Below are 57,671 nucleotides of genomic sequence, written 5' to 3' on the forward strand. Positions count from 1 at the left end.
AGTGCGTTTAGGCGCAAGTCGAACCACTTAGGGTGGTCGAGTTGTTCGCTGAACAATCGCCTTTCAGGTTGGTTTAATCGAATGTGGTGATCAAGTAAGGTTTCAGAAAGACGAACTTGTGCTTTGGTGTCTTCGCGAATGCCGAAATAAATGCAAACGCCCTGACTTTCTTCAATTTCAGAGATAGTCATTTGCCAGCCGTCTTGGCTTTTCACGGTTTCGCCAATATCGAATACCAAACGGGTCAATGGTGCGTCTTGCTTTGTATACATTCGCGCTTCTCCCGTGGCAGGGAAAAACAACTCAACTGAGCGAAAATCAACACTAATAACAGCGCCTAAACCTAATTCGGTTTCAGAATTACTTAACCAACGCTGACCAATGGAAAACGGATTTCCTGAACTCATAAATCACCAACCTTTTTTGCGGGGGCGGTATTGTACGCATTGTGTATTAATAAGTCATTAATACTAGCCCATTTGCGCGTTTTAATCTTGGGTTGAACAGTGTGGTTGGAGGAGGAGAGTAGGTACACAAGAAAAAATATTTAGCAGAAAAACAGTGCTAATAATGAAAATCTGGATTATGGTGGATTTAGCGCTTGTGATTGTTTGTTGGGCAAGCGTGTGAAGTGGCGGTGTTTAGGTTACTGCCACTTTTCGGTCGACGCGACAAGGAGTGGAAGTCCTGTTCGAGCGACAACTTCTCCTCCTTCAGCGGAACTGTTCCTAGCACGCTAATTTGTTGTGTGTGCCTGGCCTTATTTACCGGAGTAAAGGATGCCAAGAAAAAATTCCACTGATACAAAAATATACGTCCTCGATACCAATATTCTGCTGCACGAACCTCACGCATTTCTCTCCTTTAAAGAACACGATGTCGTTGTACCAATGACCGTGCTTGAAGAACTAGATTACATCAAAGACAGTAAGAAAGACGTTGCCCGAGATGCGCGAGTATCTATTCGTGCAATGGAAGACTTACTGCACGATGCGTCACCTGAAAATATGGTGGCCGGTGTGTCTATGGTTGGAATGGGCGCAGGTGAAACAGCGCCGACAGGTTCTTTGTCTATTTATACTGATTTGAGCATGGCGCAATCGCAGCAAGTGTTCACCAGTAATGAGAACGACAACCGCATCATTAATGTGGCGTTGCATTTACAAAAAGCGAATGCACCGCAACAAGTGGTGTTAGTCACTAAAGACCTCAACATGCGCCTTAAAGCGAAAGGCGCAGGTCTTGCGCATGTTGAAGATTATCGCACCGACCAACTTATTAGTGATATTAAATATCTCTCTCGGGGTTTCCATCGCTTTGAGGGCAACTTCTGGGACAAGGTGAAAAGTGTAGACAGTCGCACTGAAGGTCGCGATACCATTCATACCATTCCCAAAGCCATGCTACCAGAAGCTTACATAAACGAGTTTTTACTCGATGAAAGCAACGAGTTTGCTGGACTGGTTGAAGCTATTAACGGCGACTCTCTTGAGGTGCTTGATTTAGGCTATGAGCGCTTAATGGGCCGTCATGCGTGGGGAATAACGCCAAAGAATATTGGTCAAGCCATGGCGCTTCATGCGCTACTCGACCCACACATCGACTTAGTGATCCTTACCGGTCCTGCCGGTAGCGGTAAAACCCTCTTGGCCCTAGCCGCCGCCCTTGAAATGGTGGTAGAGCGTAACATGTACGATAAGATAATCGTGACACGTAGCACGCCAGAAATAGCCGAATCGATAGGCTTCTTGCCGGGCACGGAAGAAGAGAAAATGTTGCCGTGGTTGGCGGCCATCACAGACTCATTAGAGGTGCTACATAAGCACGACGAAAATGTGAAAGGCTCTATGAATTACATCATGGAAAAAGCCAATATTCAGTATAAGTCGGTTAACTTTATGCGCGGGCGAAGCATTCAAAATTCTATTGTTATTTTGGATGAATCTCAGAACTTAACTGCGTCACAGCTTAAAACTATTATCACCCGATGCGGTGAAGGTACCAAAATTATTGTGGGCGGAAACTTGGCCCAAATCGACAGTAATTACTTAAGTGCCGTAACTTCAGGGCTTACTTACTTGGTAGAGAAGTTCAAAGACTTCTCCGGCAGTGCAACACTGAACCTAGATGGGGTAGTGCGAAGCCGTTTAGCCAGCTTTGCAGAAGAGAATCTTTAGTGTTGTAGCTTGCTAATAATGGTTTGCCTTGGGGGAATTTTCCCCCAAGGCAAAATTATTGATAAGCGTAGAATAACCCTTATTTTTGCGTTGTATTAAGCAGCGCGACACCGTTTCTATTTTCTTAGAACTTACCTCTCACACCCACATTGTAGCGGGGGCCATACGTTTCATAGTCGATAAGCTGATTGCTGAAGAGGCTAGGATAAGGTTGGGTCGTAAGTTTTTTTAAAATTAATCTAAATATTGGCCTTGAGTAAGTAAGATGTCGGATATGGTATTTTAGTGAAATTTTAATGAAGTATTTAACGTTTACTAGCCTACTAATGGCGAGTCTATTTTTAATTTTACCTTTTAAGGTAATGGGAAATACAAACTGTGTCAGTTGTCATCAGAAAGCGGTTTCCAACTGGCAAGAATCTGATCATGCGAAAGCCATGGATGTGGCAGTATCAAAGACAGTATTGGGTGATTTTTCGGGTGTAGAAGCAGAACACTATACGCAGGTGGCGCGCTTCTACCAAAAAGGCGAAGAGTTCTGGATAAATTTTACAGAAGCCGAAAACACAACGGATTACCCAGTAAAATATACTTTTGGGCACTATCCCTTACAACAATACTTGATCGAAGTTGGTGACGGAAAGCTTCAAGTATTCCCTTTTGCGTGGGACTCTCGGCCTGAATCAGAAGGAGGCCAACAGTGGTACCCCCTGAATTCTCAGGAAGATATTCAACCCGCAGACCGCTTGCATTGGCGTCAACCGTTGCAAAATTGGAACGGTATGTGCGCAGATTGTCATTCAGATGGTTTAACCCGCAACTATTCTGTTGAAACGAATCAGTTCGATACTAGGTGGCACAACATCAATGTGGGGTGTCAGTCTTGTCACGGTAAAATGAATAATCACACCGAAACCGCCGTATCACCTTCGTCTTTATCCAAAAATAGCTCTTCACATAAGCTCTCAACTGGTCAATTTCCTCTATCATCAGATGATCAAAAAGCTTTGGGGGAGTGGTTACTGGACGACGGGGATAAAATTGCTTCATGGCATGGAGAGCCTAGAGACAATCGTTTCATGGAAACCTGCTTCGCATGCCATTCATTACGCACCCCCATCACTGATGGCATAGATCCGAATGCTGCCTTTTTAGACCAGTTTGTGCCCTCGCTGTTGACGCCGACGATGTATCACGCAGATGGGCAAGTCAAAGAAGAGGTCTATGTTTATGGCTCATTCCTACAAAGTAAAATGTATACCGCGGGCGTGAATTGCTTAGATTGCCACGACAAACATACAATGAAAATAAAAGTTCAGGGTAACGGGTTATGTTTACAATGCCACAACAGCGAGGTATATCAGAAACAATCTCACATTCGCCACGACCTAAATTCATCCGCAGGGCAATGCGTAAGCTGTCATATGCCACAAACAACTTTTATGGGAGTTGATGCTCGTAGAGATCATAGTTTTAAAGTGCCGCAGCCTGAGTTAAGCACTAAGTTCGAAACACCAAATGTGTGTAATAGTTGTCATACATCACAATCTTCCAGCTGGTCTGCAGATATTATAAATAAGCGTCGCGAAGGCATTGCCCCCCCTAAGTCGATACCAGATGATTTTGTCGCTTTAATGCATAATGGTACTTTACCGATTGCCCAACACTTCGCGCTAATTGACAATAATAAACTTAGTATTATTGTACGCGCTAGCGCAATCGCGATGCTGCCTTACAGTGTTGAGCAACTCTCTGATGACGATATTAAAGGCTGGGTGCATTCAGAACATGAACTTATTCGTTTGGCGGTAGCTGGAATTGGAAACTTGTTGCCTATTCCTGAGCGGTTGAAATCTTATCAAACGTTATTGGATGATCGCTTTAAGGCGGTACGTCTTGGGGCTGCTAATCATTTACTGGATGCTAGATTGAACTACCAAGCTTCTTTTAAAAAAGCATTGGCGCTATTATTGATGTCTAACGAAGTGTCTATGTGGCGCGGCGAGTCAGCGCTTAATCAGAGTATGGTTTATTTACGAATTGGACGTATACAAGAGGCGTTGAATAGCTTGCAACATGGTATCGAAGTAGACCCTTACTATGTACCTAATTATGTCAACTTAGCTGATGTTTATCGTCAAGCAGCGCTAGCTAAAGACGAAGAACTAACACTTAATGCAGGGCTGAAAGCTAACCCTAGCTCAGCTGTATTATATTATGCTCGTGGCATGTACTTAATTCGTTCGCAAAGAAAATTAGATTCAATAGAAGCATTTAGGAAAGCTGTTAAATTAGCTCCCGACAATGTGCAATACATTTACGTCTACTTTCTAGCTTTAGATAGCTTAGGGCAAACTGACAAAGCCTTACGACAGTTAAAAGAGGCGTTAAGCCGTTATCGGTATGATCCGCAGTTGCGGCAGTTGGGAATTAACTTCGCTCAGAAAATGGATGATGCTAAAGCGTTAGATTATTTCAATAAGCCCACTTTATAGCTATCAACATCAAAGCCTGTGTTTATAGCGGTAATGTTTACGATAAAGCGCAAAAAGGGTTAATATTGTTAGAGCACTATTAGTCAATATGCTCCACTTGATAGCGGCCAGTAGAAATGTAGCGTTTCGTATCTTCTGAAATGTCGCCAAAGGGGATAAGTGCTGGGCCGGTTGGGTCAAAAAGCACGTAAGTCTTACCCTCAACTTCTAACTTCTCGTCTTCGGAAATGGCATTTATCGCGACTCCCAATAACGCATGATGGGGAAGAAAGACCATAATGATGCTGGTAGAAGGAAGAAAGGCACGTACCAAAGCGCCCGTTAGCACCGCCTTACTGTCGCAGTCGCCCCTGTTTTGCATCAGTAACCCTAACGGAGGTGCAAAACCAGAACCATTACTGGCGACTCTGTCTTCAAGGGAATCGTAAGGAATACTTTGTACCCAGCTAGTCATCAATTGTAAATAAGCGCGGTTATTTTCGATACGATCTATTTTGTCGTAAAACGCTTCCGAGATAGGCCTAAGTGATTCAAAGGTTTGAGCAACGTAGCGAAGGTGGTCCGGCTTTACTGCTTGCTGGTTAAAAAGCGTGGTGAATCGGGTGTAATAATGCTTATCAAGGTAGTCAGTATAAGCTGTTCGCTGCACGTCTTTTAGTTGAGATAATATCTGGTCAGCTTTATTCGGCTTGGTTGATTTAACCTTAATATTAATGGCGTCATTTTCATGGGTAACTGACACAACGGCTTCGCGTGGGTCGACTTTCTTCGCTTCTTTCAATAACGACACAGTAACATAACGCTGGGCTATTTCAGGTTTATAGTTGGCCTGTGTGGTAGGCGCTACCTTTAATGCGCTATTGGGCAAAGAGAATGCAATGGTTTGCTCAGTACCTTCGTTATCTAGCCATCGATATTTAAACTGAATATCATCAGGCGTCACGGTTTTGTTGAAAGTGAGTTGCGACGCGTAAGTAGCGACAGGGGTAAAACAAAGAAGAAACAGTGCGATCCTAAGCGGCAGCGCTAACCAAAGCGCTAGCGACTTAAACAACCGAGTAGGCAAGCCCATGGCAAACATCGCCGTTTGCCTGCAAAGATGGCTTACATACCCTAAAACTTGAAACCTTCGCTTTGGTGTGATTACCAATGTATAAATGCCGACATGCCGCTTAGCTGATTAATTCAGTATGCGTACGCAGGGGTAAATTGCAACAAATTAGTTAAAACCAAAGCGTGCTCACAAGGGTAAGTTAGTCACCAAACCAATTTAGCTGGTTATGCAAACTTACTACAGTACCTACGATAATGAGCGTCGGGGGCTTCAACGCTGATGTAGCAGGATTTTGCGTAATATCACTAAGCGTGCCTGTTACCACCACTTGGTTTTCGGTGGTAGCCGATTGAATCAAGGCAATGGGGGTATCTGCGGTAAGACCATTTTCAATCAGCTTTTTACAAATAATGGGTAAGCCAGTTAACCCCATATAAAACACAATCGTCTGATTGGCGTGCGCTAACGATTGCCAATTCAAATCGATAGTATCGTCTTTTAGATGGCCGGTAGCAAACACCACTGATTGGGCGTGATCTCTATGGGTTAAAGGAATACCTGCATAACTTGATGCGCCATTCGCCGCAGTAATACCGGGCACTACTTGGAACTCAATACCGTGCTGAATAAGGGTTTGAATTTCTTCCCCGCCACGACCAAATATGAATGGATCTCCGCCTTTTAAGCGTACCACTCGATTGCCTTTTTTCGCCTCATCAACCATAAGCTGGTTAATATCATCTTGTGGCAAGCTATGGTTGCTCTTTGCTTTACCCACGTAAATTTTTTCGGCATCTCGGCGAACGAGTTCTAAAATCTGCGGTGAAACTAATCTATCGTAAACCACTACATCAGCTTTTTGCATTAGCCTTAGTGCACGAAACGTCAACAAATCAGGGTCGCCAGGGCCTGCACCAACAAGGTAGACCTGACCTTGAACTTGGTTGTTTTCAGCCGCTGCCGTTAGGGCGGTTTCAAAGGCTGCATCGGCTTTGCTGTCTTGGCCTTTTTCGACCATTTCAGCTATGTCGCCATCTAACACGTCTTCCCAAAAGTAACGCCTTGCAGTAACACCATTTAAGGTTTGCTTTACTTTTTCTCTGAATTTTTCTGAAAACGCACCAAGCTTACTCAAGTTAGCAGGCAGCACAGTTTCCAGTTTTTGGCGTAAATAGCGTAATAGTACGGGCGCTACGCCGCCGCTACTCATGGCAATAATAATGGGTGAGCGATCTACAATAGAAGGGGTAATGAATTGGCAAAGTGGGGTGTTATCTACCACATTCACAAGCACTTTTTGTTCGCGAGCTAAATCGTGAATGGCTTGATTGGTTTCAGATTTATCAGTGGCAATAAAAACCATGTCTTTATCGGCTAAATCGCTATCGATAAACTCCCGCTCAATAAGGGTTACTTTCTCGTTTTTAGCCAAACGTTTTACCGTGTCACAAGCCCACGGCGCCACCACAGTGATGTGGGCAGGAGTCTTCATGATGAGCTCAAGTTTGCGGGCAGCGACTTCTCCAGCGCCAACAATTAAACAGCGAAGAGAGCGAGCATCTAAAAATAGGGGAAAGTAATCCATTAAGGGGCACATAAAAAAAAAGAACTAACGCTATTTTGCGCTAATTCTTTTTATTTATAAACAACGAAATCAGCCTTTATATTCACTAATGTTATATAAAGGCGAAATTTATTTGTTTTTCGTTCTTACGACTTGCGACGTGCACGATTATCACGGCTGCGGTTTTCACCGCGGTTGTCGCCTCGTTCACGCTTTGCTGGTGGTGTGTCTGACCATTCGCGAATAGACAAACGCTGACCCGCTACGCGAGTACCTTGAAGCTTGTCTTTAGTCTCTTTTGGCATGCCTTCAGGCAAATCAACAGTACTGAAGTTATCATAAATTTCGATAGCACCAATGTGCTTAGAATCCATGTTACCTTCGTTTGCGATAGCGCCAACGATATTACCCGGCTTAGCACCGTGTGTATGACCTACGTCGATACGGAAGCGCTGCATACCTGCTTCTGGCTTACGACCAGTGCGAGGTGCTCTAGGCTTACGTTCACGACCGTCACGGCCACCATCTCTGCGGTCGCCACGAGGTTCACGGCTGTCACGAGGTGGCTTGCTGTGAAGGTCAGGGCGGTCGCTTTCTTTTAAGATAAGCGGCTCATCACCTTGTGCAATCTTAAGCAATGCTGCCATTAGCACTTCAGGAGAAGCTTCAGCTTCTTCTTTAATCATCTCAACTAATGGAATAAGTGTTTCAATGCTGTCATCTTGCGTAGCTTCAATAACAGATTGCTTGAAACGGCTTAAACGGGTTTCGTTGATTTCACTAATTGAAGGAATTGGCATTGCTTCAATTGGCTGCTTAGTCGTTTTCTCGATAGAGAAAAGCATACGCTTTTCACGATGAGAGATGAAAAGGATTGCATCACCAGTACGACCTGCACGGCCTGTACGACCAATACGGTGAACATAAGATTCACTATCGTAAGGTACGTCGTAGTTGATAACGTGGCTAACACGTTCAACATCAAGACCACGTGCAACAACGTCAGTTGCTACTAAGATATCAATGTTACCTTGCTTAAGTTTATCAACAGTACGCTCACGAGCGTTCTGAGGAATGTCACCATTTAGCGGTTCAACATCGTATCCACGTGCAGAAAGTTTATCAGCAAGTTCAACAGTAGCTGTCTTAGTACGCACGAAAATAATCATGCCGTCAAAACGCTCTACTTCCATGATACGCGTAAGTGCCTCAAGCTTATGATGAGGCGCTACTTGGCAGTAACGTTGACGAATAGTACTTGCAGTACTTACCTTAGACGCAATTTTTACGTGCTTAGGATCTTTAAGATAACGCTGAGTAATCTTCTTGATTGGACCAGGCATAGTTGCCGAGAACAACGCCGTTTGGCGTTCAGCTGGCGCGTGGCTCAAAATAAGCTCAACGTCATCAATAAAGCCCATGCGCAGCATTTCGTCGGCTTCATCAAGTACGAGGAATTTAAGTTCACTTAAATCCAACGTTTTACGTTTAATATGGTCAATAACACGACCTGGTGTACCTACTACAACTTGAACGCCGCGCTTAAGCTGGCGAATTTGGTTGTCGTAAGATTGACCGCCGTAAACAGGCAGTACTTTAATTTTATGGCTGAAACTAGCGTACACTTGGAACGCTTCTGCTACCTGAATCGCCAATTCGCGAGTAGGTGCTAGTACCAGTAATTGCGGCTTACGTTGCTCAGGATCGATATTTGCCAACATTGGAAGGGCAAACGCTGCGGTTTTTCCTGTCCCTGTCTGGGCCTGACCGAGTAAGTCGTGACCTTCAAGCAGTAATGGAATACTCTCGGCTTGAATAGGTGACGGTTTCTCGTAGCCAACTTTTTCAAGGGCTTGTAAGATAGGTTCTGGTAGTTTTAGATCTTTAAATGTCATGTCGACAGTTGTTGTCATTAAGGGTCCTGATGCTTTAAGTAAGGAGGGTGCGGCATACTGTAGGACGCCTTCAAACGTCGGAGTGTGCTCGCGGTATTGCAAAAAACGTTATTATATTCGAATAATGGTCAGGTTGCCACGAAATTGCACAATAATGACGAAAAAATGCACAATTGATGGTGTAAACTTCGGGTATACCTCGAAATTCAAATGATGTAGGGCAAAGGAACGACAATGAATAAGAAATACCCACAGCAAATTTTTAAGCGATCTTCCATTGCAGTTCTGCTTTTGAGCAGTCTTTTGACAGGATGTGGTGACAAATCGATAGATGCTCACCTAGAAGATGCTCGTGCTTATGTACAAAATCAAAATAATGCTGCCGCAATCGTTGAATACAAAAATGCCATTCAGATGGATCCCAATGCTGCAGTACCTCGTTTTGAATTAGGTCGACTGTATCTTCAAAATGATAATTATGTGTCAGCTGAGAAAGAATTAAATAAAGCACTAGAGCTTGGACATCCAGCCAGTGAAGTGATTCCCTTACTTTCTGTTGCTTATCAACAGTCAGGTGCTGAAAACGCTTTAGGCGACGTGGATTACCGAGCAGAAGGGATGACTACCGTCGAATCTGCCGAAGTCGGTTTTTATAAACTACAAGCCTTAGTGCAGCTAGAAAAGCTCGCAGAAGCAGAAGCGCTACTAGACGATTTACTAACCCTCGATACACAGTCTGTGTATAAGGGCTTAATTGAAAGCTACCAGTATGTACTCTCTGAAGATTATACACAGGCACTTAGCGCCACTGAAGCACTGCGAGAACAAGCGCCAAGCAATAAAGATGTTTTACTGCAGCTTGCCCGCCTTTACTTGCTAGAGCAAAAACAATCAGAAGCCATTGGTGTTTATGAAGATTACACCAAAGCCTACCCAAAAGACGTAACCAGTAAGTTCGCTTACGCTGCTTTGCTCATAGAGCAGCGTGATCTTGAACGTGCTGAGCCGGTGGTGGATGAGCTGTTAACGCTGAATGAAGCACACCCATTGTTGAATACGTTTAAAGGCATCATTGAATCGGCCAATGGTAATCATGCAAAAGCGTTAGCGCATTTAGAGACAGCAGTACAAAACGGTCGTAACGATCAAGTGGTGCGATTGGTTGCCGGTTTCAGCGCGTATCAAATTCAAGATTTTGAAGCTGCCCAACGACACCTGACTATGGTGGCATCACGGTTACCTGAAAATCACCCAGGCTTAAGAATGCTGGCAGACAGCATGTTACAACTGGGTGAAAATGATGAAGCCCTTGCCGTGTTAAACCGAGTGGAAGGCGGCGCGACCACAGACGCAGCGTTATTTTCAAAAGCGGGGTATCAATTACTTCGTGAAGGTAACGTGCTTGGTGCCAAGCAAATGGTAGAAAAAACCGAAGCGGTTGTTGATACCTCGCCAGAAGATCTTGCTCGTTTAGGCGTACTGCAACTTTCACTAAACGATGTGACCGGTTTGGTTAATATTGAAGAAGCGGTTCAACGTGCGCCAGAATCAACAGCTTCTCAAAATACCTTACTGCGCGCATACATCGCGACTGGTGAGCTTGATAAAGCTAAAGTAGCTGCCAGCGAATGGCGTGACCAAGCGCCAACCGAGGCCTTGCCGCTGGTGTACTTAGCCAGCATTGCGATTGTTGAGGAAGACTTCACGACGGCAACCGACTTACTAAATAGCGCTCAGAAGCTAGAGGGTGCCGATAAAGAAGTGGCTTATGCCAAAGTGAAGTTGCTGATTGCGCAAAAGCAGTTTGCTGACGCTGTAACGCTTGTTAAGTCTCATATAAAAGATAACCCGTCTGACGTGCAAGCGTTGACCATGTGGTATGCCCTAGAAGCGCGCGAAAATAATGATGGGGTAGTGGTTGATTACTTAGAGAAGCAACTTGCAACGCAATCAGCTGATATCGATTTGCGCTTATTATTAGCCCGTATTTATTCGCGAATGGGCGAAATAGCCAAGAATAATAGCTTGTTAGCCTCTGTTGAAGGTGATGCAAGCACCCCAATGGCGTTTTGGAATTTAAAGGGTCAGGGCCTAATTCGTGCAAACGAAGTTGAAAAAGCCAAAGCCTTGTTTGAACGTTGGGTTGAGTTTTATCCGCAAGATAAAAATGCGGTATTGGGCATGCTGCTTATCCTTGATTCTCAGAATAACTACCGCGACGGTTTAGCGCTTACTGAAAAAGTATTAGCGAAACGTCCTGATGCCCAGATTAGCCTTTTAAAAGCGTATTTCCACGCCATGATGGGGCAAAGTAAACCGGCATGGGAGATTATCAATAGTACCTCTGATGAGGTGCAAGCACTGCCATTCGTTCGCGGTATTCTCGCACGACTGTATGTTATCGATAAGCAACCAGAAGAAGCATTGGAGCATGCAGAGGTGGCTTATGAAGCTACGCCAAATTCAGACATGGCCTTGCTGATGGTAGCCATTCTTGAAATGACAGGTAAACAAGCCGAAGCCTTTTCATTTCTTGAAAAGCATGTGCAGAACACGCCAAACGATGTGCGCAGTGCCATGCTATTAGCCGAACGCCAAATTGGTAGCGATAAACAAACAGCCATAGCGACCTATGAAACTATTTTGACTAAAACCCCTGATAATTTTGTGGTGTTGAATAACTTAGCGTTTTTAAGTTATCAAAATGGAAACCTAGATAAAGCTGAAACCATGGCGAAAAAGGCCGTATCTTTACAACCTGAAAATGCAGACTCTGTAGATACGTTGGCGCAAATACTGATTGCCAAAGGCGATAAAGAAGCTGCGCTTAACCTGTATTCAGATATTGCAACTCGACCTATTTTAAATGATGAGGTGTACCTGAATCACGTAGAGCTGTTATTGCAGATGGATAAAAGTGCGTTAGCTAAGCGACGCCTAGCAAGCAGAGAGTTTGAAAAAGAAGTATCGCTTGAGCGTATAGAAACGCTTAAAACGCGCTACGGATTATAAAAGGGTGTTTGGTACCTTAAAGCGAGTAAGCAAACTGACAGCTAAATAGGTTACTAAACCGATAGCTAAGTTAATACAAACGAAAAAAGCGCCTAGGTGATATCTTCCCTTGGCGCTTTTTTATTGGCTGTTAGTTATTACTGTTGGTTATTTTTTTGGGTTTGGTTCTTCGAGTTTGGCCTTAATCGCCGTGAGCTCTGCCATTACGTCTTGTAATGTAGGTTCACTATGGCCTTCAGCTTCTAATTCTGCTCTTAGCAGTGCTTCCTTTTCTTCCCTGGCTTTTTCGTTCTCACGCTCCATCACGTTTACCACAATACCAATCACCATGTTCAAAAAGGCGAACGCAGTAAAGAAGATAAAGGTTAAGTAGTACACCCAGCTTAGCGGATAAACCTCCATGGTTTCGTACATAACATCGGTCCAATCTTCAAATGTCATCACCCTAAATAGGGTAAGCAATGAGATAGTAATGTCGCCCCAAAGCGTAGGGTTGATATCACCAAACAAAGTGCTGCCGACCGCGGCGTATATGTAGAAAATAATAAACATGAGCAACATTACGTAGCCCAGTTGAGGCAAAGCTTTTACCAGCGAGACTAAGAGTATGCGAAGTTCAGGAATGATAGAGATCATCCGCAGCACCCTAAATACCCTAACTAATCGTGCTATCAACGCAAGTTCAGTATCATCGGCGGGTATAAGGCTGATAATAACAATGACGGTATCGAAGACATTCCAGAAACTTTTGAAAAAGTTTCGCTTTCGGCGTTCACCTAAAAAGCGAATAGTAATTTCAGTTAAGAAAAATGCGCTGATAAACCAGTCTAGTAGTAGGGTAACACTGCCAAACCCAGCAGGCAGTTCATAGGTTTTGGCGCCAACTAATAACGCTGAAATGACAATAACGCTAACCACAAAGGCTTCAAACCATTTATTAGCGCGAATACGTTCAAATCGACTTTGTAACTCAGAAGCTTGCATGTTTTTCTTTGCTCACATTACAAACAAATAAGCGCTGCCAATCACTTAAGATAAATAGGCTTATTTAGGGATAATAAAAAAGGGGCAACATCATGGACGATGCATTGTGCTTGTTGCAAGTAAAATTGTATTACCGCATATTGCCGGCTTAACGTGCCTGACATTATCTTTAGATATTACATTATTGACAAAGAAGGCGGCTAACGCCGCCTTCTTTAATCACACTGGCTGTTGCGCCAGGTTTATTCAGTTTGTATCGCCGATGGCTATTCAGCGTCTTCCATTGGCTTTAAGCCGCGGTTGATAATAGCCACATCTTCGCCGGTTAACGTTCCAGCAGCTTGCTTCAAGGTAACGACCGATTGAATAAAGTCGTAGCGCGCGCCAGATAAATTGTTGCGTGCATCAAACAAATTACGGGTGCTATCAAGTACATCCACAATAGTACGCGTACCTACATCAAAACCCGCTTCAGTTGCTTTTAACGCACTGTTTGCAGAAACCACAGACTGTTCAAGGGCGCGAATGGTAGATATTGACGCTTTTACGTTATTAAACGAGCTGCGAATAGACTGAACCGTTTCACGATACGTTTGTTCAGCCGCTTGGCTGGCAGAAACGTAAAGGTATTTCGCTTGGTCAGTTTGCGAGCTTACACGGTGGCCAGAGTAAATCGGTACTGACACTGACAGGCCAATTGACTGGCTATCAAGGTAAGGCGTCTCGTACTGAATTAACTGAGAATCTACGTCATTTTTAGAGCGACCAAGGCTTGCCGATAAATCAAGGGTCGGTAAGTGGCCTGAGCGGGCTGCCGCAATATCTTCTTTGGCAATGTCCATCGCTAAACGGTCAACCAACAATGCTAAGTTTTTATCTTGCGCTGTTTCTAACCAGTTATCGACTTTTGCAGGCACGGGCATAGTGGCAGAGAAGGTTTCTTTATCTAAGCCAAACAAACGGTCGTGGTATTTACCGGTGATAACCCGTAGTGCTTCAAGGGCAAATTCTAGCTGGTTTTCAGCCTGAATCTCTTGGGCCACTGTGCTGTCGTAGTTAGCTTGAGCTTCGTGAACATCGGTAATAGCAGTTAGGCCAACTTCAAAGCGCTGACGGGTTTGTTCTAACTGGCGTTCAATGGCACGTTTTTCTGCATTAACAAATTCAACGCTATCACGTGCACGCAATACATCGAAATAAGCAGTCACTGTTCGTACAATTAGGTCTTGCATGCTAGCGGCTAATTGCGCATCACTTTGTTCTGCTACTTTTTCGGCACGATCTAAGCCAACCCAGTTTGCGTGGTCGTACAACGACATAGACAACGAAATACCGTAATCAATAGAGTCTGCATCGGTTTCATAGGTAAGAACTTGAAGGTTTTCGGCATTTGTACCGACGGTTTGCGCACTCTCTGTGGTAGAGGTGGTGTACGACATAGATCCAGAAATTTGAGGTAGAAGGTTTGCACGACTAATGCTGATCCCTTCAAATGCAGCGTCACGCTGCGCTTTCGCTTGATTTACCAAAGGGTCATTGGCTAGTGCTTGTTGATACACTTGCGTCAGATCATCGGCAAGGGCACCGGTTGTTACTGAGAAACCGATTGCCAGCGACAGAAGTTTTCGATTCATGCTTACGTCTTCCTGTTATGTCTAGATGAGTCTAAGTGACTGCTAATAATTATAAATAATATGTGAAGTGTATAAATTTTATTCGTAAACCGAAACAGTACAGTCGTAACAGTGTTGCTTTAACTGTAACAGAATATGTGATCGACCCCGTTCATCGGCAAGTAAACACATTTATCTCAGAAAATTCGGTGTTACTTCTTATGCTTTCGTCCGCGGTTAGGGCGCGTATACAAAAGTTGTATGTCTATGTACTATGCATGATAAATCGTTTCGAACCAAAAGTGTCTGCAAATGAGCAAGAAAATCCTTTCATTTACCTCAAACGACGTTGAAATTACCAGTGTCAAACCGGTTTATCGTGGTTTTTTCACCATGCAAGAATATCTGTTTACGCACAAATGCTTCGACGGTTCCCAAAGCGGGACAGTGAAACGAGAGCTATTTGAACGCGGTCATGCTGTAGGCGTATTGCCCTACGATCCTATTTTGAATGAATTTGTTCTTATTGAGCAGTTTAGAATAGGGGCATTAGCGACATCTTCAACCCCTTGGCTGATAGAAATAATAGCGGGCATGATTGATGAAGGGGAAACCGAAGTAGAGGTATGCCACAGAGAGTCGATGGAAGAGGCCGGTATTGAGCTTGAAAATCTCACCAAAGCAATGAGTTATTTATCTAGCCCTGGGGGAACGACCGAGCGTATTCATATTTTTATTGCAAAAACCGATGCAGAAAAAGCACATGGCATTCACGGATTAGAGACTGAGTCGGAAGATATCAAAGTACATAGAGTGGCTGAGCAAACTGCCCTTGAATGGCTGGAAAACGGCCATATAGACAACGCTGCCGCAGTAATTGCGCTACAATGGTTCTTTATGAACAAATCCACGCTAATGGAGCAATGGAAGATATCGTGACACAACGTACCCACAGAAAATACGTCCCTCATCTACCCACAATGCAGGCATTGTGCGAGTTAAACTACGCGCACATTCTTCGTATTCTGCCCGATTGTGATACAGAGGAACTTAACTACGTATTTACCGTGGGCGACGCGCTTACGTACGAAATTAAGATTATTGAGTCTGCTCGATATACCAGTACGTTAAGCCTTAAACAAACGTCCGACGATATGCCCAGCTATTTAACACCTTCAATGACGGTGCGTTTGTACCATGATGCCAGAATGGCCGAAGTAATAAATAGCCAAAATACGGGCGCACTTCAACCTTCCTACGAATACCCTAATTTGAAAATGCGCCAACGCAATGAAAAGCAAATGGTGAATATCTTTCTTGCTGAATGGTTAGATTTTTGCCGCAAACTGCGTCCTAAGGTAACTTCGCTAGCGTGAGTACCCTGCTGCATATTAGCGACTGCCATTTATTTGGTGATACCACTCGCCAAGGCTACGGCGCAATTAACCCTCACCTCAGCTTAAAACAAATTTTGATTGATGCTTTCAAGCACGGCGAAAATATTAGCGCGGTTATTGTTACCGGTGATATTAGCGGCGATGATTCCTTAGCAAGCTATCAGCATTTTACTACCTTGATGGAAAACCACGTCACAACACCGGTTTATGTGATTGCGGGCAATCATGATAATAACCCTCACTTTGATACGTTATCTGCTTACCATCTTGTTGCTGGTAAGCCTGTTGAATTAGGCGATTGGCAAATTCACGGCCTAGACACACGTTTTGACGGGGCGAGAGGCCAAGTAGATACTCAAGAGCTCAAGGCTATAGGCAATCAGGTAACTGAAAATTCTCATCGCCATCATTTACTGGCTATGCATCACCATGCCTCGCCATCAGAAAGTTGGATGGATAAACACGACTTGTCTAACGCCGGTGAGTTTTTACACTGGGTAGAGGAGGGCATTGCATTAGCGGCGATCATTCATGGCCATGTACATTCCCCCCTTCGTTACACGTTAGGTACAAATAACCCTGTACCAGTGATGGGCTGCCCTGCGAGCTGTTGGCAGTGGGAAATGGCATCTGAATTTGCGTTAAGTCACGAACAGCCCGGTTATCAACTCATTAGGTTACACGACGATGGAACGTTAACCTGCGACATAAAGAGAATAAAAACAATATGAAACACGTGTTATATCTTCATGGCTTTTTAAGCTCACCAAAGTCTGTAAAAGCGCAGGCCACCAAAGCGTATTTTGAGCAGCATCATCCTGATGTAACCTTGCATATTCCCGCGCTTTCGAATTACCCGAGCCAAGTAGAAAGCCAGTTATTGGCACTGATAGAAAGTACCCCCGCGTTAATTACAGATGGGCTGCGTGTTATTGGCAGTTCTATGGGCGGTTATTTATCTACGTTTTTAATTGAAAAATTCTCGGGCAAAGCCGTATTGATAAACCCTGCGGTAAAACCTTATGAATTACTGCAAGGTTTTATTGGTGAACATACCAACCCGTACACGGGTGAAGTGTTTCATATTGTTGAAAGCGATATTGAAGTGATAGAAAAATTAGACGCTAAAGAATTGCAGCATGCACCAGCGTACAAGGTGTTACTGCAAACTGAGGATGAAACCTTAGATTATCGTTTAGCAGAAACCAAATACGCATCGAGCACGCTAGTCGTTGAAGAAGGCGGCGATCACAGCTTTATTGGCTTTGAAAATCACTTGCCTGCTATCGCCGACTTTCTACTTAACGATTAGAAGCCGTTAACGAAATCTTGTTTCTCGTTGTTGCGTTACTACTTGTAGTATTAATTTTAGCCGTATTAGCTTCATATCGTACCCACCAAGCTTGCTGACTTTCGCCTTTTCATTGCGAGGGTAGGCTAGCCTTGGTAACATCAATTTATCTTGCGTTGCAGTTGTCTTCTGCGTACGTTAACCCTTGTTGCTGGCTTAAATAATAACCATAACTATGTCAAATCAATATAACTCTGATGCAATTGAAGTCTTAAACGGTCTCGACCCGGTTAAGCGCCGCCCAGGCATGTATACCGATACCACACGACCCAACCATTTGGGCCAAGAGGTTATCGATAACAGTGTGGATGAAGCCCTAGCAGGTCATGCATCCAACATTAAAGTTATCTTGCATGAAGACCAATCTCTTGAAGTCATTGATGATGGCCGTGGTATGCCGGTGGATATCCACCCAGAAGAGAAAATCTCTGGTGTAGAACTTATTTTAAGTAAGCTACATGCTGGGGGAAAATTCTCCAACAAAAACTATGCGTTTTCTGGGGGGTTACACGGTGTGGGCATTTCAGTGGTGAACGCCCTCTCCACACGGGTAGAAGTCACTATTCGTCGTGACAGTAACGTGTATCAAATTGCCTTTGCCAATGGCGATAAAATTGAAGAACTTGCGGTAATAGATACGTGCGGCAAACGTAACACTGGTACCCGGGTACATTTTTGGCCCGATCCGCAATACTTCGATTCAGCAAAATTCTCAGCCAGCCGTCTTATTCATAATCTTCGTGCAAAGGCCGTACTAAGCCCAGGTTTACGTATTCGTTTTGACAATAAAATCGCCAAAGATTCACAAGAATGGTACTACGAAGATGGTTTGCAAGATTACTTGTATCAAGCGGTACAAGAATACGAAACACTTCCTACTGATGTCCCTTTTGTAGGTAGCTTTAAAGGTAACACCGAAGGCGCTGATTGGGCGGTAATGTGGCTGCCTGAAGGCGGTGAGTTAACCACCGAAAGTTACGTTAACCTTATCCCTACTGCCCAAGGCGGTACCCATGTAAATGGTATGCGCCAAGGCTTGTTAGAGTCTATGCGCGAGTTTTGTGAATTTAGAAACTTAATGCCTCGTGGGGTGAAGCTGTCACCGGATGATATCTGGGACCGATGTGCTTATATTTTGTCTACCAAAATGCAAGACCCACAATTTGCAGGGCAAACCAAAGAGCGCTTGTCGTCACGCCAAGCATCTGCTTTTGTCTCTGGCGTGGTAAAAGACGCGTTTAGCTTGTGGTTAAACCAACATACCGAAGTGGCCGAAGCCTTGGCAGATATGTGTATCAACAATGCACAGCGCCGATTACGTCAAAACAAAAAAGTGGCGCGTAAAAAGGTCACCCAAGGGCCAGCACTGCCAGGTAAATTAACCGATTGTTCGTCTCAAGACATTTCCTACTCTGAGCTTTTTCTAGTGGAAGGTGATTCAGCAGGTGGTTCTGCCAAACAAGCTAGAGACCGAGAATTCCAAGCTATCATGCCCCTTCGCGGTAAAATCCTTAATAGCTGGGAAGTAGACTCTTCACAGGTATTAGCATCACAAGAAATTCACGATATATCAGTAGCGTTAGGTATCGACCCAGATTCTACCGATTTATCAGGTTTACGGTACGGTAAAATTTGTATATTAGCGGATGCCGACTCCGACGGACTGCATATTGCTACCTTGCTGTGTGCATTGTTTGTGAAGCACTTTAGAACGCTAGTCGACCAAGGCCATGTTTATGTGGCCATGCCACCTTTATTTCGTATCGATGTGGGCAAAGAAGTTTTCTATGCGCTGGATGAAGGCGAGAAAAAAGGCATATTGGATCGTATAGAAGCAGAGAAAAAACGCGGTAAAGTAAACGTTCAGCGCTTTAAAGGGCTAGGTGAAATGAACCCGTTACAGCTTCGTGAAACTACTATGGATCCCAATACCCGTAGGTTAGTTCAACTCACGATAGAAGACTCGGCAGAAATGCTAGAGTTGATGGACATGCTGTTAGCCAAAAAACGTTCTGGCGACAGAAAAATCTGGCTTGAAAGCAAAGGAAATATGGCGGAAGTCGGCGTTTAACCTTTGCTTGCCTGTTAGCCATATCGGTATCGATATGGCTTCACTCTGTCCAATCCCTTTCGTCGTTCACGTATTAATTCCTCAAGCAATTCGCCTATCAATAGATATGCATTTACCCATTACTTTCAAGCTTCTTTGCTGCTCCACTTCACTAATATCTTCCTGTTTAGCGCCTCGATATCGAAACTATATTTAGGGTGATGAAATAGTTACCAAATAATACTGATAAATTAGTCATCTAATACCAGTGAGTTACCCTAATTCTTTCGTTGTTTTTCAGCATCAACATGGGGAATATTGAACCTTTTAGGCGCATAACACGTTTTATTTAACGTAATAATAGTAGACTTTAGTATACTTATGAAGTGCTGATTACTGGTATAGTAAGCATATTAGATGCGGTGAAGATGCCGCAAATACTGAATGTTCGCATTGGCATTCAGTTAACTCAAATGGAGCTAAATGTAGTATGGAATCTTTACCGTCATCGCGGGTGACTAAACCTGAGATAGCTCCTTTTATTGTTGGCGTTGGCTCTTCAGCGGGTGGAATAGAAGCGTTAATTAACCTGGTAAGCGAATTACCAAAAGCCATTAATGCGTCTTTTATTATTGCTCAGCATTTATCTCCTACTCATAAAAGCCAAATGACGGAAATATTGGCGCGAGAAACGGAATACCCTGTCATTGAGGCTACACCGCATTGCAAAATTAAAGCGAACACCATTTATGTAGGCCCACCGGGTTACCACCTCAAATATAAAGAGGGGTATTTACACCTCGATAAATCACCAGATGAACTATCGCCTAAGCCCTCTGTTAATCTCTTGTTCGAATCGTTAGCCGATGAAATTGGCGATCATGCGATTGGCGTTGTCTTATCGGGTACTGGCGGTGATGGTGCCAGAGGGCTTAAGGCTATTAAAGGCGTCGGCGGGTTTGCTTTTGTACAAGACCCTGCATCAGCAAAATATGATGGCATGCCCAAAGCGGCTCTTGATAATGTGGCTGTGGACTCAATTCTTGAACCCCAAGAAATGGGTCAAGAAATTGCACATATTACGCAAAATATTGCCCGTAATTTTTTAGCGGTGCAAGAAGATAGCCGCAGTGAGCTGATGAGCGAACTGTACGGAAAAATAAGGGTTGCGACTAAAATTGACTTCAGTTTCTATAAACAGTCGACCTTACTTCGCAGAGTGAATCGCCGTTTAATTGCCACACAAACTGAAGATTTGCCGTCTTATCTGGCTTATTTAGATAATAACGCCGATGAAGTTATTGCGTTGTCAAAAGAGCTTTTAATTTCAGTTACAGACTTCTTCAGAGACAGCACTGCATTTAAGGCTATCAAGACACATATTGAGAGTATTGTAGAAAACAAAAACAGCGGCGATGCTATTCGTTTATGGGTAGCAGGATGTGCCACTGGAGAAGAGGCATATTCATTAGCCATCTTGTTTCTTGAAGCCATTGAAAAACAGGGTATTGATGCCAACTTGCAGGTATTTGCGACTGATATCGACGAACATGCACTCTCAGTTGCTCGTAAAGGTGCCTATTCTGTTCAAGCTATTGCAAGCCTTTCATCGGATTTAACCGATAAATACTTTCGATATGCAGACAATGCGTATTACCCGCAAAAATTGCTGCGCGATGTAATTACTTTTTCGCGTCAGGATATCACGCGGGATCCGCCGTTCTTACACCTTGATATGGTGTCGTTTAGAAATGTACTTATCTACTTTAACAGCGATTTGCAGCAGCGGGTTCTATCACTGTTTCGTTATTCGTTAACCAAAGAAGGTATTCTCTTTCTAGGTAAGTCTGAATCGATTGGCTCGACAGAAGATATGTTTGTTGCCCTTGATAGGCGCAGTAGAATTTTTAAAGTGAGCGAGGCATCTAAACCTCCTGCACTGCCGAAAATGTTAAAAAGCCATGTAGATATCACCAAAACGAAAACGGCTATCACTAATAGCTACGAAAATATCTTTACCCGTTCGGTGCTGAATAGTTTTGGCCCAAGTTTACTAATAAGCGAGAGATTTGCCATTTTGCACTCTCATGGCAACTTACAGCGCTTTATTACTTTTCCATCTGGGGTGCCCGACCTTAACTTATCGAAACTGATTGCTGCGCCTTTTGCCGCAGACTTAATTTCTTGCGTTAATAAGGCAAGTCGTACTGGTGAAATAGCGACAAGCCGCGCTAAGCGACTAGGTGACGATGACAGTCAATTATGGAAATTACGGGTACTGCCGCTAGAGAACCAAAATCCTCAGCACTACTTGGTTAATTTTTACGAAGACGAGGCCATCATTGATGCTGAGCCTAAAGACGCGGTGGCAACCAATGAAGCTGATGTTGCTGAGCTGATTGCGGCCCGAGAGCAACTACAGACACTTACCGAAGAAATGGCTGCCTCTGCAGAAGAAATGCAGGCACTAAATGAAGAAGTGCAGGCCGCTAATGAAGAGCTACAAGCGAATAACGAAGAACTGGAAGCTACCAACGAGGAGCTTCAAGCTACCAATGAAGAACTGATTAGCGTTAACGAAGAAAGCATGCGTAAGTCTGCTGATTTAGGTGCGATAAACAGTGAGTTGATGAGCGTTTACAACACGTTAGATTTTCCAATCTTGGTCTTTGATACCGATACCTGCTTAAGTCGAACCAATGACGCAGCCAATCGCCGTTTTCATTTAAATAATGGCTCGTTTAAAAAGCCGATGTACTCGCTTAATTTCCCCGACTATTTTGAAGACATTGAAAAGCGCTTAAGTAAAACCCTGCGTAATGGGGTAAATACGAGCATGGTGATCAAGCCATCAAGCCAAGAAACTTACAATGTATTCATTACGCCAATTCTAAACAGTCGAGAGCGCATCACTGGGGCTGTTCTAGTTATTATTGATAACTCAGAATTGGTCATTGCCCACGAACGAATTGAAAAAAGCCAAGAGCAGCTTTTATCTATTATGAATAACTCATTGGCGTTAATTGCACTTAAAGATAATGCGGGTCGATATGAGTTTGTGAACGCTCGGTTTGAAGAAGTCTTTGGCGTAACCGCGCAAGATGTGATTGGCAAAACTGATCTTCAAATTTTTGAGCGTGATACTGCCCGTCAGTTCCGTGAAAAAGACTTAGATACAATGCGTACTTTGTCACCGGTAGAAACCCTTGATGAGTTCACCTTGCGGGCCGGTAAAGTTATTATCAAAAGTGTGCGATTCCCTATTTTTGATGCCGAAGGCACCATAAAGTCAATTTGTACCCAAGCAACAGATATTTCAAAAGAGCTACATGCCAATGAACAATTGCGTTTAGCTGGCAAGATATTTGAGCGTACCAGTGAAGCTATTCTTGTTACTGATGCCAATCAGCGCATTCTTACCACTAACGAGACATTTGCTGAATTAACAGGCTTTTCTCAGCAGGAGTTGATTGGCAAAAAACCAGAGCTGTTAGAGTCGGGTGAGCATTCAAAAGACTTTTTTGCAGCAATGGATGCGTCGTTGACAGAGAGAGGGTTTTGGCAAGGCGAAGTCATTAACAAAGTGAAAGATGGTAGTCATGTGAAAATGTGGCTTTCATATAATGCGGTAAAAGACGCAAATGGTGACATTGTTAATTATGTTGCGGCCTACAGCAATATTGATGAGATAAAAAATATGCAGCGCCACATTGAATATCTCGCTACCCATGATGAGCTGACAGGGCTACCCAATAGAACCGTGTTACTTGAACGCCTTGAACTCATGATTAGTGGGGCGAAGCGCAGCAAGCAATTATGCGGTGTACTCTTTGTTGACTTAGATAACTTTAAGCCGGTTAACGACAACTTAGGTCATAAGGTGGGTGACTTGCTCCTTAAGCAGGTTACTAAGCGACTACAACAATGTATACGCGACACAGATATGTTGGCGAGAATTGGCGGTGATGAATTTGTAGCCTTAATATCGGCCTCTCACATTGACGAAATTGATGATATTGCAAAGCGTATCATTAGTCAGGTTCAAAACGAGTTTGATGTATCTACCCATTCTATTTCGGTTTCTGCGAGCATCGGTATTGCCGTTTACCCTGCAGATGGGATCAGCTCAGAAATACTCTTGCAGCACGCAGATGAAGCCATGTATTTAGCGAAATCTTCTGGTCGCAATCAATATCAGTACTTTACCGCGAAGATGAAAGAGCAGGCATTAGCCCGTTTAGAAGTCGAAAAACAGCTTAAAGTAGCATTAGATGGTAAACAGTTTTCAATGGTGTACCAACCTCAGTTTGAGCCTACGTCGAACGCCATAGTTGGCGCCGAGGCACTACTGCGTTATAAAAATAGCGACGGTGAAGTACTTAACGCTGAGACATTTATTAATATTGCCGAGCGCGGAAAACTGATCGAAGCAATCGGCTTTCATGCGGTTAAGTTGGTTGCGCGAGAAATTGCTCAATATATTCAGCTTGGGAACGAACTTCCTGCTATAGCCGTTAATCTATCTGGTGCACAGTTGCTTACATCTGATTTTATTAAAAACTTTGTGGCAGTATTAGAGCGTTATGAACTTACCCCGGGTCTATTTAAATTCGAAGTATCTGAAAAAGATATTGAAAGTGGTGAAGAGCGAATTTACCATCGGCTGAAAACATTGGCTACGATGGGCAGCGTGATTAGCATTGATGACTATGGCCTGTACAACAGTGCAATATCGCAGCTTCAACAAAGCGGAGCGAGTGAAATTAAGCTATCCAGCCGATTATTGGCCGATGTTAGCGATAGCAATAATTCAAACAAACTTATTCAAGCTTTAGTTAATGCAGGAAAAGCACTAGGCCTTAAAATCATCGCAGATAAAGTTGAAACTCAGCAGCAACTCGATTACTTACGGGATATCGGGTGCGATGTAGTACAGGGGCTTGTTCTTTCGCCTATGCTTACATGCGCAGAGCTTAATAAACAAATTAGTTAATGAGATTATGAACCCTGATACGACAACCCGTAATAAACACAATGCTGAGATGGACGCCTTGGTTGAGAATTGTGAAAAAGAGGCTTTGCATTTAAGTGGCAAGGTTCAGCAGTTTGGCGGTGCGTTCTTTATCGATAGTGAATCTTTGCAGGTCACTGCCGCTAGCAGTAATTTGGCCAGTCTTATTCACCTATCGCCCTCTGAACTGGTGGGCTGCCCAGTAAAGTCACTCGATTGGTTGCCGTTAAGTTTACTTTATAATTTAGGCTCAAAGACTGGCGATAGGGCCTATGCTTTTAACGAGCCGTTTAATGATAAGGTATTGAATTTCAGAAGCCATCGCAGTGAAGAAGGTATTCTGATTGAGATTGAATCAAGCATAACGAATGTCTCTCAGCGTCAATATCTACAATTACGATCTTCAATACTCCCGACTATTGAACAGCACTGGGAAGATGAAGATTTCTGGAAGCAACTTATCTCAACACTTGATGAGTTTTTACCCTGTGAACGTATATTGCTTTATCGCTTTAATGAACTTTGGAGCGGCGAAGTAGTGGCTGAAAAGGTGATTGAAGGGGCGCCAAAGTACCTTGGATTAAAATTTCCAGCATCGGACATACCTGCTATTGCCCGCCAAATGTATTTTGAAAATCCTTCGCGATATATTGCCAGCAGTGCCTTACCGCCCGCTGACTTTTTGAATCAAGCGGAGCAACCGCTAAACCTAACGTATTCAGATTTACGCAGTGTGTCGCCTATTCATGCCAAATACATGCAAAACATGGGCGTGGCTACGTCATTTTCTATTCCCATCATTCAAACCGGTAAATTGTGGGGCTTAGTGTCGTGTCACAATAGCACCGAATCGCACATAGATGCGCAATTGCGCCATCAAGCGGAAATGCTGGTGAAGTATTTCTCTATGGTGTATTCCACGCACAAATCGAAAAAGCGCCTGCAATTGCTTACGTCATTGGATGAGAAAGTTGGGGCAATTACGCATAAGCTTCGCTTAAAAGATGCCGAAGCAACTCAAGCGTTTTTAGAAGACGTAAAACGAGATTTCATCGCGTGCGGGGCTGCCATTTTTATAAATGGGCAGTGGTATGTTAGTGATGATAATGGTTATGACATTGCTCAACTAAAACGTATCGATAAAGCCTTTCAGTCAGACACGTCTGATGTCATCCTGCACACCCAAGATATTCGTCAGTATGCTGGGTTAGAGGCATTAGACTCAGAAAATGTCAGAGGCGTGATGCTAATTCGTATGAACTATGAATTAGCCCGAGCGAGATTGTATATCTTTCGACAGCCCGAAGCGCAGATAACCTACTGGGCCGGCAAGCCGGAAAAAGAGGTTGACGAACAAGGCATGCTTTCGCCCCGTGCGTCTTTTGAGCGGTGGAGCGAAGTTGATGGTGAGCAAAGCTTACCGTGGACTAAACGAGATATTTTGTTTTCCAAAAAGCTGCGGGCTTCGTTAATCCGAACGCTAACACGATAGGTATTTAGTCTGACAGTCTATCTAGAACCTCCTGATTGGAGGTTCTTTTTTTCAAGTACAGTTACCACTGCATGTTTTAACAATCATTCACGCAAGTAGTTGGAAAATCGTTTTAATACTTGCTGATATTCGAGGTGAACCGATGGCAAATTCTTCCGTTTCAAATAACACTACCACGCTATTGTTTGATCACGATGGAACCTTGATTAATTCAGAGCGCGTCCACTTTACACTGTGGCGAGAAATAGTGGCCAGTTATGGTGCAGAGTTAACAGATGAGTTTTACTGCAAGGTAATGGCGGGTATACCCGTGAAACAAAATGCGAAAGATGTTGTTGAGCATTTTTCATTAGACGTAGAACCTGAGCAGCTGGCCAAAAAGAAACACGACAAAGTTGAAGCGTATCTTTCACAGCAAGCTTTTCCACTTATGCCGCACGCTGCTGAAACCATAAAGGCGTGCGCAGATGCAGGGTTCACCATAGGGATAGTGACGGGGGGGAGTACATTATCCGTTGAAAAAACGCTGACTAATTATGGCCTAGCGCAATACATTTCATGTGTGGTGGCGGTAGAAGATGTCACTTACAGTAAGCCTGCCCCCGATTGCTACCAGCTAGCCATGGAGAAGCTGGGCGTATCGCCTGGCGAGTGTATTGCCATAGAAGATACGTATACTGGCATGCAATCAGCGTTGTCGGCTGAGTTAGCGTGTGTGGTGATCCCTACTACGCAATCGGCTACCCACGATTTCACTCAGGCCACCTCCCGTTACGAAAGCTTACCATTATGGTTAGAACAAGAGATCACAGGTCGCTAGTCATAAACACTAGATTTAGCTACTATTTCTACTCTTCACAACGTAGCGTTTAGGTAAGGTCGTGGTGGTATGTATGCATGGTGTTTGGGAAGTGATTAAATCATGATGAGAATGGCCCGTTGGATTCTTGGTGTTTTCGTTGTTTTATTCGTGGTGACCTTTGTCGTATTGATTGGGGTAAGCGTAGCTGTGGTTCAGCGTTCGCCGTTGGTGGTGTCTAGTGCACCAAACCAATTAGATGGCGCAGATAGCGTTAACGACTTGCTGTCTCAGTTACAAAATGCGTTCACTCAGCGAAGTTCTAACCACGTTATTCATTTAACCGAAACCCAAATAGAAAGCTTAGTGGGCGTATTGCAGCGGGCCGTGCCTAATTTTAGTGGCGTTGTGAACGTAACAGAAGTGGGCAGTACGATTACCTTTACCTTTTCACCCAGCAGTGTTGATTTATATTTCAATGTATCAGCGTTAATTTTACCCGGCGATAGCCTGCAAATTGATTATATTAGTGTGGGAGACTTGTCTTTGTCTGGGCCTCTCATGCTCTCGTTTGCTGAAAAGGGTATAAATTATTGGACTAAGTCCGAAATTGCCACTATTGCACTGACTCGTGTTGAAAAAGTGACGATGCGCCGCGGTGAAGTGTCCTTACATACTGCGCCACTGGCCTCTTTGTTAGAAGAGCTTACCGTGGTGTCTAACAATATGAGCGTTCAAGAAGAAACAGAGCTTCAAACCCTTGCAGCTTATTATTTGCGTTACATCTCAGGGCGTGATTTAGCGCTATCAAAGCAACCAGTGCCTCTTATTGAGTACTTACGAGAAGGCATGGCTCGCGCAAGAGAGCAAAGCCATTCTCCCCACGAGGCAGCGCTACATAATAAAGCGGTGATATTGGCCCTTGCTGCGTATGTGGGGCACTATCGTATTGGTAGCCTAGTGGGCGATTTACAGCCCGACCCAACAAAAGCATTAAAGCCCCGAGCCCCGGCTATTTTATTAGCGCGTAACGACTTAGCCCGCCATTTTATTATTTCCGCTGCCCTTGAGTTACTTGCCGAGCAGGATATGTCGTGGGCAATTGGTGAATTTAAAGAGTTAATGGACAGAGGAGCAGGTGGTTCAGGCTACAGCTTTGTTGATTTAGGTGCTGATATGTCGGGCTCACAATTTGCCCGAGTGGCGACCATGCCTGAGCATGCCGAAAGTACACAAAATGCTGTGGCACGAATTCAATCTGATAACGATATTGTTCCAGCGATTAAAGCCTTCCCCGAAGGCTTAAGTAAGCAAGCATTTACCGAAAAATATGGGCGTGTAGACAGTGAAGCTTATTTGAATGAAGTGGCTGAGATTAAACGCCTTATCAAACAAGTGCCTATGTATCAAAAGGCGCATGCTGAGGGGAATTTAATAAATCAAATTGAAGCGGGTGATGTCGGGGAGCACTAATAGCGAGCGCTAGCCCTTTGAGCCTAAATCTAACCAGCCATGCTACCTAAATACGATTCAAGGTAGCATGGAATTTTATAGGTTAATGGTATTTGTAGGTTAAAAAGCGCGACTATTTACTTGCCAGTGACTGCTGAAATTGAGAGACGGTAGTGAGTGCCAATTCAATCTTTTTAATCAAAGAAGGTAGCGCTGCCTTCGCTTCTTCTTCTGTCATGTCTTTAAGCGCTTGCCAATCTAATGCAATTTCCTCTACATAGGGGCCGAAGCGTTTTGCTTGTGTGGTGAAAGGGCTATCTTCTGCAAATATGGCGGCAAACTTACCTTGACTGTCTTTTTGCAAACGATCCAATGCCTGATCTGCATCCACCGCCTTACGGTAAAGGGCCTGGATAGTATCTTGTAGTTGTTGGTGAATACCTTGCATATCTTTTCCTGTAAAAGAAGCCCCATAAAAGACGTCTCACAAAAGTCGCCTGAAAAAAGCAGTGTAAAATTAGATTAAAGTTTCAGCATGTCGCGCCGATAACCTCGAAGGTGGGCAATTTTGCCTATTTTTTTACTTTGCTTCAAGCAACAAAGGAAAACGGTATGGATCTACAAGGTGCTAGTGCCTCTGGAACGTCCGGTGCGTCACTTGAACTCGCTTCACTTAAGTTGGCCAAGGGTCAACAAGAGCAAGAAGGAAAAGCGGCGCTTCAGCTATTAGAAAATTCAGCTGACGTACCAAAATCAACATCTTCTAATCCAGCTGTAGGCGCAAATATAGATACTTTCGCTTAAGGTTAGGGATGTAAATGTAAGTCGATGGGCGTTTTGCCAGGCTGAGCGCCTATCTCTCTAACGAGTTTAGGCACAAGGAAACCTGGTAGGCGCTTTATCGCTTCTTGCATAATCTGTCTTGCCATGTCGTCACTAACATAAAAGTGACTTGCCCCTTCTACTTTATCAAGTACATGTAAATAGTAGGGCAGAACCCCTGCATCAAATAACCGCTCACTTAATTCACACAGTGCATCCGCTGAGTCATTTACATCTTTTAGCAACACCGATTGGTTTAACAAGGTAACCCCGTGAGTGCGCAATTTTTCTAAGCGGCTCTTAAGCGCTGGTGATACTTCATTTGAATGATTAACATGCAATACGAGTATTTTTTGAATAGGCAGCTGAGTAAACCAGTCAAAAAAAGCATTATCGAGGCGTTCGGGTAGTACAACCGGTAAACGGGTATGAATACGAAGTCGTTTAATATGCGGTATTGCGGCGATTTCTTTTGCTAATGCGGCCAGGTGATCATCTTTTGCCATTAGCGGATCGCCGCCCGAGAAAATCACTTCGTTAATGGCTGGGTTGCCAGCAATGTAATCTAATGCCTCTTGCCACTGGGCTTTATTCACCGCGTTATCGGCATATGGAAAGTGTCTGCGAAAACAATAACGGCAATTAACCGCACACCCGGTACGTACCATTAATAATACGCGAGAGTCGTACTTATGTAGCAAACCTTTACCAGCAGTATCGTGTTCTTCTAATGGGTCTTTCGTGTAACCCGGTTCAATACTAAACTCTTGTTTAAGTGGCATCACTTGCAAAAAAAGCGGGTCGTTGGGGTTTCCTTTTTCCATTAACGAGGCAAAGTGCCGAGGAACACGCATAGGAAAAAGGCGTCGTGCTTTACTGTCTTGTTCGTAGTCTTTGCTGGGTAAATCTAAAAAAGACAACAGCTTTTCAGGGCTGGTAAAGCTATTAGCTAATTCTTTTTGCCAGTTATGCTCTACAGAAATCGCTTTTTTAGGTATTATTTGTTCCACGAAATTTTTTGTACCTTATGTTTAGACAGAGGAATTATGGCTAATTACAGCACTAACGAGTTCAAAGCCGGCCTGAAAATCATGCTGGATGGTGAACCTTGTAACATTTTAGAAAACGAATACGTGAAGCCGGGCAAAGGTCAGGCATTTAACCGCGTTAAAATTCGTAAACTTATCTCAGGTAAAGTTTTAGAAAAAACTTTCCGCTCTGGTGAGTCAGTAGAAGGCGCAGATGTTTTAGACACTGAGCTTGCTTACTTGTACACCGACGGCGAATTCTACCACTTTATGAACAACGAAACATTCGAACAAATCGCGGCAGACGAAAAAGCAGTAGGCGATAGTGTTAAGTGGTTGGTAGAAAACGATGTGTGCGTTATTACCTTGTGGAACGGTACGCCAATTACAGTAACACCACCCAACTTCGTTGAACTTGAAATTACTGAAACTGACCCAGGCCTTAAAGGCGATACAGCGGGTACAGGTGGTAAGCCAGCTACACTAACAACGGGCGCAGTAGTACGTGTTCCTTTGTTTGTGCAAACCGGTGAAGTAATTAAAGTTGATACTCGCTCTGGTGAGTATGCGTCTCGTGCGCAAAAGTAACAAAAGTAAGTAAGAAATAAGAAACAGCTGCAGTTAGCCGATGCCGTATTTGGCATCGGTAACTCGCTTACCGTTACACATTTTTTCCTATGGGTGATTCGCCAAATAAAGCTTACTAATCGATAATCCCCGAAGCTGTTTATCGTATTTGTCATCATTCTTATCAATAAGCAAAGACACCTCTGTTCATGAACGACTGGCAACCAACCTCATCACATGATTCTCGAATTGCACGAGCCAATTTACTGCGTAGCATAAGACACTTTTTCTATACCCGAGATGTGCTGGAAGTAGAAACGCCATTATTATCCAGCGGCACGGTAACCGATGAACATCTCGATGCATTCCTTACAAAGTTTAATCATTCGCGGGATGGCGCACCGGTAGACCTTTATCTACAAACGTCTCCTGAATTTGCTATGAAACGCCTATTGTGCGGTCAAAGTGGAGCTATTTATCAAATCTGCAAAGCATTTCGACATGAAGGGGAAGGGCGCTGGCATAACCCTGAATTCACTATGCTGGAATGGTATCGACCGGGCTTCGACCACCATGCCCTAATGCAGGAAGTTGATGCGTTATTAATAGAAACGCTAGGTACAGATGCTGGCGAGATAATCAGTTATCAAGATGTGTTTAAATTTCGGTTGGGCATAGACCCGCTCACCGCTACTGATGAAATGCTTCTGGCTAAAATGGCTGACTGCAATATCGATATTTCAAGCCCTGAACAGCTTGATAAAGACAGTAAATTACAACTGCTTTTTTCAATGGCGATTGAGCCGGTTATTGGTCAAGAGCGGCCGTGTTTTGTGTTTGGTTTTCCTGCTTCACAAGCGTCCCTCGCCCGCATCAATGCACAAGACTCACGTACTGCCGACAGGTTTGAAGTGTATTTTAAAGGGGCAGAGTTAGCGAATGGCTTTCATGAATTAAACGAGGCTTCGGAACAAAAACAACGCTTCGAGCAAGACAATGAGAAGCGTCGTAAAAATGGCCAGCCTGTAAAGCCCATTGATACGCGATTTCTGTCTGCGCTAGAAAACGGTTTGCCACACTGCGCAGGGGTAGCGTTAGGTATAGATCGGTTGTTAATGCTTAAAATAGGGGCGTCGCATATTCAAGAGGTGCTTAACTTTCCCGTGAGTAGAGCCTAGGTTCTTACTTTGCTCGTAACGCTTGCTTCCTATTACCTTTTTCCAGCCCAAGATAGTAATCGTAGCAGCTCAAATCAGAGCGTTGTTTTCACTAAACAGTGACTTACTTAGATAATCTTGTCGCTGAATGAAGTTAAATCGTAGACAAGTTGCCATTGACAATAAACGCCCTAACCTACAAGATGTTATAACATCACAAAAATGGCCATGCAACTGGTCAAAATGAATAAAAATTTGTTAGGGAAACCGTTATGAAAATGCGTTCACTGCTAAGTCTTACGATAGCAGGTCTACTCTCGTCTCCATCCTTTGCGACTGTTATTAGCGGTAAAGTTACCGATGTATCAGGTCAACCCGTCGAAGGTGCCGAGGTTAGCATTGAAGGTACGCGCCGAGTCGTTACCACCGATGAAAATGGTGTTTACAGTTTTAACGATGTTAAGCAAACTCATGTACATCTTCACGTATTTTCAAGCCAATATATTCATGGTGATAACGACCTTGGTGAAATCGTCGGTGACAAAACCGTAGATTTTTCACTTACTCCTTCATCAGTTGAAAATATTGTTGTGACGGCTACCGCATTACAATCTTCAGTACTTGAGTCTGTTACACCTGTAACCGTGATTGGAGCAGAGCGCCTTAGACGTATTGAAGCGCCTACATTAGGCGAAACATTGAAGAATACACCTGGGGTACAAAGTACGTACTTTGGCCCAGTTTCAAGTAGCCCGATTATTCGTGGTAACGATGGCCCACGGGTTAAAATTGTTCAAAACGGTTTAGATGTTTCTGATGTATCTCGTGTTGGCCCTGACCACAACGTCACGAGCAACCTGGCAAGTGCCACACAAGTAGAAGTGCTTCGTGGTCCTGCAACATTACAATATGGAAGCGGCGCCATTGGCGGTGTGGTTAATATTGTTGATAAGCGTATTGTGCAACATCAAATGGACGGTGTTGAAGGCGAGGCTGAAGTTAGCTACAGCACAGTAGATAACGGTAAATACGCTCGCGGTGATGTCACTGGTGGCAGCGGTAACTTTGCATGGCATATCGATGGTTACTCTCGTAACACAGATGACACTGATATTCCTGGTTATGCCTCAGTAGAGCCTGATGAAGACGAAGCATACGGTGTATTAGAAAGCACTGCGATGGAAACCAGCGATATAACGGCTGGCTTGTCTTATATTGGTGAGGAAGGTTACTTTGGCTTTGCGGTAGAGCAACTTGATAACCGTTATGGCGTGCCTGGTCACAGTCACGAACATGAAGAAGACCACGATGATGAAGATCATGATGAAGAAGATCATGACGAAGAAGATCATGATGAAGAGTTGCACGAAGAAGAAGGCGTATTGATTGACGTAGACATGACACGTTATCAAGCGGCAGGCGAATGGCATTCACCTATCAAAGGGTTAACCAATGCTAAGTTTGCTGCGGCTTATACCGATTACGAACATGTTGAAATTGAAGATGGCGAGCAAGGGACTATCTTCACTAACAAATCTAGCGATATACGCGCTTCAGTGTCTCACGAAGAAGTGGATGGCTGGCATGGTGTGCTAGGTGTTCAATTCCAACACAGTGATTATGAAGCCGAGGGTGAAGAAGCCTTTACCCCTGCAAATACCTCTTCTAACTATGCGGTTTACCTTGTAGAGCAAAAAGTCGTGGGTGATGTGACCTTCGAATTAGGTGGTCGTGTTGAATACACCGAATACGATGCCGATGACAGTGAATTATCTCTTGAAGTGACCCATGCTGATGAAGAAGAGCATGAAGAAGAAGAGGATCACGAAGAACATGAAGAGCAAGTCACGTCATATAGCTTCAACAAGTATGACTTCACCAGTACGTCTTTATCTGCTGGTTTAAACTGGGAATATGCAGCAGGTCGCTCAATTGCCACTACACTTTCACGTAGTGAGCGTGCGCCTAGCCAACAAGAGCTGTTTTCTGCAGGTCAGCATTTGGCCACACAAAGCTACGAGCTAGGTTTGGTTTTTGACTTAGATGAAGACGGTCATATTGAAGAAGACTTAAAAGACGTAGAAAAAGAAGTTAGCACCAATATCGATGTTACTTTCCGTAAATTCACTGGCGATTGGGGCTATACGGTTTCATTGTTTTATAACCAAGCAGATGATTATATTTATCAAACAAATACAGGGTTATTGGCAATAACTGAAGAGCACGAAGATCACGAGGAAGAAGAAGGCACACCTATCTACTACTTCCAGCAAGCTGATGCGGATATCTGGGGTCTGGAAGCCGAAGCCTACTATGATGTAAATGGGCAAGTACGCGTAACGGTATTTAGCGATTACATTAACGCAGAAATTGAAGATGATAACCTACCTCGAACGCCTCCTATGCGATTTGGTGGTAACATCAGTTATATGAGCAATGGGCTAAGTGCTGATGTTGGCGTAACTTGGTATGATGACCAAGATGACGTTGCGTCTTACGAAACACAAACCGATGGTTATACTTTGTTAGATGCCAGTGTTCAGTACGAATTTGGTGGCCAAGGCGTAGAGTGGATTGTTTATGCAAAAGGAAACAATTTAACCGACGAAGAGGCTCGCGTTCATACATCATTTTTGAAAGATCAAGCGCCACTACCTGGCCGTAATCTTACGCTAGGAGTACGTGCGCTGTTCTAATATTGCAGCGAAAACGGGGTGCGCTTGGTAGACGTAAAAGCAGCAGACGGCTCGGTTAAAGAGTCGGTAAAAAGCTCGGCAAATGAATCGATAAAAGATTCAGCGAAAGACAGTTGGTTAGCTACCTTAGCTAGCCAGCAAAGTAAACATATTGTGCTAGGTTATGGCAGTTTGCTTAGTCGAGATTCCCGAGAGCGTCACTCCGGTATTTATACTCAAGGTTTACCCGTGCGTGTTTCAGGTTTTAAACGCGCATGGGTTACCCGAAGCCTGCAAGAAAAACAAACCTATGTTGGCGCCGTTGCCGATAGAACATCTCAATTAAATGCCCAGCTTATTCCTGCCGAGGTAAACCCTTCATTGCGCGCGCGAGAAAAAAACTACCGCTTTGTGGAAGTGCCAGCCAGTGCAATCGAACATGTAAGTTCCTCCTTGTGCAATCAACCTTCTTTCACTTCTGCGCTTCGTGATGCGTTAAGCCATCACCAACTCTGGTTATGTGAAACTTTACTGTGTCATCACCCCAGCAGCGACTTCCCCGTTTCACAAACCTACATTGATACTTGTCTAGTGGGCTGCTTAGAGCATGGCGGGATAAGTGAAGCTACCGCTTTTATTGAACACACTTATGGTTGGAACCACCCTAGAATTAATGACAGAGTAAATCCCGTTTACCCAAGAGCTGCCGCTATTTCTAAGCAACATTTAACGCAAATAGACACGCTGCTAAAAAAGGTAACACAATCCACACAGAGGCATAGTCATTCATGTTGTTACTAACTGAACGGTTGGAATTAAGCCCACTGACGCAAGCTGACAAACTGTGGTTAGTTGAAATGCACCAAGACCCGCTATGGAAGCAGTTTATTGGTTATCGTGGTGTGGCGAGCGTTGAAGATGCCGCTGACTATATTGACCGAGTGAACGCGCAGGTTAGTGAGTGGGGATATGGCTTATTGGCAATACGAAATAAAAAAACCACCGCGCCTTATGGTGTGTGTGGGCTAATTAATCGCTATGTTTTCAGTTGCCCTGATTTAGGCTTTGCGCTGCTACCAGATGCGCGTAAACAGGGGATAGCGTTAGAAGCAACTAAAGCGGTTATTGATTGGGTGGAAATGGAAGGAGATATGCATTTCATTACCGCCTCTACCCACCCCGAAAACGAACGTTCTCAACATCTATTACGCCAGCTAGGGTTTAAAAAACGCGGCCCTTACTTTATTGATAGGTCCACACCGGTTCAAACCCTATTCTGGCGCAACAGTGATTCCGCTAGCCGTTAGAACGGTGGAAGCACAGTCACCTTTTTAATGATAATAGGCTCAATAGGTACATTGTTGGTGTTCAGCATTAGCGAATACTCGGTCTCCACTTCAGACATCGCATCCACAATATCTTCGCCTTCTACAATCATGCCAAAAACCGCATAGCCCCAGTCTCGACCTGGGTTTAGGGTTTCGTTGTCGTTAACGTTAAAGAAAAACTGACGATTTGCAGTATGCGGATCATCTTGTCGGGCCATAGCGATGGTGTGTAAGTCATTGGTTAGCCCATTTCCCGACTCATTGAATATTTCAGGGTAATTAGACTTACCTTCAAAATCGGTGGTATAGCCGCCGCCTTGCACCACAAACCCTGGCACAATACGATGAAAAATAGTGTTTTCATAACTGCGCTTGTCTACATAACGTAAAAAGTTATTCACGGTAATAGGCGCACGGCGGCGGTCTAATTCAACCACAATATCACCCATGGTGGTTTCAATTTTAACTCTAGGGTAATAGTTATCTGGCTGAATTTGTGAGCCATCATCTTTTTTAGCCGCCAATGCGTTAGGGCTCATTGCTGCTGACGTAAAAACGAGAGCTGAGAAAATTAAGGCCATTATAAGCGGTTTTAACATGTACATTCCTTATCGTTTAGCTGTGCCCAAAATAACAAATTTTTTGTCGCTTGCCAGCACGTCTGAACCACCAAACATGCGTTTAAGTTTAACGTGATGTTCAAGATGCCTGTTTCCAACCACCACTAACTGGCCACCTTTTACTAACGCGTGTTTTGAATCGTTAAACATTTGCCATGCAATATGGTCGGTAATGGCATTTTGTTGATGGAAAGGGGGGTTGCACAATATCTTGGTTACCCAAGGCGATTGTTGCTTTTCTAGCAAGCTTTCAAGGCAATTACTGGCAATAAACTCACACTGGTCGATTTTGTCTGGGAAATTCTCAAGTACGTTTAATCGCGCACTCTCCACTGCCATAAAAGACTCATCAATAAATATGACCTTGCAGTCGCCTGCCAAGGCTAAAGCGTTTACGCCTAATATTCCATTGCCGCAGCCTAAATCGACCACGGTTTCGTTAGCACTTACGGTCATATGCTCAAGCATTAAACGGGCACCAATATCTAATGACTGACGAGAAAATACATTTGCGTGGTTTTTTAATACGAAGGTTTGGCCTGTGGCGCCTTTGCATTCCCATGTTTCAGGATAAGGCGAAGGGATAGGTGAAATTTTTTCATCAAGGGTACTAAAAACCAATCGCGATTTTTTCTTTGCCAAAGAGGTTTTAGCAGGGCCAATGATTTTCTCAAACAAGGCGGATACCGACTTGGTCACGGCTTTTATTTTACCTGCCGCCACAATATGCGTACCAGGCGCAGCATAGCGTTTAATATCGATAAGCTGTTGTTCAAGTAACGCCAGTGTGCGAGGTACTTTCAGCATGATAACGCTGGGGGCATTCTCTGGCATGAAAGTAAGGCTTTCAACACTGGTTAAACTGGTTACGGGTGACGTTAGTGCGCCAGCCTCATCAATAACCGGTTTCAAATGGTTACGCCTTAGGTTTTCTTGTAATGATCGCAAGCTAATATACGAATCTGAAATCCAAATAGGATTATACTGCGTAAACCAACATCCAAGGGTACCAAAGTCATCATTAAAAATGAGTATGGGCCCCAAGGTAGAGGATGTTTCAGTTTGAGTTTCAACAAGCGCTTCAAGGTGCGCTTCCACATGCTCAATAAGCAGCTCATCGGCACTATCCCACGCTTGTAGGCTTTTATGCTGATGTTTTTCAGGGTAGCGTATTAAGGTAAACTGGCGCTCTGCCATTGAAAATTCTGTATTCATTATTTTCTTGTCTAAAGTTATCGGGGTGTTATGCAATTACCACTTTTTACTGACGCGAAAGCAGCGAAAAACTCACCCATTACGCTACCGTTGCCAGAAGCTGAGGTGCGCTATTATCCGCAATGGATTAGCTCAGAGCAAGCGAATGACTACCAAGGCGTGTTTGAAAGCACTTTGCCGTGGCGACAAGATACCATTCGTATGTATGGAAAATACCTCGACGTGCCTAGATTACAGGCTTGGCAAGGTGATCCTGAGTGTCTTTATAAATATTCGGGTATTAAGCTTGCACCACAACCTTGGACCCCTGAACTAGCGGTCATTCGAGATAAATGCATCGAGGTTTGTGATATACCCTTCAACAGTGTGCTGGCAAACTGGTATCGACATGGGCAAGACAGCATGAGTATGCATGCTGATGATGAGCCTGAACTCGGACCTAATCCCGTGGTAGCGTCGGTCACTTTTGGTGAGTCTCGCCCTTTTGTGTTTAAACACAAAGAAACTGGCGCCCGTTTTACCCAAATATTGGAGCACGGAAGTTTATTAGTCATGGGGGAAACCACTCAATCGCATTATCTGCACGGTATTGCTAAGACGACTAAACATATCGGTGGTAGAATTAACCTTACTTTCCGGCACTTAATTTCAACAAAGTAGTTTTCATATGAATGTTAAAGAATTTATAGAATCAACCCTAACAAGCGCGCTTTCGCCTGCGTTGTTGAACGTGGAAGACGAGAGCTTTATGCACAATGTGCCTGACGGTGCACAAAGCCATTTCAAGGTCACCGTCGTTACTGATGCCTTTGAAGGCAAACGTTTAATTGCCCGTCATCGCGAAATTAATACGTTGGTCGATGAAGCCTTGAAAGGGCCCGTACATGCGCTAGCATTACATACTTATACCCCAACAGAGTGGGTGGCCCGTGGTGGCGAAGCGCTCACATCGCCAGCCTGTTTAGGTGGCAGTAAGTCATAACGCGTTTTTATAGTCGCTTCATTTTTCAATTAAGAACTTGATTAAGTATTCATTTTAATTTTCTATAGCCCCAATAGGAGCGCTACGTAACATGGAAGTAAGAAGTTCGGTTAACGCGTATTTGCAAATAGTAAAAACACCTACGGTGCAGGTGGTGTTATTAGGCGGAGGTTTTTTGCTGCTAATGCTATTTGCCACTATGGAAGTATTAGCCCCTTTTGACAACGCCGTCATTGAAATGTTGGTGTGGGACGATATGCCAGGGGTGATTCAACGCTTCTTTGAAAATTTCACTGCGCTTGGCAGTAATGAAGTACTTATCTTTTTTTCACTTGCCGTTGCTGGTTTTTTGAAATTGACTGGGCATCCAAAAAAAGCACTTACGCTATTAATGGCGGTCGCTGCAGGTTTAGTGATTACCTTTGTGCTTAAAGCGGGTATAGACCGTCCTAGGCCGCCGCTGTCTGGCCATCAAGTTACCGTATTAACGCAAAGCTTTCCCTCTGCTCATGCCATGATGTCTACCCTTGTTTACTTCTGTATAGCGAGGCTTTTTTGTTTTTCTATTACAGAAATTAAATTGAAAATATGGGTATATTCTCTGACTACGCTATTGGTATTTGTTATTGGTTTGAGTCGTGTGCAGCTTGGTGTGCATTGGCCGACAGACGTAATAGCGGGGTGGCTAGGAGGCGGGGCGATAGCCGCATTTAGTTTCTACGTGATTAAATGGCAAAGGAATTTACGCATTCGTTCTGATCATTCGAAATAACCCTTAGCTTTCATATATTGGCCTTCTCAAATTAGCCTCATGAAATTAGCTTTTACAAAAAAATGGCTTCTATTATGACGAACGCAGAAAGCGATGCTAGATTATCGGTTAGCCGCATGCTAACCGAAGATCTTTACCGCATGCAGTGCTTGAACGCATTAAAATCGCTAAAGTTGCCCCAAGGGTATTTAGCGGCGGGATTTTTACGTAATGCCATATGGGATGAGCTTCACGGCTTTAAGAAACCTACGCCGTTAAACGACATCGATGTTATCTACTACAACCCATCAGATACCTCAAAAAAATCAGAGCTCCACATAGAAAATGCGCTGTCTGAGCAAGTACCTTCAGCACTCTGGCAAGTGAAGAATCAGGCACGTATGCATGTGAAGCACGGTCACAACGCGTATAAAGACTGTGAAGAAGCGATTAGCTATTGGATAGAACAAGAAACCTGTGTGGCTATTAGGCTTTGCCCAAATGAAGAGGGCGATAAGTTTGATATGCTTGCACCCTATGGGCTATCACGTAATTTTGCCGGTACGATTTCGATAAACCCCCGCCACCCTAGAGCCGATGTATTTACTCAGCGGGTACACACGAAAAATTGGCTGGTAACGTGGCCGCAACTTACGTTGAGTTCAGCGTTGGTTAGCTCTATTTGATATTTCAACCACGGTAGCGGCTATATCGGTCAGCTTTTTATGCTCATTCATGGCCTGCTTTTGTAGTTTTCGGTACGCATCATTTTCATTTAATTGAAATTGCTGCATCAGAATAAGTTTGGCTCTATCCACCAACTTGTGCTCGGTAATGGCGCGTTTGGCTTCATCTAACTCACGGCTCATGTCTTCAATATACTGAGCTTGTCCTCGCAATAAATCGTAAAATGAGCGATGTGCAGACAGGGTTTGTGTTTGTTCGCTAATATCAGTGTTTTTACCCGAACCCGTCATATCATGTTGTAGTAGCGAGAGATCACTGTCTTCCACTAAACCTGGCATGCTAGGGTCGAATAGCATTGTGAGGGGGGAGCCATCTTGTGCGTGTTCATCGGTAAAGCTTTCAATTAACCGCTGATGATTTTTCATTTCATGATGCGCATTGCTTACTTTAGTTTGCGCTTCTTTCGTTAAGCTGTCGGTCAGTTTATTTTCAATTTCTTGCATGGCATCAATACGACGTGTGGCCACATCGAACCATACTTCACTAATTTCAGCCGCAATGGGGCTACCATCAGCAAGCTGCGCAATCATTTTGCGCAATTGACTAATATCGTGCGCCGCGGGGCTGTCATCTAATAGCTCATAAGCCTCTTTGTGGCAGGTGCGGGCGAATTCATTAAACACGGTAAAGTGATGCTGCTGGGCGTGTTGTAGTGCGCTGAGCTTGTCACACAAGCGCTTGTCAAAATGCGTCTCTGCAAAGCCAATAGCACCCCATGCACGTTCTTGCCCCGCATATTCTTTCCCCTGCATAAAGTTAAATAGTGCAACTAAAAGGCGGGTAATGACGGGATCGCTCGCAATATCTGCCGCTTCAAAAATTACAGTAAGTAACCCTGCCACTAAGCGGCAATAAGCGCGGGTGGAATCTAACGGTGAAAGGGTCAGGTTTTTCGCTTGTTCACGAAGTACGGGCAGGTAATCAATACCTTGAAGGGCTAAAGTAATGCTGCTTAACAAGCGAGGGTTAGCCGTATCATGGCTATCGGTTAAATACAGTGATTTAAGTTGGCTGCGCAACATCGACTCTGCTTCACAGCTTGCTTCAATATGGGTGGCACGTTGCCCTGCAAACCTATCGCCTTTAGACGCTAAATAAATGTTGGTGGCGCCACGTTCTCGTTGCAGAGCATGCACCATATTTCGAACGGAAATAACAATGCGGCAGTTGCTTGATAACTGCTCAAGCACCGTGATTTCAGCTCGTTTCGCGGCGAGCAAGAAGCGCTTAGTGGCATCGCTATAATGCGTAGTGGCCGTTATTTCATGGTTTGTTTGCATGATACGTTATGGAATTAGCGAACTTAAGGAATACTTTATAAAAGCAATGCGTATGCCTGAACGTATCACTCTTTAACATGTTTATTTAAGTGTTTGTTTTTCTTTGCTTATTTATTCTTATGGGGCGATGGTGAAGGTGTTTTTTTGAGCAGACATCTATAGCCGTTATTGCGCGTACCGCGGTCTATGCTCAATAACGGTGCAAGTTAAGAGGGGCTTAAACTTGCACCTACTTCAATATTTGCTATTACGCCCTTACAACTCGAAGAAACCAGCCGACAAAAATAGAAATAAGAAGCCCGAAAAAAGACATCAACGCAGTAATCATCAATAATTTGCCTGAAAAGTCAGGGTCTTCTCCGGCTTCCGTCATTAGCATGCCAGATGCTTTGAAGATAAATAATGCGGCAATAGAAAATAGCAAAATGACTGCAGTAGACATTAACGTAGATTTCCAAAAGGTTTTTGGAAATGCCCAATGAATAGCGCCTGCCACTAGCACGCATAAAATAGTGAGTAAATAAGGGACCACTTCCACTCCTTATTGGTTGGTTAAATACACCTCGTTGCCAAAAGTATCAGTAACCTAGATTGAAAAAATTAGTGTGAATACAATTGAGAGCGCCAATGACAATAAACGACGAATCAATTGTTAGGAAAAACTAAGCTTATTACGATGCCATGGAAAGCCAGCCTTGTCAGCTTAAAATCCGCTGTACGATTAACATTCTATTAAAAGATTTTAAGCATCAATGGTGGTAGAATCGCACACAAAATTTGTGCATGACAGTGATCTACAGTATTCACAGCTGTACTGTTAACGCACGCCCCCTAAAACCTCTAGACTCCTGAGAAAACATGTTTGATTTAATTACTAATCGAGATAGTAATGTAAAAAATGACGTGCTTTCTGGTATTACCGTTGCACTTGCACTGGTACCAGAAGCGGTTGCTTTTGCATTTGTTGCTGGTGTTGAGCCCATGATTGGGTTGTATGCCGCCTTTATGATGGGACTTATTACGTCGGCCATTGGTGGACGTCCAGGAATGATTTCTGGTGCGACAGGTGCGATGGCCGTGGTCATGGTGGCTCTAGTAGCACAGCATGGTGTTCAATATCTGTTTGCCGCTGTTATTTTAGCCGGTCTACTGCAAATACTCTGCGGTATATTCAAGCTTGGTAAGTTTATCCGATTGGTGCCTTACCCTGTTATGCTCGGGTTTGTAAACGGCCTAGCGATTGTTATTTTCCTTGCTCAACTAGGGCAATTTAAAGTGGTTAATGCGTTTGGGCAGCTGGAGTGGATGCAAGGAACCATGTTGTACTGGATGCTTGGATTGGTTGCACTGACCATGGCGATTATCTACTTACTGCCTAAGTTAACCACAGCGGTACCGGCGTCTTTGGTGGCTATTGTTACGGTAACGGCTATGGTACACGGTCTTGATTTAGAAGCGCGTACAGTAATCGATTTCGTGCGTGATTTATTACCTGAAGCGCAAAAAGCCACTGCTACACTTGCCGGTGAGTTGCCTACATTTGCTATCCCTATGGTGCCATTTACCTGGGAAACAGTGATGATTGTTCTGCCTACTTCAATCATTTTGTGTTTAGTTGGTTTGATTGAGTCATTACTGACCTTATCACTTATTGATGAAATGACAGATACCCGCGGCCGTGGCAACAAAGAATGTGTTGGTCAGGGTGTGGCGAATACAGTGAATGGCTTTTTCGGCGGCATGGGCGGTTGTGCCATGATTGGACAAAGCATGATCAACATTAACTCTGGTGGTCGTGGACGTTTATCAGGAATTACTGCTGCATTGGTACTTCTTGCCTTTATCCTTTTCGCTGCACCATTGATTGAAATGATCCCGCTAGCGGCGTTAGTTGGCGTAATGTTCGTGGTGGTTATCGCTACCTTTGAATGGGCATCGTTCCGCATTATTCGTGGTGTAAACAAAGAAGACGCTTTTGTTCTGTTCTTAGTTACCGCGGTAACGGTTATAGCTGACCTAGCGATTGCAGTAGTGGTAGGTGTTATCGTTTCTGCCTTGGTATTTGCATGGAAGCATGCACGCCATATTGAGGTTAAAAGTCACATCGATAGTGATGATTGGAAAGTCTATGATTTAGAAGGGCCACTGTTCTTCGGCTCTGTAAGTCATTTCAAAGACTTATTTGATATTGCCAATGACCCAGAGCATGTGGTTATCGACTTTAAAGAATCGCGAATTTGGGACTCATCAGGTATAGATGCCTTAGATACGTTAGCTGATAAATACGAACAACAAGGCAAGAAACTGCATATTCGTCATATTAGTGATGAGTGTCGCAACTTATTGCGTAAAGCTGATAAGTTCGTAGAAATTAACGTGAATGAAGATCCACGTTACCGGGTTGCTACCGATAAGCTAGCTTAACCGCTGCTGGTTATTGCCTTGGTGTCGCTACTGAGGCAGATTACCACTACGAGAGAGCATGATAGAGCGCTTAGATGCACCAAATGAAATCGCAAATGCTTTTGTTTGGTGCAAATTAAGGTGGTTCGAAAAGCCTGTTTTTTGAATAAATCTATATAAAACAGGCTAGTAATGACATGGCACTAATATTGGATATACTTTTTTGTGTGAAAAATTGTGTGTGTATGTTTAGAGCAACCTAGCTCATAAAAATTTGATAGCTATGATAACTCGTAGCGCTTGATAGGCAACGAAGCCCGCAACAACGAAAGTTGGTGCGGGCTTTTTTTTGTCCCGAATAAAGGGGAGAGACCATGACATCTTTGGCATCTAAAACGCGAATTCTCGTCGTTGGAAACGGAATGGTAGGGCACCATTTTGTTGAACAGCTTCATCAAAGCAGCGATAACGTTGACATCACCGTACTGTGCGGTGAGTCGAGACTGGCCTACGATAGAGTACATTTGTCCTCTTACTTTAGTGGTGCTAGCGCAGATGACTTAGCCCTAACAACCGCTGATGTATATCGTGAGTGGGGCGTTAATGTGGTGACAAACGCCATAGTGACTGACTTGCTGCGCGACGAGAAAAAGGCGTTAACGGAAGATGGTCAGGTATTTCCTTACGATAAGTTGGTACTGGCCACTGGCTCTTACCCATTCGTTCCGCCTATCCCAGGAAACGACCAAGAGCACTGTTTAGTGTATCGCACTATTGATGACCTGATTGCGATTGAGAACTCTGCCCGCGAAAGCAAAGTGGGTGTGGTAGTGGGTGGCGGTTTATTAGGGCTTGAAGCGGCAAACGCGTTAAAAGAAGCAGGCCTTGAAACCCACGTGGTGGAATTTGCGCCTCAGCTTATGGCTGTGCAGTTAGACGAAACCGGCGGTGACGTACTTCGCAGTAAAATTGAATCGTTAGGGGTAACCGTACATACCCAGAAAGCAACACAGGTTATCGAAGCCGGTGAGCAATCACGCTATCGCATGGTATTTGCCGACGGTACTTTTCTTGAAACCGATATGGTGCTGTTTTCAGCGGGTATTCGCCCATCAGATCAACTCGCCAGAAAATCCATGCTAGCCCTTGGTGAACGTGGCGGCATTGTGGTTGATGATAATTGTTTAACGTCCGACCCTGATATTTTCGCCGTGGGCGAATGTGCACTGTGGCAAAACCGCATATTTGGTTTGGTTGCACCAGGTTACACCATGGCTCGTGCCGCAGTAAGCGCACTAGCAGGTGGTGATACCGTATTCACTGGCGCCGACATGAGCACAAAGCTTAAGTTGATGGGCGTGGAAGTGGGCTCTATTGGTGACGCGCATGAGCGTACCACTGGCGCACAAAGCTACACCTACTTTAATCAGCCAGAAGGCGTGTACAAGAAGTTGGTGGTAGATGAAAGCCAACAAAAAGTGTTGGGTGCCGTGTTAGTGGGTGATACGAGTGACTACGACACCTTGTTGCAATACGCCTTAAACGGCATTGATTTGCCGGAAAATCCTGAAACTCTTATTTTGCCAAGTGCAGGGGCTGCGCCAGCATTAGGGGCTGATGCACTGCCAGATACCGCCACAATTTGCTCTTGTCACAACGTGGCCAAAAGCGACATTGTATCGGCTATCGACGAAGGCTGCTGCAGCCTTAGCGACGTAAAAAGCTGTACAAAAGCCAGCACGGGTTGTGGTGGATGTACTGCTCTGCTTAAAAACGTGGTTGATAGCGAGCTTGAAAAGCGCGGTGTCGAAGTCTCAAAAGCCATATGTGAACATTTCAACCATACCCGCCAAGAACTATTCCATATTGTAAAAGTGAACGGCATCACCTCTTTTGATGAATTGCTCGACAAGCATGGTACCGGTCTTGGTTGTGAAATATGTAAGCCAGCAGCAGGCTCTATTTTAGCGTCTGTGTATAACGATTACGTACTTAAACAAGAGCATTTACCTCTTCAAGATACCAACGATATCTATCTTGGAAACATGCAAAAAGATGGCACTTACTCTGTGGTTCCTCGCGTGGCGGGGGGAGAAATTACGCCAGAAAAGCTAATTTTATTAGGCGAAGTTGCCAAGAAATACAGCCTGTATACCAAAATCACTGGCGGTCAGCGTATTGATTTGTTTGGCGCACGGGTCGATCAACTTCCTGATATTTGGGAAGCCCTTGTCAAAGGCGGCTTTGAAACAGGGCATGCATACGCTAAAGCCCTTCGTACGGTGAAGTCTTGTGTGGGCAGCACTTGGTGTCGCTACGGCGTTCAAGATTCGGTGAAAACCGCCATCGATTTAGAGAACCGTTATAAGGGCTTACGTGCGCCGCACAAGATTAAATTTGGCGTGTCCGGCTGTACGCGGGAATGTGCAGAAGCTCAAAGTAAAGATATTGGTGTTATTGCCACCGAAAATGGCTGGAATTTATATGTGTGCGGAAACGGCGGTATGAAGCCTCGCCATGCCGATTTATTCGCTACCGATTTAGATACAGAAACACTGGTTAAGTACATCGACCGCGTATTGATGTTTTATGTACGCACCGCCGATAGACTTCAGCGTACATCGGTATGGATGGACAACTTAGAAGGGGGCTTAGCTTACCTGCAAGATGTTGTCATGAATGACTCGCTAAATATTAACGCTGATTTAGAAGCCCAAATGGAAACCGTGGTTGGTGCTTATCAGTGTGAGTGGAAAACCACGCTTGAAAGCGAAGCCTCGCGTAAACGTTTCCGTCAATTCGTTAACACAGATGGCACCGACACAAACATTCAGTTTGTTTCTGAGCGAGGTCAAGTTAGGCCTGCCACTGAATTAGAGAAATCTAAAGGTGCCGACAACCTCATTGCGGTTGACGTAATTTAATAAGGAATAAACTGATGACAGCAAATACAGAAGCAGCGCCCCTTTGGCATGATGTATGTGGCATTGATGACGTGGTAACAAACAGCGGTGTTTGTGCACTTGTAGAAGGTCAGCAAGTGGCATTGTTTAGTGTGATGAAAGGTGGTGAGCAATTCCTTTACGCCATTAGCAACTGGGACCCTATCGGTAAGGCAAACGTGCTATATCGCGGCCTTATAGGTTCTATAGCTGATGATGTCGTGGTGGCATCGCCCCTTTATAAAGAGCACTACGTGTTAGCCTCAGGCAAGTGTATTGAACGTGATGACGTAAGCGTAGTGGCGTATGACGTGAAAGTGGAAGGTGAGCGAATACTCGTTGCTGTTTAAGCCACTTATCTATGTTCTTTTTGTTTACTAAGAGAGTTTATCCATGAATATGGCTACACCAAAAACCACTATGCTGGAACCACGACTGCGGCAAAAGCAAACCACCTGTCCTTATTGTGGTGTGGGTTGTGGTGTAGATATCAGTTGCAACGTTAGCGGGCGTATTACCTCCCTGGACAAGGTTACTGGTACGCCCGAGCATCCGGCCAATTATGGTCGTCTGTGTGTAAAAGGCACAAACCTGCTCGAAACAAACGATCTTAGCGGCCGTTTGCTTCACCCAACCATGGCAGGTGCAAAGGTAGATTGGGACACGGCTACCCGCGCGGTGGCTGATAAAATCACCCAGACTATTGCTGAACATGGGCCGGATGCCGTTGCATTTTATGTGTCAGGGCAACTACTGACTGAAGACTATTATGTTGCTAATAAGCTCATGAAAGGGTTTATTGGCAGCGCCAATATAGACACAAACTCACGGCTTTGTATGTCTTCTGCCGTTGCAGCTTATAAACGTGCATTTGGCGAAGACGTGGTGCCTTGTGATTACACCGATTTAGAATGTACCTCACTATTGGTGCTTACAGGCAGCAACACCGCGTGGGCACACCCCGTATTATTCCAGCGCATTCAAAGGGCTAAGCTGCGCAATCCTGATATGAAGGTGGTGGTAATTGACCCGCGGGAAACTGAGACCTGCACAATTGCAGACTTACATTTACCGCTAAAAGCAGGCAGCGACGTTGCGTTGTTTAATGGGTTACTTCAATTTGCTCACAACAATGGGGCAATAGATGAAGCTGCGATTGGTGAGTTTACCCAAGGATTGAATGACGCCATCACAAGTGCTAACACTATTGATGCAAAAGACGTGGCTAGTGTGTGCGGTTTAAATGAGGCGAATTTAACCACCTTTTATGATTGGTTCATCAATGCCGACACTGCAATTACTTTCTATTCCATGGGGGTTAACCAATCTTCAGCCGGGGTAGATAAAGCCAATGCGATAATTAATTGTCATCTTGCATTAGATTCTATCGGCAAGCCAGGTTGCGGTCCTTTTTCTATAACTGGTCAGCCAAATGCAATGGGGGGCAGGGAAGTGGAGGGCTTAGCCAATATGCTGGCGGCCCACTGTGATATTGAAAACCCTGAGCACCGTGAAAATGTAAAAGCGTTTTGGCAATCTCCGGCTATGCCAGAGCAAGGCGGATTAAAAGCAGTAGATTTGTTTTCAGCTATGGATGCAGGACAAATCAAGTTTGTGTGGATAATGGGCACGAACCCTGTAGTGAGTATGCCTTATCGGGAGCAAGTTGAATCGGCGCTTAAAAAATGCGATATGGTGGTGGTGTCAGATATTGTACAAAGTAACGATACCCTTGCCTTTGCTGATATTGCATTGCCTGCAACAGGATGGTCTGAAAAAGACGGTACTGTAACGAATTCCGAGCGCAGAATTTCCCGTCAAAGAGGCATCATGCCGCCTCCAGGTGAAGCCAAACATGATTGGCAAATTATGTGTGATGTAGCCAATAAAATGGGTTTTGCCAGCGAGTTTTCTTACTCTCACCCTAGCGAAATATTTGATGAACATGCCCGTTTGACCGCATACAAAAACGACGGCGCGCGATTGCTCAATCTTGCCCCTTTAACCGGGAAGTCTCAGGCTCAATATGATGCAATGGCGCCTGTGCAATGGCCACTTATTACCAACAGCGACCAGACACTTGCACCTGTTCGCCCCTTTTATAACAAAGTGTTTTCTACCCCGTCGGGCAAAGCAAATTTTGTTGCAGTGCGATTCTTACCTCCCACTCAAGTTACCTCGAATGCATTTCCTTTTGTGCTTAATAGTGGGCGAATGCGTGATCAGTGGCACACCATGACACGAACAGGCAAAGCGCCGGTACTCCATGCTCATACTGACCACGCTAATGTTTATATTCATCCCGAAGATGCAAAAGCATTGGGTGTTTCAACGAACGACTATGTCACGCTTAGCAGTAAAGTGAGCGGCGAAACACCCTGTATTTTCCCTGTGCAAATTGATAAACGTCAGCGCCAAGGCGATGTATTCGTCCCTATTCATTGGTCTGGGGAGTGGGGTTCGCACAGTAAGTTGGCAAAACTTTATGCGCCCGCGACCGACCCTATTTCAGGGCAGCCAGAACTTAAGCATGGTGCGGTATCGATTACGCCCCTCAACTTTTCAAGCTACGGAAAGCTCTATATTAGTGATGACGTTCAAGCGGCACATGGCGAATGGGATATCGTAAAGGTGCTGAACGAGGTAGTGGAAAGCAATAACGGCTACTGGGCTAAATATTTAATTGATAATGGGCTGGGCGTATCTATTGCCAGCCAACTTGAATCGCAAGCGGTAATAAAAGGGTTGCTAGAAAAACTACCTAAAAATTGGGTGTGCTATCAACACAAAACCGCCGACAGCCAAGTGCTTATTTGTACATATGAAGATTCGTTTTGTTTTATGGCGTTCTTTGGTGTGCAAAGCCCCAGTACGAAGCCAAAGTATGATGTGCCAAATTCATGGGTAGACAGCGCATTAACGCAAAGTTTTAACCCTGAAAAACTGGCTAACTTTTTACGTTGTAACGTTGACGAAGAATTTTTAAATGGCCCTGTGGTTTGCAGCTGTTTTTCTGTAAGGGAAAAAACCATTAGCAAAGCAATAGTAGACGGGTGCTCATCAGTTTCTGCATTGGGCGATACATTAAAGTGCGGCACAAACTGCGGCTCCTGCAAACCCGCTTTAGCAACATTAATTAACGAACATGCTACCACAGTAGAAGACGTCGCTCGTGAAAGTTAACACCAAGCGGGTGGCTGATAAGAAAGCTACGCAGATTACTATCGAGAATGCCACTGGCAATGTTACTAGCAAAGCATCTTGCATAAACGTGACTACTACAATAGCTATTATCAGAAGAGCGACTAACACAAGAGCAACGACGAACTTTGCTCTGGAGAGATTATCATGAACACTTTAGTTAACACCTTTGGGCTGTTGTTTCGCAATACATTATCGCAACCTGCTAGGCACTCCACATCAGGTTTTTTAAGTGGATGGTTAGGCAACGGAAAAAGCGCGCCACGTAGCAAGAAAGAAGGCAAAGTGTACATTGTTGGGGCTGGCCCAGGCGATGTTGAATTACTCACCCTTAAGGCGCTTAGATTAATCAAACAAGCTGATATTGTTTTGTTTGATGCATTAGTGGGCAAAGATGTTATTGCTGAAATTCCCCGTCATGTGAAACGTGAATATGTGGGTAAACGCTGTGGTCAGCACAGTATGAAGCAGCAAGAGATTAGCGCGAAGGTGGTTGAGCTAGCGAAGGCCGGTCATTGTGTGGTGCGACTTAAAGGTGGCGACCCTGCGTTGTTTGCTAGAACTTGCGAAGAAACCATGGCACTGACAGAAGCAAATATTCCTTTTGCTATTGTACCTGGCATTACGGCGGCTTCAGGCATGTCTGCTTACACAGGTATCCCGCTAACGGATAGACGCTGTGCCCAGTCAGTAAGTTTTATTACTGCCCATTTTCAAAACCCTGAAGCATGGCCCGATATGCCCCAGTTGGCAAAAAACGTAGCTTCTCAAACCGTGGTGGTTTACATGGGGTTAAGTCGCTTGTCTTTGCTATGCGACGCGTTGGCAAAACAAGGCATTGCCAACGACTGGCCTGTAGCGGCAGTTGAAAATGCAACAAGCCCACAACAGCGGGTGATAGAGGGGAGCTTAGGTACCATTGGTAGTTTGGTGTCTGAAGCGAATGTTAGTGGTCCTACGTTACTTATTTTTGGAAAGGTGGTAGAGTCACGACAACTCGTCAATACATCACTTTTACACAATAAGCAGCATGTCTCAGCAATTTAGCAACTATATAAAAATCATCGGCAAGGGCCAAAAAGGGGGGCGCAGTCTTACCCGCCAAGAAGCTTACGAGTCTATGAAGATGGTTTTGTCTAATCAGGTTACCGGCGATCAACGTGGTGCGTTTTTAATGCTCTTGCGTACGCGAGAAGAAACCCCGGAAGAAGTCATTGGGTTTATTGATGCATGCCGTGAATTACTAGAACCTGAACTTGCTAACTTAACACCTACATTAGATGTGGGCTGTTATGCCGGTAAGCGCCGCCAGTTACCCTGGTATCTGTTATCGTGCGCGATATTGGCTAAAAACGATTATACCATTATGTTACATGGTGCCCATGAGCCAGGCTCAGGTCGATTGTATGCAAGCAAAGCTTTGCCTGCTTTGGGGCTTGTAGAGGTAAATAGTATTGCCGATGCCTCTCGCCAAATGGGTGAGTTTGGTGTGACCTACCTCGACCTTTCGCACTTATTGCCAGCGCTTAATACCATCATAAAATTACGTGAAGTGTTTGGGTTACGCTCATGCGCAAATACCTTAGCGCGCTTGCTGAACCCGACGTCTGCTCCTTATTGTGTGCAAGGTGTCTATCACATGCACCTTGACCATAAACATTGTCGTGTGAATGAAAGTTTTCCTGCGTTCGAAGCGCTGTGCTTTCGAGGCGATGGGGGAGACCCTGAAGTCAATAGTGAGCGAAAAACCGAACTCTATATCACGCGCAATGGAAGTACCGAAGAAATTATTCTTCCAGAGTTGACAGAAAAAATGGCCCTTAAAGATACGCAAATGAACGTGAACGATATGCTCGCGGTTTGGCGAGGTGAGACTTCGCATCTTTACGGTGAACAAGCTATTCACGCTACCTTAGTGAGTTACCTTATCTTGCTTGAAGGGTATGACGTAGAGAAAGCCAATGCGCTTGCTGCACAAATGTGGGCAAAACGAGACAAAGCTAATTTACCGTTTACCCAGTATTAGACCATTCGCGTCTAATGCTGCTGTCTAATAATCAGCTCGTTTTCAAATTCTTCTAATAATTAAGTAACTTGTAAATCCTCTGCTATCTTTAGATCAGCCAAGTAAAGCAATAACGACTTTGCATCCTCGCTTGCTCTCATAAACGTTATGGGAAGTTTGTGTGAGCGAGATGCTATACCCGAATGTCGAGGAGCACGGGATGTTTTTTAAGAATAAGCAATTATTAGAAGAAGTAGAGCGTTTACGCAAAGATGTTGAATCATTTCATACGGTGGAAAGTGAACTTAGGGCTGAAATGCTTTATGTCGAATTGGATAGAAACGGCAAAATCAGTAAAGTGAACGACAGCTTTTCAGAGGCAATAGATTTTTCATCTAATGCGCTCGATGGAAAAACCATGGATAGCCTCATTCCTCAGGGAGTGATGGGGCAGCCCGCCACGAAAGAGTTTATTGCGGCGATTAAGCAAGCACAGCATTGGCACGGTGCGATAAATCTTGCTAATGCTAACGGTGAAGACCGCTGGTTTAGAGGTATATTGCAGCCAATTACTAACGAATCCGGTGGTGTAGAGCGTATCGCGCTGTACATGGCAGAGCAAACCAAAAATATCAATAAAAGTCGTGAAATGAACGATATGCTAGATGCATTAAACCGTTCCACCGCGGTAATTGAGTTTGACCTGACAGGCAAAATTCTTAAAGCTAACGATAATTTTTTATCGACGATGGGCTACTCATTAGAGCAAATTCTTGGAAAGCATCACAAAATATTTTGCCCAGCGGATGAAGTTGACACACCAGAATATCGTCAATTTTGGAGTGACCTATCGCAAGGAAAAATGTTTTCAGACCGTTTTAAGCGGGTAGATAGTCGAGGCAATGATGTATGGTTGGAAGCCTCCTACAACCCTATTAGGAACGATCAAGGCGTGCTTTATAAGGTTGTTAAATTTGCTACGGCGATCACAGAACAAATGCAAAGAGAATTTGCTATATCTGAGGCCGCTAATGTTGCTTTCAATATATCGGAAGGTACGGGAGAACAAGCTCAAAAAGGTAAAGAGGTAGTGGGTAGTATGGTGCGAATTATGGGGGAGCTCACTTCGCAAATGGGGACAGCTAGCGAGGGGATTCGCGAACTCGATGAACAGTCGCAAAAAGTGGCTGATTTAGTTAAAAGCATCAGTGGTATTGCCGATCAAACCAATTTACTGGCGCTTAATGCGGCAATTGAAGCCGCCAGAGCGGGCGACCAAGGAAGAGGCTTTGCCGTTGTTGCTGATGAAGTGCGCCAACTTGCGTCAAGAACCAGTACTGCCACTGAAGAAATTGTCAGTGTGGTAAATGAAAACAGAAAGCTTACCGAAAATGCGGTGCAACTCATTGAAGCGGGACAGGAAAAAGCGAGAGAAGCGCTTGAGTACTCGACTGAGTCGGGCAAAGTCATGAACGAAATTCAAAATGGCTCCTCAGAAGTCGTAAACGCCATTGGTCAATTCACCCAGAGGCTATAGCCTGAAACGATAAATTAAGCACTGAGGGGAGTGTGGTGTCTCCCCCGTGTTTCTATTCCCCTCCCCGCTGTGCATCAACCACCCCTATGCCGTGCATCGAACACTTCTAGTGCAATAAACGCACTGTTATTGTTCAGGCAAAAGAATGATTACCATTTGTATTTTTGCTAAATCCTATTATTTCAGTGTGTTAGGGTTTTGGCACGAACTCTGCTTTATTAATGGCAGTTATACTATTAAGCGATACCAAAATAAAAAAGTACATTAAGTACTGGTAGCAACATCTAACACCCAAACAATAAGTTCGCCTGTACCTCATTAACTAATGATTACAGGCTCGGCATCGAAGCCCACCAAGCGCGACGTTTATTCGTCTTCGCTGGTGGGTTTTTTTTTGGCTAAAGGAAACATAAATGACCAAGTTTAAAAACGTTTCAATGCTCAAACAAATAAAGAAAAAAATGACAGCAGGCTTAACCGCTGCGATAGCCCTCTCTTTTACCTTAGGCGCGCCACTTGCTACCGCACAAAGCGATGAAAAAGTGGGTTGGCCAGAAAAAGAAGAATTAAAATTTGGTTTTATCAAATTGACTGATATGGCGCCATTGGCCATTGCTTATGAAAAAGGCTTTTTTGAAGATGAAGGTTTATATGTCACCTTAGAAGCCCAAGCAAACTGGAAAGTATTGCTTGATAGAACCATTGACGGCCAACTTGATGGCGCCCACATGCTAGCAGGGCAACCTCTTGGCGCAACCATTGGTTTTGGTACCGAAGCGCATGTAGTGACGGCGTTCAGTATGGATCTAAATGGTAATGGCATTACTGTTTCAAACGAAATATGGGAAAAAATGAAAGCCCATATTCCGGTAGAAGACGGCAAACCTGTTCACCCTATTAAAGCTGATTATTTAAAGCCAGTGGTTGAAGAATACCGTGATGCGGGTAAGCCGTTTAACATGGGTATGGTTTTTCCTGTATCGACGCATAACTACGAGCTTCGATACTGGCTTGCTGCCGGTGGTATTCACCCAGGCTATTATGCACCACACAAAGGTGACAATGCTGGGCAAATTGATGCTGAAGCTTTGCTATCAGTTACCCCTCCCCCTCAAATGCCAGCTACGATGGAAGCCGGCACTATCTATGGGTATTGCGTAGGCGAACCTTGGAACCAGCAGGCAGTATTTAAAGGCATTGGTGTGCCGGTTATTACCGATTACGAAATTTGGAAAAACAACCCAGAGAAAGTATTTGGTGTAAGCCAAGCGTGGGCCGATAAGTACCCGAATACTCACATTCGTGTGGTTAAAGCGTTAATTCGTGCCGCGATGTGGTTAGATGAAAATGACAACGCTAACCGACCAGAAGCAGTAAAAATCTTAGCGAAAAGTAACTATGTTGGCGCTGATGAAGATGTATTGGCTAACAGCATGACAGGCACCTTCGAATATGAAAAAGGCGATAAGCGTGAAGTACCAGACTTCAACGTATTCTTCCGCTACAACGCCACTTATCCCTTTTACAGTGATGCGATTTGGTATTTAACGCAAATGCGCCGCTGGGGACAAATTTCAGAGCCTAAATCAGACGATTGGTATAAAGAAACTGCACGTAAAGTGTATAAGCCTGAGGTTTACGCGATGGCAGCAAAAGCGCTTATTGCCGAAGGAAAAGCAAAAGCGACGGACTTCCCAACATTTGCTACTGAAACTGGCTTCAAACCACCTCAATCTGAATTTATCGACGGTGTTACCTACGACGGTAGCAAGCCAAATGCTTACCTTGAACAGTTTGGCATTGGGCTAAAGGGTGAAACTGTTCTTTAACAGTTTCACTGTCATACACAAATAGCGGAGAACAACATGAGTAAGATGGCAAATATATTAAGCTTTTCGCCAGCCAAATCACCAATGAGCGGCACCATGGGGGCGGTTTATAGTCGTGCGCCCGCTTTACTACTGCCTCTTATTGGCCTTTTGATGTTCCTCGCTATTTGGAATGGTGTGGCAAAAAGTATTGATACCTCGCTTGGGCAATTTCCTGGTCCTGCTCAAGTGTGGGAGCAGGCAGGTTCGCTTATTACTGAGCATAGTGCTCAGCGAGACAAAGCTGATGCGTTTTACACAAGGCAAGAAGAGCGCAACGCCGCGCGGGTTGCACAAGACCCAACTTACGAACCAAAAACTCGCGAGTTCACCGGTTCACCTACCTTCTTTGATCAAATATGGACAAGTCTTTATACCGTCATGGTGGGGTTTCTCATTGCCTCAGTGATTGCCGTCCCTGTCGGTATTTTATGTGGGCTAAGTAAATCAGCTTATGCGGCAATTAATCCGCTGATTCAATTGTTTAAACCTGTGTCACCTTTAGCATGGTTGCCATTGGTCACTATGGTAGTGAGCGCGCTGTACGTTAGCGATGATCCTATGTTTTCAAAATCATTTGTTACCTCGGCACTCACGGTATCCTTATGCTGCCTTTGGCCTACGTTAATTAACACGGCGGTTGGTGTGTCTGCGATTGATAAAGACCTGCTTAACGTGAGTAAAGTATTGCGTTTAACGCCGATGTCTCATTTAACAAAAATCATTCTACCGTCTTCCATTCCGATGATTTTTACAGGGTTAAGACTGTCACTTGGCATCGGTTGGATGGTATTGATTGCGGCAGAAATGCTGGCGCAAAACCCGGGCCTTGGAAAATTTGTTTGGGATGAATTTCAAAATGGTAGTTCAGAATCTTTAGCACGCATCATGGTAGCGGTGCTCACTATAGGTGCTATTGGTTTCATACTAGACAGAATAATGTTGTCGGTTCAACGTGCAGTGAGCTGGGACAAAACCAGCGTATTACGGTAATTAAGGAGAAAGAACATGCAAGCTAAACACTTGGAATTAGAACAAGTAGGCATCGATTTCCCTACACCGAAGGGCCCGTTTACGGCACTTACTGATGTAAACCTCAAAATTGCGAAAGGTGAGTTTGTTTCATTAATCGGTCACTCGGGCTGTGGTAAATCAACCGTGCTAAACATTGTGGCGGGTTTACATCAAGCCACCACGGGCGGTGTCATATTAGACGGTGCTGAAGTAAAAAACCCCGGGCCAGAACGTGCGGTTGTTTTTCAGAATCACTCGTTATTACCCTGGTTAAGCGTTTATAAAAACGTGGAGTTGGCGGTTAAGCACACCATGCGTGGTAAGTCTAAAAAGGAAATGCGAGATTGGATCATGCATAACCTAGAGCTGGTACATATGACCCACGCTCTTGATAAATTACCCAGTGAAATATCTGGGGGCATGAAGCAACGTGTAGGTATTGCCCGGGCGTTAGCCATGGAGCCTAAAGTCTTACTCATGGATGAGCCCTTTGGGGCACTAGATGCACTAACGCGCGCACATCTGCAAGACTCATTAATGGAAATCCATGCCGATTTAGGCAATACAGTGATTATGATCACCCATGATGTAGATGAAGCCGTATTGCTTTCAGATAGAATAGTGATGATGAATAACGGCCCAGCTGCCACTATAGGCGAAATCCTCGATATTGAGCTGCCTAGACCCCGAGACAGGCTTAAGCTGGCTGACAACCCTCAGTACAACCACTACCGGCATGAAGTGCTGACCTTTTTGTATGATAAGCAAAAAAAAATTGAGCCGGTGTCTTCCCATATCAAATCTAACCAAGCTGGAGGTGGTTCTGCAAAAAAAGCGAACAGTAAATCCGACGCAGCTTGAGTTAGGCGTTTAACGCTGATTCAAAGCGCGACACATAAGTCGCTAAAACTTATTTAAACCCTTAGGTGCTTATCCCATTTTTTACTGGGAGGGAGCCCCTTAACTAAAAATCGTCAATAAGAACGCTAACCATCAAACGTTAACATCGTTAATAACAAGGGAACGCACATGAATACGCAAGATATGAAACCATCAACAGCGCTGACAAAAGCACCGTCAAATAGGTTTACACCGGCACAAAAGCGCTTTACTCAAGCTGCACTGACAAGTGCTATGTTGGCGTGTTTTAGTGCGCCATCAATGGCGCAGAGCTGGCATGATG

At 44.3% G+C, this 57,671-nt stretch carries 45 protein-coding genes (2 of these 45 cut by a window edge); 33 read left to right on the forward strand and 12 right to left on the reverse strand.

The features are described from left to right. Positions 1–407, reverse strand: partial view of an RNA polymerase-associated protein RapA gene (gene rapA, locus J5X92_RS07535; protein ID WP_208805260.1) — the 5' portion only. Its footprint begins 2,422 nt before the window's first position; 407 of the gene's 2,829 nt are visible here — the first part of the coding sequence; the start codon lies at positions 405–407; its stop codon lies off the left edge, out of view. Between the two features lie 372 nt (positions 408–779). Between rapA and J5X92_RS07540 the strand changes: the two genes are divergently transcribed. Further along, entirely contained in the window at positions 780–2,177 is a 1,398-nt protein-coding gene (locus J5X92_RS07540) for a PhoH family protein (RefSeq protein ID WP_129736360.1), read from the forward strand. A gap of 296 nt (positions 2,178–2,473) precedes the next feature. Beyond that, on the forward strand, positions 2,474–4,672 hold the full coding sequence (locus J5X92_RS07545; protein WP_126873177.1) for a multiheme c-type cytochrome: 2,199 nt from the start codon (positions 2,474–2,476) through the stop codon (positions 4,670–4,672). 79 nt (positions 4,673–4,751) lie between these two features. Here the strand turns inward: J5X92_RS07545 and J5X92_RS07550 are convergent, their stop codons facing one another. The 3 genes from J5X92_RS07550 to J5X92_RS07560 form a co-directional block, all read right to left on the reverse strand. Beyond that, positions 4,752–5,753 carry a hypothetical protein gene (locus J5X92_RS07550; protein ID WP_126873178.1) on the reverse strand — a complete coding sequence of 334 codons (1,002 nt, stop codon included), beginning with the start codon at positions 5,751–5,753 and terminating at the stop codon, positions 4,752–4,754. A 172-nt stretch (positions 5,754–5,925) separates the two neighbouring features. After that, positions 5,926–7,311, reverse strand: coding sequence for a siroheme synthase CysG (gene cysG, locus J5X92_RS07555; RefSeq protein WP_208805262.1), 1,386 nt, complete (start codon positions 7,309–7,311; stop codon positions 5,926–5,928). A gap of 125 nt (positions 7,312–7,436) precedes the next feature. Further along, positions 7,437–9,203, reverse strand: a complete 1,767-nt coding sequence (locus J5X92_RS07560) for a DEAD/DEAH box helicase (protein WP_126873180.1) — start codon at positions 9,201–9,203, stop codon at positions 7,437–7,439. A 216-nt stretch (positions 9,204–9,419) separates the two neighbouring features. Here J5X92_RS07560 and prsT point away from each other — a divergent pair, with 216 nt between their 5' ends. Then, a complete protein-coding gene (gene prsT / locus J5X92_RS07565) occupies positions 9,420–12,197 on the forward strand; it encodes an XrtA/PEP-CTERM system TPR-repeat protein PrsT (protein WP_208805264.1) in 2,778 nt (925 codons plus the stop codon). 147 nt (positions 12,198–12,344) lie between these two features. On the opposite strand, the gene J5X92_RS07570 is transcribed toward prsT, so the two are convergent. Next, entirely contained in the window at positions 12,345–13,181 is an 837-nt protein-coding gene (locus J5X92_RS07570) for an ion transporter (RefSeq protein WP_208805266.1), read from the reverse strand. Positions 13,182–13,447: 266 nt separating this feature from the next. Further along, on the reverse strand, positions 13,448–14,815 hold the full coding sequence (tolC, locus tag J5X92_RS07575) for an outer membrane channel protein TolC (RefSeq protein ID WP_208805268.1): 1,368 nt from the start codon (positions 14,813–14,815) through the stop codon (positions 13,448–13,450). A 291-nt stretch (positions 14,816–15,106) separates the two neighbouring features. On the opposite strand from tolC, the gene nudF reads away from it, so the two are divergent. The 9 genes from nudF (at position 15,107) to J5X92_RS07620 (ending at position 28,367) form a co-directional block, all read left to right on the forward strand. After that, complete coding sequence (gene nudF, locus J5X92_RS07580) at positions 15,107–15,733, forward strand: ADP-ribose diphosphatase (RefSeq protein ID WP_208805270.1); 627 nt, start codon at positions 15,107–15,109, stop codon at positions 15,731–15,733. Between the two features lie 41 nt (positions 15,734–15,774). Next, positions 15,775–16,170, forward strand: coding sequence for a DUF1249 domain-containing protein (locus J5X92_RS07585; protein ID WP_013785495.1), 396 nt, complete (start codon positions 15,775–15,777; stop codon positions 16,168–16,170). Continuing rightward, a complete protein-coding gene (locus J5X92_RS07590) occupies positions 16,167–16,922 on the forward strand; it encodes a metallophosphoesterase (RefSeq protein WP_208805272.1) in 756 nt (251 codons plus the stop codon). Before J5X92_RS07585 ends, J5X92_RS07590 begins: the two co-directional genes overlap by 4 nt. Further along, positions 16,919–17,503, forward strand: a complete 585-nt coding sequence (locus J5X92_RS07595) for a YqiA/YcfP family alpha/beta fold hydrolase (RefSeq protein WP_208805274.1) — start codon at positions 16,919–16,921, stop codon at positions 17,501–17,503. Before J5X92_RS07590 ends, J5X92_RS07595 begins: the two co-directional genes overlap by 4 nt. 214 nt (positions 17,504–17,717) lie before the next feature. After that, a complete protein-coding gene (gene parE / locus J5X92_RS07600) occupies positions 17,718–19,613 on the forward strand; it encodes a DNA topoisomerase IV subunit B (protein ID WP_013785492.1) in 1,896 nt (631 codons plus the stop codon). 469 nt (positions 19,614–20,082) lie between these two features. After that, a complete protein-coding gene (locus J5X92_RS07605) occupies positions 20,083–24,585 on the forward strand; it encodes a chemotaxis protein CheB (RefSeq protein WP_208805276.1) in 4,503 nt (1,500 codons plus the stop codon). Between the two features lie 7 nt (positions 24,586–24,592). Next, on the forward strand, positions 24,593–26,095 hold the full coding sequence (locus J5X92_RS07610) for a GAF domain-containing protein (RefSeq protein ID WP_208805278.1): 1,503 nt from the start codon (positions 24,593–24,595) through the stop codon (positions 26,093–26,095). A 142-nt stretch (positions 26,096–26,237) separates the two neighbouring features. Continuing rightward, positions 26,238–26,915 carry an HAD family phosphatase gene (locus tag J5X92_RS07615; protein WP_208805280.1) on the forward strand — a complete coding sequence of 226 codons (678 nt, stop codon included), beginning with the start codon at positions 26,238–26,240 and terminating at the stop codon, positions 26,913–26,915. Between the two features lie 102 nt (positions 26,916–27,017). Then, a complete protein-coding gene (locus J5X92_RS07620; RefSeq protein WP_244360431.1) occupies positions 27,018–28,367 on the forward strand; it encodes a hypothetical protein in 1,350 nt (449 codons plus the stop codon). A 112-nt stretch (positions 28,368–28,479) separates the two neighbouring features. Here the strand turns inward: J5X92_RS07620 and J5X92_RS07625 are convergent, their stop codons facing one another. Beyond that, positions 28,480–28,794 carry a hypothetical protein gene (locus tag J5X92_RS07625; protein ID WP_126872423.1) on the reverse strand — a complete coding sequence of 105 codons (315 nt, stop codon included), beginning with the start codon at positions 28,792–28,794 and terminating at the stop codon, positions 28,480–28,482. Between the two features lie 164 nt (positions 28,795–28,958). Here J5X92_RS07625 and J5X92_RS07630 point away from each other — a divergent pair, with 164 nt between their 5' ends. Further along, complete coding sequence (locus J5X92_RS07630; RefSeq protein ID WP_013785486.1) at positions 28,959–29,150, forward strand: hypothetical protein; 192 nt, start codon at positions 28,959–28,961, stop codon at positions 29,148–29,150. A gap of 2 nt (positions 29,151–29,152) precedes the next feature. Here J5X92_RS07630 and epmB read toward each other — a convergent pair whose 3' ends face one another. Then, positions 29,153–30,178 (reverse strand): EF-P beta-lysylation protein EpmB, encoded by a 1,026-nt coding sequence (epmB, locus tag J5X92_RS07635; protein WP_126872424.1) that lies wholly within the window; start codon positions 30,176–30,178, stop codon positions 29,153–29,155. Between the two features lie 36 nt (positions 30,179–30,214). Between epmB and efp the strand changes: the two genes are divergently transcribed. The 5 genes from efp (at position 30,215) to J5X92_RS07660 (ending at position 35,902) form a co-directional block, all read left to right on the forward strand. Further along, positions 30,215–30,784, forward strand: coding sequence for an elongation factor P (gene efp / locus J5X92_RS07640; protein ID WP_013785484.1), 570 nt, complete (start codon positions 30,215–30,217; stop codon positions 30,782–30,784). A 188-nt stretch (positions 30,785–30,972) separates the two neighbouring features. After that, positions 30,973–31,941: an elongation factor P--(R)-beta-lysine ligase gene (gene epmA / locus J5X92_RS07645; protein ID WP_013785483.1), complete on the forward strand. Its 969-nt coding sequence runs from the start codon at positions 30,973–30,975 to the stop codon at positions 31,939–31,941. 251 nt (positions 31,942–32,192) lie between these two features. Continuing rightward, positions 32,193–34,616 carry a TonB-dependent receptor gene (locus J5X92_RS07650; protein ID WP_208805281.1) on the forward strand — a complete coding sequence of 808 codons (2,424 nt, stop codon included), beginning with the start codon at positions 32,193–32,195 and terminating at the stop codon, positions 34,614–34,616. Between the two features lie 18 nt (positions 34,617–34,634). Next, positions 34,635–35,396: a gamma-glutamylcyclotransferase family protein gene (locus J5X92_RS07655; RefSeq protein ID WP_126872426.1), complete on the forward strand. Its 762-nt coding sequence runs from the start codon at positions 34,635–34,637 to the stop codon at positions 35,394–35,396. Then, positions 35,384–35,902 (forward strand): GNAT family N-acetyltransferase, encoded by a 519-nt coding sequence (locus tag J5X92_RS07660; protein ID WP_013785480.1) that lies wholly within the window; start codon positions 35,384–35,386, stop codon positions 35,900–35,902. Before J5X92_RS07655 ends, J5X92_RS07660 begins: the two co-directional genes overlap by 13 nt. On the opposite strand, the gene J5X92_RS07665 is transcribed toward J5X92_RS07660, so the two are convergent. Beyond that, the gene (locus J5X92_RS07665) at positions 35,899–36,522 is read right to left on the reverse strand and encodes a peptidylprolyl isomerase (protein WP_013785479.1); all 624 of its coding nucleotides are present in this window, start codon (positions 36,520–36,522) and stop codon (positions 35,899–35,901) included. The two genes, J5X92_RS07660 and J5X92_RS07665, sit on opposite strands and share 4 nt — an antisense overlap. 9 nt (positions 36,523–36,531) lie before the next feature. Then, the gene (locus J5X92_RS07670) at positions 36,532–37,758 is read right to left on the reverse strand and encodes a methyltransferase (protein ID WP_208805284.1); all 1,227 of its coding nucleotides are present in this window, start codon (positions 37,756–37,758) and stop codon (positions 36,532–36,534) included. Between the two features lie 30 nt (positions 37,759–37,788). Between J5X92_RS07670 and J5X92_RS07675 the strand changes: the two genes are divergently transcribed. From J5X92_RS07675 to J5X92_RS07690, 4 genes are all read left to right on the forward strand, one after another. Then, on the forward strand, positions 37,789–38,418 hold the full coding sequence (locus tag J5X92_RS07675) for an alpha-ketoglutarate-dependent dioxygenase AlkB (protein WP_126872428.1): 630 nt from the start codon (positions 37,789–37,791) through the stop codon (positions 38,416–38,418). 7 nt (positions 38,419–38,425) lie between these two features. After that, positions 38,426–38,740 carry a BolA/IbaG family iron-sulfur metabolism protein gene (locus J5X92_RS07680; RefSeq protein ID WP_013785476.1) on the forward strand — a complete coding sequence of 105 codons (315 nt, stop codon included), beginning with the start codon at positions 38,426–38,428 and terminating at the stop codon, positions 38,738–38,740. Between the two features lie 91 nt (positions 38,741–38,831). Next, positions 38,832–39,512 (forward strand): phosphatase PAP2 family protein, encoded by a 681-nt coding sequence (locus J5X92_RS07685; protein WP_126872429.1) that lies wholly within the window; start codon positions 38,832–38,834, stop codon positions 39,510–39,512. A 74-nt stretch (positions 39,513–39,586) separates the two neighbouring features. After that, positions 39,587–40,177 carry a nucleotidyltransferase family protein gene (locus J5X92_RS07690; RefSeq protein WP_244360436.1) on the forward strand — a complete coding sequence of 197 codons (591 nt, stop codon included), beginning with the start codon at positions 39,587–39,589 and terminating at the stop codon, positions 40,175–40,177. Here J5X92_RS07690 and J5X92_RS07695 read toward each other — a convergent pair. Beyond that, positions 40,154–41,518 carry a nitrate regulatory protein gene (locus J5X92_RS07695; protein WP_126872431.1) on the reverse strand — a complete coding sequence of 455 codons (1,365 nt, stop codon included), beginning with the start codon at positions 41,516–41,518 and terminating at the stop codon, positions 40,154–40,156. The genes J5X92_RS07690 and J5X92_RS07695 overlap by 24 nt on opposite strands. Before the next feature lie 247 nt (positions 41,519–41,765). Further along, on the reverse strand, positions 41,766–42,050 hold the full coding sequence (locus J5X92_RS07700) for a hypothetical protein (protein ID WP_013785472.1): 285 nt from the start codon (positions 42,048–42,050) through the stop codon (positions 41,766–41,768). 326 nt (positions 42,051–42,376) lie between these two features. On the opposite strand from J5X92_RS07700, the gene J5X92_RS07705 reads away from it, so the two are divergent. The 11 genes from J5X92_RS07705 to J5X92_RS07755 all read left to right on the forward strand — a co-directional run. Further along, positions 42,377–43,942 carry a SulP family inorganic anion transporter gene (locus J5X92_RS07705; RefSeq protein ID WP_013785471.1) on the forward strand — a complete coding sequence of 522 codons (1,566 nt, stop codon included), beginning with the start codon at positions 42,377–42,379 and terminating at the stop codon, positions 43,940–43,942. Between the two features lie 353 nt (positions 43,943–44,295). Next, on the forward strand, positions 44,296–46,845 hold the full coding sequence (nirB, locus tag J5X92_RS07710) for a nitrite reductase large subunit NirB (RefSeq protein WP_126872432.1): 2,550 nt from the start codon (positions 44,296–44,298) through the stop codon (positions 46,843–46,845). 14 nt (positions 46,846–46,859) lie between these two features. Beyond that, positions 46,860–47,213 carry a nitrite reductase small subunit NirD gene (nirD, locus tag J5X92_RS07715; RefSeq protein WP_208805285.1) on the forward strand — a complete coding sequence of 118 codons (354 nt, stop codon included), beginning with the start codon at positions 46,860–46,862 and terminating at the stop codon, positions 47,211–47,213. A 43-nt stretch (positions 47,214–47,256) separates the two neighbouring features. Then, positions 47,257–50,046: a nitrate reductase gene (locus J5X92_RS07720; RefSeq protein WP_208805287.1), complete on the forward strand. Its 2,790-nt coding sequence runs from the start codon at positions 47,257–47,259 to the stop codon at positions 50,044–50,046. Between the two features lie 165 nt (positions 50,047–50,211). Next, entirely contained in the window at positions 50,212–51,111 is a 900-nt protein-coding gene (gene cobA, locus J5X92_RS07725; protein WP_208805288.1) for a uroporphyrinogen-III C-methyltransferase, read from the forward strand. After that, entirely contained in the window at positions 51,095–52,090 is a 996-nt protein-coding gene (locus tag J5X92_RS07730) for a glycosyl transferase family protein (protein WP_208805289.1), read from the forward strand. The genes cobA and J5X92_RS07730 overlap by 17 nt, the downstream gene beginning before the upstream one ends. A gap of 199 nt (positions 52,091–52,289) precedes the next feature. Next, positions 52,290–53,606: a PAS domain-containing methyl-accepting chemotaxis protein gene (locus J5X92_RS07735; protein WP_208805290.1), complete on the forward strand. Its 1,317-nt coding sequence runs from the start codon at positions 52,290–52,292 to the stop codon at positions 53,604–53,606. 413 nt (positions 53,607–54,019) lie between these two features. After that, positions 54,020–55,435, forward strand: coding sequence for a CmpA/NrtA family ABC transporter substrate-binding protein (locus J5X92_RS07740; protein ID WP_208805291.1), 1,416 nt, complete (start codon positions 54,020–54,022; stop codon positions 55,433–55,435). Between the two features lie 36 nt (positions 55,436–55,471). Beyond that, positions 55,472–56,467 (forward strand): ABC transporter permease, encoded by a 996-nt coding sequence (locus J5X92_RS07745; protein ID WP_013785461.1) that lies wholly within the window; start codon positions 55,472–55,474, stop codon positions 56,465–56,467. Positions 56,468–56,482: 15 nt separating this feature from the next. Further along, positions 56,483–57,349 carry an ABC transporter ATP-binding protein gene (locus J5X92_RS07750; RefSeq protein ID WP_013785460.1) on the forward strand — a complete coding sequence of 289 codons (867 nt, stop codon included), beginning with the start codon at positions 56,483–56,485 and terminating at the stop codon, positions 57,347–57,349. Positions 57,350–57,622: 273 nt separating this feature from the next. Next, on the forward strand, positions 57,623–57,671 hold the 5' portion of the coding sequence (locus J5X92_RS07755) for an alginate export family protein (protein WP_148259190.1). 1,127 nt of this gene lie beyond the right edge of the window; only the first 49 of its 1,176 coding nucleotides appear in the window; it begins with the start codon at positions 57,623–57,625; the stop codon falls past the right edge of the window.

Origin of the sequence: Alteromonas sp. K632G (assembly GCF_017653625.1) — a bacterium.
Lineage (GTDB): Bacteria > Pseudomonadota > Gammaproteobacteria > Enterobacterales > Alteromonadaceae > Alteromonas > Alteromonas naphthalenivorans.

Excerpts from the sequence above, each read along its gene's own strand:
- J5X92_RS07540 (WP_129736360.1), top strand. The coding sequence starts at position 780 with ATGCCAAGAAAAAATTCCACTGATACAAAAATATACGTCCTCGATACC.
- J5X92_RS07545 (WP_126873177.1), top strand. The coding sequence starts at position 2,474 with ATGAAGTATTTAACGTTTACTAGCCTACTAATGGCGAGTCTATTTTTA.
- J5X92_RS07550 (WP_126873178.1), bottom strand. The coding sequence starts at position 5,753 with ATGTTTGCCATGGGCTTGCCTACTCGGTTGTTTAAGTCGCTAGCGCTT.
- cysG (WP_208805262.1), bottom strand. The coding sequence starts at position 7,311 with ATGGATTACTTTCCCCTATTTTTAGATGCTCGCTCTCTTCGCTGTTTA.
- J5X92_RS07560 (WP_126873180.1), bottom strand. The coding sequence starts at position 9,203 with ATGACAACAACTGTCGACATGACATTTAAAGATCTAAAACTACCAGAA.
- prsT (WP_208805264.1), top strand. The coding sequence starts at position 9,420 with ATGAATAAGAAATACCCACAGCAAATTTTTAAGCGATCTTCCATTGCA.
- J5X92_RS07570 (WP_208805266.1), bottom strand. The coding sequence starts at position 13,181 with ATGCAAGCTTCTGAGTTACAAAGTCGATTTGAACGTATTCGCGCTAAT.
- tolC (WP_208805268.1), bottom strand. The coding sequence starts at position 14,815 with ATGAATCGAAAACTTCTGTCGCTGGCAATCGGTTTCTCAGTAACAACC.
- nudF (WP_208805270.1), top strand. The coding sequence starts at position 15,107 with ATGAGCAAGAAAATCCTTTCATTTACCTCAAACGACGTTGAAATTACC.
- J5X92_RS07585 (WP_013785495.1), top strand. The coding sequence starts at position 15,775 with ATGCAGGCATTGTGCGAGTTAAACTACGCGCACATTCTTCGTATTCTG.
- J5X92_RS07595 (WP_208805274.1), top strand. The coding sequence starts at position 16,919 with ATGAAACACGTGTTATATCTTCATGGCTTTTTAAGCTCACCAAAGTCT.
- parE (WP_013785492.1), top strand. The coding sequence starts at position 17,718 with ATGTCAAATCAATATAACTCTGATGCAATTGAAGTCTTAAACGGTCTC.
- J5X92_RS07605 (WP_208805276.1), top strand. The coding sequence starts at position 20,083 with ATGGAATCTTTACCGTCATCGCGGGTGACTAAACCTGAGATAGCTCCT.
- J5X92_RS07610 (WP_208805278.1), top strand. The coding sequence starts at position 24,593 with ATGAACCCTGATACGACAACCCGTAATAAACACAATGCTGAGATGGAC.
- J5X92_RS07615 (WP_208805280.1), top strand. The coding sequence starts at position 26,238 with ATGGCAAATTCTTCCGTTTCAAATAACACTACCACGCTATTGTTTGAT.
- J5X92_RS07620 (WP_244360431.1), top strand. The coding sequence starts at position 27,018 with ATGATGAGAATGGCCCGTTGGATTCTTGGTGTTTTCGTTGTTTTATTC.
- J5X92_RS07625 (WP_126872423.1), bottom strand. The coding sequence starts at position 28,794 with ATGCAAGGTATTCACCAACAACTACAAGATACTATCCAGGCCCTTTAC.
- J5X92_RS07630 (WP_013785486.1), top strand. The coding sequence starts at position 28,959 with ATGGATCTACAAGGTGCTAGTGCCTCTGGAACGTCCGGTGCGTCACTT.
- efp (WP_013785484.1), top strand. The coding sequence starts at position 30,215 with ATGGCTAATTACAGCACTAACGAGTTCAAAGCCGGCCTGAAAATCATG.
- epmA (WP_013785483.1), top strand. The coding sequence starts at position 30,973 with ATGAACGACTGGCAACCAACCTCATCACATGATTCTCGAATTGCACGA.
- J5X92_RS07650 (WP_208805281.1), top strand. The coding sequence starts at position 32,193 with ATGAAAATGCGTTCACTGCTAAGTCTTACGATAGCAGGTCTACTCTCG.
- J5X92_RS07660 (WP_013785480.1), top strand. The coding sequence starts at position 35,384 with ATGTTGTTACTAACTGAACGGTTGGAATTAAGCCCACTGACGCAAGCT.
- J5X92_RS07665 (WP_013785479.1), bottom strand. The coding sequence starts at position 36,522 with ATGTTAAAACCGCTTATAATGGCCTTAATTTTCTCAGCTCTCGTTTTT.
- J5X92_RS07670 (WP_208805284.1), bottom strand. The coding sequence starts at position 37,758 with ATGAATACAGAATTTTCAATGGCAGAGCGCCAGTTTACCTTAATACGC.
- J5X92_RS07675 (WP_126872428.1), top strand. The coding sequence starts at position 37,789 with ATGCAATTACCACTTTTTACTGACGCGAAAGCAGCGAAAAACTCACCC.
- J5X92_RS07680 (WP_013785476.1), top strand. The coding sequence starts at position 38,426 with ATGAATGTTAAAGAATTTATAGAATCAACCCTAACAAGCGCGCTTTCG.
- J5X92_RS07685 (WP_126872429.1), top strand. The coding sequence starts at position 38,832 with ATGGAAGTAAGAAGTTCGGTTAACGCGTATTTGCAAATAGTAAAAACA.
- J5X92_RS07690 (WP_244360436.1), top strand. The coding sequence starts at position 39,587 with ATGACGAACGCAGAAAGCGATGCTAGATTATCGGTTAGCCGCATGCTA.
- J5X92_RS07695 (WP_126872431.1), bottom strand. The coding sequence starts at position 41,518 with ATGCAAACAAACCATGAAATAACGGCCACTACGCATTATAGCGATGCC.
- J5X92_RS07705 (WP_013785471.1), top strand. The coding sequence starts at position 42,377 with ATGTTTGATTTAATTACTAATCGAGATAGTAATGTAAAAAATGACGTG.
- nirB (WP_126872432.1), top strand. The coding sequence starts at position 44,296 with ATGACATCTTTGGCATCTAAAACGCGAATTCTCGTCGTTGGAAACGGA.
- nirD (WP_208805285.1), top strand. The coding sequence starts at position 46,860 with ATGACAGCAAATACAGAAGCAGCGCCCCTTTGGCATGATGTATGTGGC.
- J5X92_RS07720 (WP_208805287.1), top strand. The coding sequence starts at position 47,257 with ATGAATATGGCTACACCAAAAACCACTATGCTGGAACCACGACTGCGG.
- cobA (WP_208805288.1), top strand. The coding sequence starts at position 50,212 with ATGAACACTTTAGTTAACACCTTTGGGCTGTTGTTTCGCAATACATTA.
- J5X92_RS07730 (WP_208805289.1), top strand. The coding sequence starts at position 51,095 with ATGTCTCAGCAATTTAGCAACTATATAAAAATCATCGGCAAGGGCCAA.
- J5X92_RS07735 (WP_208805290.1), top strand. The coding sequence starts at position 52,290 with ATGTTTTTTAAGAATAAGCAATTATTAGAAGAAGTAGAGCGTTTACGC.
- J5X92_RS07740 (WP_208805291.1), top strand. The coding sequence starts at position 54,020 with ATGACCAAGTTTAAAAACGTTTCAATGCTCAAACAAATAAAGAAAAAA.
- J5X92_RS07745 (WP_013785461.1), top strand. The coding sequence starts at position 55,472 with ATGAGTAAGATGGCAAATATATTAAGCTTTTCGCCAGCCAAATCACCA.
- J5X92_RS07750 (WP_013785460.1), top strand. The coding sequence starts at position 56,483 with ATGCAAGCTAAACACTTGGAATTAGAACAAGTAGGCATCGATTTCCCT.